This window comes from Pantoea brenneri (assembly GCF_038594305.1).
Lineage (GTDB): Bacteria > Pseudomonadota > Gammaproteobacteria > Enterobacterales > Enterobacteriaceae > Pantoea > Pantoea brenneri.
In genome coordinates this window covers 173015-230685 of the sequence record NZ_JBCGBG010000002.1, presented here as the reverse complement: position 1 = coordinate 230685, position 57671 = coordinate 173015, and the positions used below count along the sequence as shown (strand labels likewise).

The 57671-nt window shown below is 53.3% G+C and carries 51 protein-coding genes and 3 pseudogenes (2 of these 54 running past the window's edge); 32 read left to right on the top strand and 22 right to left on the bottom strand.

The window, feature by feature from the left end:
• The 4 genes from AABB92_RS11870 to AABB92_RS11855 form a co-directional block, all read left to right on the top strand.
• A protein-coding gene (locus AABB92_RS11870; protein WP_046289303.1) for a maltoporin crosses the window boundary here: on the top strand, positions 1 to 1116 show its 3' portion. 186 nt of this gene lie to the left of the window's left edge; only the last 1116 of its 1302 coding nucleotides appear in the window; its start codon lies beyond the left edge, outside the window; its stop codon occupies positions 1114 to 1116.
• A 104-nt stretch (positions 1117 to 1220) separates the two neighbouring features.
• Positions 1221 to 2150, top strand: a complete 930-nt coding sequence (gene malM, locus AABB92_RS11865; protein ID WP_031377706.1) for a maltose operon protein MalM — start codon at positions 1221 to 1223, stop codon at positions 2148 to 2150.
• A gap of 199 nt (positions 2151 to 2349) precedes the next feature.
• On the top strand, positions 2350 to 2697 hold the full coding sequence (locus tag AABB92_RS11860) for a type II toxin-antitoxin system PrlF family antitoxin (protein ID WP_371316239.1): 348 nt from the start codon (positions 2350 to 2352) through the stop codon (positions 2695 to 2697).
• 5 nt (positions 2698 to 2702) lie between these two features.
• Positions 2703 to 3188: a type II toxin-antitoxin system YhaV family toxin gene (locus AABB92_RS11855; RefSeq protein ID WP_031377704.1), complete on the top strand. Its 486-nt coding sequence runs from the start codon at positions 2703 to 2705 to the stop codon at positions 3186 to 3188.
• Between the two features lie 41 nt (positions 3189 to 3229).
• Here AABB92_RS11855 and malQ read toward each other — a convergent pair whose 3' ends face one another.
• Together malQ and malP are read right to left on the bottom strand one after the other, a co-directional pair.
• Entirely contained in the window at positions 3230 to 5305 is a 2076-nt protein-coding gene (gene malQ / locus AABB92_RS11850) for a 4-alpha-glucanotransferase (RefSeq protein ID WP_046289304.1), read from the bottom strand.
• An 8-nt stretch (positions 5306 to 5313) separates the two neighbouring features.
• Positions 5314 to 7716, bottom strand: coding sequence for a maltodextrin phosphorylase (gene malP / locus AABB92_RS11845; RefSeq protein WP_031374378.1), 2403 nt, complete (start codon positions 7714 to 7716; stop codon positions 5314 to 5316).
• 284 nt (positions 7717 to 8000) lie between these two features.
• On the opposite strand from malP, the gene malT reads away from it, so the two are divergent.
• Positions 8001 to 10703, top strand: coding sequence for an HTH-type transcriptional regulator MalT (gene malT, locus AABB92_RS11840; RefSeq protein ID WP_046289305.1), 2703 nt, complete (start codon positions 8001 to 8003; stop codon positions 10701 to 10703).
• A gap of 337 nt (positions 10704 to 11040) precedes the next feature.
• Here the strand turns inward: malT and AABB92_RS11835 are convergent, their stop codons facing one another.
• Both AABB92_RS11835 and AABB92_RS11830 read right to left on the bottom strand, forming a co-directional pair.
• Positions 11041 to 11580 (bottom strand): P-loop NTPase family protein, encoded by a 540-nt coding sequence (locus tag AABB92_RS11835; RefSeq protein ID WP_031374379.1) that lies wholly within the window; start codon positions 11578 to 11580, stop codon positions 11041 to 11043.
• Positions 11581 to 11903: 323 nt separating this feature from the next.
• Entirely contained in the window at positions 11904 to 12737 is an 834-nt protein-coding gene (locus tag AABB92_RS11830) for an oxidoreductase (RefSeq protein WP_031374380.1), read from the bottom strand.
• Positions 12738 to 12841: 104 nt separating this feature from the next.
• Between AABB92_RS11830 and AABB92_RS11825 the strand changes: the two genes are divergently transcribed.
• The 4 genes and pseudogenes from AABB92_RS11825 (at position 12842) to AABB92_RS11810 (ending at position 15797) form a co-directional block, all read left to right on the top strand.
• A complete protein-coding gene (locus AABB92_RS11825; protein ID WP_031374381.1) occupies positions 12842 to 13762 on the top strand; it encodes an AraC family transcriptional regulator in 921 nt (306 codons plus the stop codon).
• Positions 13763 to 13872: 110 nt separating this feature from the next.
• Positions 13873 to 14124, top strand: a pseudogene (locus AABB92_RS11820) (EamA family transporter); the annotation flags it as partial.
• Positions 14125 to 14370: 246 nt separating this feature from the next.
• A complete protein-coding gene (locus tag AABB92_RS11815) occupies positions 14371 to 14835 on the top strand; it encodes a GNAT family N-acetyltransferase (RefSeq protein WP_031374383.1) in 465 nt (154 codons plus the stop codon).
• 524 nt (positions 14836 to 15359) lie between these two features.
• A pseudogene (locus tag AABB92_RS11810) lies at positions 15360 to 15797 on the top strand (VOC family protein).
• A gap of 217 nt (positions 15798 to 16014) precedes the next feature.
• Here AABB92_RS11810 and AABB92_RS11805 read toward each other — a convergent pair.
• Positions 16015 to 16965, bottom strand: coding sequence for an AraC family transcriptional regulator (locus AABB92_RS11805; RefSeq protein ID WP_031374384.1), 951 nt, complete (start codon positions 16963 to 16965; stop codon positions 16015 to 16017).
• Between the two features lie 108 nt (positions 16966 to 17073).
• Between AABB92_RS11805 and AABB92_RS11800 the strand changes: the two genes are divergently transcribed.
• From AABB92_RS11800 to AABB92_RS11790, 3 genes are all read left to right on the top strand, one after another.
• On the top strand, positions 17074 to 18297 hold the full coding sequence (locus tag AABB92_RS11800) for an MFS transporter (RefSeq protein WP_046289306.1): 1224 nt from the start codon (positions 17074 to 17076) through the stop codon (positions 18295 to 18297).
• A 256-nt stretch (positions 18298 to 18553) separates the two neighbouring features.
• The gene (locus AABB92_RS11795; RefSeq protein WP_031374385.1) at positions 18554 to 18994 is read left to right on the top strand and encodes a GNAT family N-acetyltransferase; all 441 of its coding nucleotides are present in this window, start codon (positions 18554 to 18556) and stop codon (positions 18992 to 18994) included.
• A 348-nt stretch (positions 18995 to 19342) separates the two neighbouring features.
• Complete coding sequence (locus AABB92_RS11790) at positions 19343 to 20905, top strand: SNIPE associated domain-containing protein (RefSeq protein WP_046289307.1); 1563 nt, start codon at positions 19343 to 19345, stop codon at positions 20903 to 20905.
• 458 nt (positions 20906 to 21363) lie between these two features.
• On the opposite strand, the gene AABB92_RS11785 is transcribed toward AABB92_RS11790, so the two are convergent.
• A complete protein-coding gene (locus AABB92_RS11785; protein WP_031374386.1) occupies positions 21364 to 22314 on the bottom strand; it encodes an AraC family transcriptional regulator in 951 nt (316 codons plus the stop codon).
• Between the two features lie 101 nt (positions 22315 to 22415).
• Between AABB92_RS11785 and AABB92_RS11780 the strand changes: the two genes are divergently transcribed.
• Both AABB92_RS11780 and AABB92_RS23465 read left to right on the top strand, forming a co-directional pair.
• Positions 22416 to 23336, top strand: a complete 921-nt coding sequence (locus tag AABB92_RS11780; protein ID WP_046289308.1) for an alpha/beta fold hydrolase — start codon at positions 22416 to 22418, stop codon at positions 23334 to 23336.
• A 77-nt stretch (positions 23337 to 23413) separates the two neighbouring features.
• Positions 23414 to 23719: pseudogene (locus tag AABB92_RS23465) on the top strand (alpha/beta fold hydrolase); the annotation flags it as partial.
• A gap of 469 nt (positions 23720 to 24188) precedes the next feature.
• Here AABB92_RS23465 and AABB92_RS11775 read toward each other — a convergent pair.
• Positions 24189 to 25232, bottom strand: coding sequence for an NAD-dependent epimerase/dehydratase family protein (locus AABB92_RS11775; RefSeq protein ID WP_031374388.1), 1044 nt, complete (start codon positions 25230 to 25232; stop codon positions 24189 to 24191).
• A gap of 515 nt (positions 25233 to 25747) precedes the next feature.
• On the opposite strand from AABB92_RS11775, the gene AABB92_RS11770 reads away from it, so the two are divergent.
• Positions 25748 to 26170: a GNAT family N-acetyltransferase gene (locus tag AABB92_RS11770; RefSeq protein WP_031374389.1), complete on the top strand. Its 423-nt coding sequence runs from the start codon at positions 25748 to 25750 to the stop codon at positions 26168 to 26170.
• Between the two features lie 139 nt (positions 26171 to 26309).
• Here the strand turns inward: AABB92_RS11770 and AABB92_RS11765 are convergent, their stop codons facing one another.
• Positions 26310 to 26450, bottom strand: coding sequence for a hypothetical protein (locus AABB92_RS11765; protein ID WP_161797054.1), 141 nt, complete (start codon positions 26448 to 26450; stop codon positions 26310 to 26312).
• A gap of 178 nt (positions 26451 to 26628) precedes the next feature.
• Between AABB92_RS11765 and AABB92_RS11760 the strand changes: the two genes are divergently transcribed.
• Positions 26629 to 27762 carry a glutathione-independent formaldehyde dehydrogenase gene (locus AABB92_RS11760; protein WP_046289309.1) on the top strand — a complete coding sequence of 378 codons (1134 nt, stop codon included), beginning with the start codon at positions 26629 to 26631 and terminating at the stop codon, positions 27760 to 27762.
• Positions 27763 to 28105: 343 nt separating this feature from the next.
• On the opposite strand, the gene AABB92_RS11755 is transcribed toward AABB92_RS11760, so the two are convergent.
• Positions 28106 to 29242: an alpha/beta hydrolase gene (locus AABB92_RS11755; RefSeq protein ID WP_031374390.1), complete on the bottom strand. Its 1137-nt coding sequence runs from the start codon at positions 29240 to 29242 to the stop codon at positions 28106 to 28108.
• A 199-nt stretch (positions 29243 to 29441) separates the two neighbouring features.
• On the opposite strand from AABB92_RS11755, the gene AABB92_RS11750 reads away from it, so the two are divergent.
• The gene (locus tag AABB92_RS11750; RefSeq protein WP_031374391.1) at positions 29442 to 30326 is read left to right on the top strand and encodes a LysR family transcriptional regulator; all 885 of its coding nucleotides are present in this window, start codon (positions 29442 to 29444) and stop codon (positions 30324 to 30326) included.
• Positions 30327 to 30481: 155 nt separating this feature from the next.
• Here AABB92_RS11750 and gstA read toward each other — a convergent pair whose 3' ends face one another.
• Positions 30482 to 31087, bottom strand: a complete 606-nt coding sequence (gene gstA / locus AABB92_RS11745; protein ID WP_031374392.1) for a glutathione transferase GstA — start codon at positions 31085 to 31087, stop codon at positions 30482 to 30484.
• Between the two features lie 129 nt (positions 31088 to 31216).
• Here gstA and AABB92_RS11740 point away from each other — a divergent pair, with 129 nt between their 5' ends.
• Together AABB92_RS11740 and AABB92_RS11735 are read left to right on the top strand one after the other, a co-directional pair.
• Positions 31217 to 32092, top strand: a complete 876-nt coding sequence (locus tag AABB92_RS11740; protein ID WP_031374393.1) for a LysR family transcriptional regulator — start codon at positions 31217 to 31219, stop codon at positions 32090 to 32092.
• A gap of 653 nt (positions 32093 to 32745) precedes the next feature.
• Positions 32746 to 33297, top strand: coding sequence for an RNA 2'-phosphotransferase (locus AABB92_RS11735; protein WP_031374394.1), 552 nt, complete (start codon positions 32746 to 32748; stop codon positions 33295 to 33297).
• Between the two features lie 173 nt (positions 33298 to 33470).
• Here AABB92_RS11735 and AABB92_RS11730 read toward each other — a convergent pair whose 3' ends face one another.
• Together AABB92_RS11730 and uraH are read right to left on the bottom strand one after the other, a co-directional pair.
• The gene (locus AABB92_RS11730; RefSeq protein WP_031374395.1) at positions 33471 to 33962 is read right to left on the bottom strand and encodes a GlcG/HbpS family heme-binding protein; all 492 of its coding nucleotides are present in this window, start codon (positions 33960 to 33962) and stop codon (positions 33471 to 33473) included.
• Positions 33963 to 33967: 5 nt separating this feature from the next.
• Entirely contained in the window at positions 33968 to 34378 is a 411-nt protein-coding gene (gene uraH / locus AABB92_RS11725) for a hydroxyisourate hydrolase (protein WP_031374396.1), read from the bottom strand.
• Between the two features lie 136 nt (positions 34379 to 34514).
• On the opposite strand from uraH, the gene hprR reads away from it, so the two are divergent.
• From hprR to AABB92_RS11710, 3 genes are read left to right on the top strand one after another with little or no spacing between them, the layout of a single operon-like run.
• Positions 34515 to 35195, top strand: a complete 681-nt coding sequence (gene hprR, locus AABB92_RS11720; RefSeq protein WP_031374397.1) for a response regulator transcription factor HprR — start codon at positions 34515 to 34517, stop codon at positions 35193 to 35195.
• Entirely contained in the window at positions 35188 to 36543 is a 1356-nt protein-coding gene (locus AABB92_RS11715) for a heavy metal sensor histidine kinase (protein WP_046289347.1), read from the top strand. The genes hprR and AABB92_RS11715 overlap by 8 nt, the downstream gene beginning before the upstream one ends.
• Positions 36544 to 36603: 60 nt before the next feature.
• Positions 36604 to 36819, top strand: coding sequence for an alpha/beta hydrolase (locus tag AABB92_RS11710; RefSeq protein ID WP_052720622.1), 216 nt, complete (start codon positions 36604 to 36606; stop codon positions 36817 to 36819).
• A gap of 262 nt (positions 36820 to 37081) precedes the next feature.
• Here AABB92_RS11710 and AABB92_RS11705 read toward each other — a convergent pair whose 3' ends face one another.
• Entirely contained in the window at positions 37082 to 37375 is a 294-nt protein-coding gene (locus AABB92_RS11705) for a DUF1330 domain-containing protein (protein WP_031374399.1), read from the bottom strand.
• Positions 37376 to 37760: 385 nt separating this feature from the next.
• On the opposite strand from AABB92_RS11705, the gene AABB92_RS11700 reads away from it, so the two are divergent.
• A complete protein-coding gene (locus tag AABB92_RS11700; protein ID WP_046289311.1) occupies positions 37761 to 38666 on the top strand; it encodes a LysR family transcriptional regulator in 906 nt (301 codons plus the stop codon).
• Positions 38667 to 38976: 310 nt separating this feature from the next.
• On the opposite strand, the gene AABB92_RS11690 is transcribed toward AABB92_RS11700, so the two are convergent.
• Positions 38977 to 40080: an oxidoreductase gene (locus tag AABB92_RS11690; RefSeq protein WP_031374400.1), complete on the bottom strand. Its 1104-nt coding sequence runs from the start codon at positions 40078 to 40080 to the stop codon at positions 38977 to 38979.
• A gap of 286 nt (positions 40081 to 40366) precedes the next feature.
• On the opposite strand from AABB92_RS11690, the gene AABB92_RS11685 reads away from it, so the two are divergent.
• Complete coding sequence (locus tag AABB92_RS11685; protein WP_031374401.1) at positions 40367 to 41239, top strand: LysR family transcriptional regulator; 873 nt, start codon at positions 40367 to 40369, stop codon at positions 41237 to 41239.
• Between the two features lie 234 nt (positions 41240 to 41473).
• On the opposite strand, the gene AABB92_RS11680 is transcribed toward AABB92_RS11685, so the two are convergent.
• The 3 genes from AABB92_RS11680 to AABB92_RS11670 are packed head-to-tail and all read right to left on the bottom strand — an operon-like array spanning position 41474 to position 43152.
• Positions 41474 to 42226, bottom strand: coding sequence for an SDR family NAD(P)-dependent oxidoreductase (locus tag AABB92_RS11680; protein WP_031374402.1), 753 nt, complete (start codon positions 42224 to 42226; stop codon positions 41474 to 41476).
• Between the two features lie 26 nt (positions 42227 to 42252).
• Positions 42253 to 42714, bottom strand: coding sequence for a DMT family transporter (locus AABB92_RS11675; RefSeq protein WP_031374403.1), 462 nt, complete (start codon positions 42712 to 42714; stop codon positions 42253 to 42255).
• On the bottom strand, positions 42715 to 43152 hold the full coding sequence (locus tag AABB92_RS11670; RefSeq protein WP_046289349.1) for a DMT family transporter: 438 nt from the start codon (positions 43150 to 43152) through the stop codon (positions 42715 to 42717).
• Positions 43153 to 43245: 93 nt separating this feature from the next.
• Here AABB92_RS11670 and AABB92_RS11665 point away from each other — a divergent pair, with 93 nt between their 5' ends.
• The 6 genes from AABB92_RS11665 to AABB92_RS11640 all read left to right on the top strand — a co-directional run bounded on the left by AABB92_RS11665 (position 43246) and on the right by AABB92_RS11640 (position 49585).
• On the top strand, positions 43246 to 44190 hold the full coding sequence (locus AABB92_RS11665) for a LysR family transcriptional regulator (RefSeq protein WP_046289312.1): 945 nt from the start codon (positions 43246 to 43248) through the stop codon (positions 44188 to 44190).
• 150 nt (positions 44191 to 44340) lie between these two features.
• Positions 44341 to 44844 carry a P-loop nucleotide/nucleoside kinase family protein gene (locus tag AABB92_RS11660; RefSeq protein WP_031374404.1) on the top strand — a complete coding sequence of 168 codons (504 nt, stop codon included), beginning with the start codon at positions 44341 to 44343 and terminating at the stop codon, positions 44842 to 44844.
• 357 nt (positions 44845 to 45201) lie between these two features.
• Positions 45202 to 45762, top strand: a complete 561-nt coding sequence (gene yfiR / locus AABB92_RS11655) for a regulatory sequestration protein YfiR (protein WP_072051022.1) — start codon at positions 45202 to 45204, stop codon at positions 45760 to 45762.
• Between the two features lies 1 nt (position 45763).
• Positions 45764 to 46972, top strand: coding sequence for a diguanylate cyclase DgcN/YfiN (dgcN, locus tag AABB92_RS11650; protein WP_031374407.1), 1209 nt, complete (start codon positions 45764 to 45766; stop codon positions 46970 to 46972).
• A gap of 2 nt (positions 46973 to 46974) precedes the next feature.
• On the top strand, positions 46975 to 47448 hold the full coding sequence (yfiB, locus tag AABB92_RS11645) for an outer membrane lipoprotein YfiB (RefSeq protein ID WP_031374408.1): 474 nt from the start codon (positions 46975 to 46977) through the stop codon (positions 47446 to 47448).
• A 622-nt stretch (positions 47449 to 48070) separates the two neighbouring features.
• Positions 48071 to 49585 (top strand): MDR family MFS transporter, encoded by a 1515-nt coding sequence (locus AABB92_RS11640; protein WP_227021898.1) that lies wholly within the window; start codon positions 48071 to 48073, stop codon positions 49583 to 49585.
• Positions 49586 to 49622: 37 nt separating this feature from the next.
• Here AABB92_RS11640 and iolG read toward each other — a convergent pair whose 3' ends face one another.
• The 4 genes from iolG to AABB92_RS11620 form a co-directional block, all read right to left on the bottom strand.
• Positions 49623 to 50633, bottom strand: coding sequence for a bifunctional inositol 2-dehydrogenase/D-chiro-inositol 1-dehydrogenase (gene iolG / locus AABB92_RS11635; RefSeq protein WP_031374409.1), 1011 nt, complete (start codon positions 50631 to 50633; stop codon positions 49623 to 49625).
• A 13-nt stretch (positions 50634 to 50646) separates the two neighbouring features.
• Positions 50647 to 51474 carry a TIM barrel protein gene (locus AABB92_RS11630; protein ID WP_031374410.1) on the bottom strand — a complete coding sequence of 276 codons (828 nt, stop codon included), beginning with the start codon at positions 51472 to 51474 and terminating at the stop codon, positions 50647 to 50649.
• Between the two features lie 136 nt (positions 51475 to 51610).
• Entirely contained in the window at positions 51611 to 53053 is a 1443-nt protein-coding gene (locus AABB92_RS11625; protein WP_031374411.1) for a sugar porter family MFS transporter, read from the bottom strand.
• Between the two features lie 380 nt (positions 53054 to 53433).
• Positions 53434 to 54336 carry a LysR family transcriptional regulator gene (locus AABB92_RS11620; protein WP_031374412.1) on the bottom strand — a complete coding sequence of 301 codons (903 nt, stop codon included), beginning with the start codon at positions 54334 to 54336 and terminating at the stop codon, positions 53434 to 53436.
• A 100-nt stretch (positions 54337 to 54436) separates the two neighbouring features.
• On the opposite strand from AABB92_RS11620, the gene AABB92_RS11615 reads away from it, so the two are divergent.
• On the top strand, positions 54437 to 55504 hold the full coding sequence (locus AABB92_RS11615; protein WP_031374413.1) for an SDR family oxidoreductase: 1068 nt from the start codon (positions 54437 to 54439) through the stop codon (positions 55502 to 55504).
• 88 nt (positions 55505 to 55592) lie between these two features.
• A complete protein-coding gene (locus AABB92_RS11610) occupies positions 55593 to 56249 on the top strand; it encodes an SDR family oxidoreductase (protein WP_031374414.1) in 657 nt (218 codons plus the stop codon).
• Positions 56250 to 56287: 38 nt separating this feature from the next.
• Here the strand turns inward: AABB92_RS11610 and fumA are convergent, their stop codons facing one another.
• Positions 56288 to 57671 carry the 3' portion of a class I fumarate hydratase FumA gene (gene fumA / locus AABB92_RS11605; protein ID WP_031374415.1) on the bottom strand. Its footprint extends 263 nt past the window's final position, so the window shows 1384 of its 1647 coding nt (coding positions 264-1647); its start codon lies off the right edge, out of view — the gene reads right to left on this strand; it ends in the stop codon at positions 56288 to 56290.

Sequence of the window (57671 nt, the reverse complement as noted above, 5' to 3'; positions counted from 1 at the left end):
GAAACCTACGCCGAATTAAAATTAGGTCAGGAAGTGTGGAAAGAGGGCGATAAGAGCTTCTATTTCGACACCAACGTGGCCTACTCCGTGGCGCAGCAGAATGACTGGGAAGCGACCTCTCCGGCCTTCCGTGAAGCCAATGTGAAAGGTAAAAACCTGATCGAAGCGCTGCCAGGCTCAACCATCTGGGCCGGTAAGCGCTTCTATCAGCGTCATGACGTTCACATGATCGACTTCTACTACTGGGATATCTCTGGTCCGGGTGCCGGTCTGGAAGATGTGGATCTCGGTTTCGGTAAGCTGTCATTCGCCGCCACCCGTTCGTCTGAAGCGGGCGGGTCTTACACCTTCTCCAGCGATCGGATCCGTGACTTCGCCACCAGCACCGCCAACGACGTGTTTGACGTGCGCCTCGCCGGACTGGAAACCAACACCAACGGCGTGCTGGAGCTGGGGGTCGACTACGGTCGCGCCAATGCCCGTGATGACTACCGTCTGGAAGACGGCGCCTCTAAAGATGGCTGGATGTTCACTGCTGAACATACCCAGAGCATGCTGAAGGGCTACAACAAATTTGTGCTGCAGTATGCCACCGATGCGCTGACCTCACAGGGCAAAGGAGTGCCGCAGGGCACCAGCCTCAACAACAACGGCGATATGTATCGCATCCTCGACCACGGTGCGATCTCGCTGGCGGAACGCTGGGACCTGATGTACGTGGCGATGTATCAGAACATCGATCTGGATAATAACCGCGGCACCGAATGGTACACCGTCGGCGTGCGCCCGATGTACAAATGGACACCGATCATGAGCACCCTGCTGGAGCTGGGCTACGACAACGTGAAGTCGCAGCAGGCTAACGAACGCAACGGCCAGTATAAAATCACGCTGGCGCAGCAGTGGCAGGCGGGTGACAGCATCTGGTCACGTCCGGCGCTGCGCGTATTCGCCACCTACGCCAAGTGGGATGAGAAGTGGGGCTATAACAAAGACAGCGCCGGCGATCTCACCACCTTCGCCTCTGCTGACAGCAGCGGTAACGGCATCCTGACCAACAGCCGTGGCGACAACGACGAGATTACCTTCGGTGCGCAGATGGAAATCTGGTGGTAAGCCGACGCTCTCCAGCCCAGGCGCGGCGGCGCGCCTGATTGGTCTTTTTGGTCACGGTGCGCCATTGCCTGGTTCGTGCCGTGGCCTGCAATAAGGTAGGCATAATGAAAATGACAAAAACCCTGACGGCGCTCTGCCTGAGCGCGGCGTTACTGGCCGGACACAGTCTGCCAGCCCTGGCGGACATCAATCTGGTGCCGCAGGATCTCTCCTCTGCTCCGCAGGTTGCGCCGGAAACGCTGCAACACCTGAGCTGGCTGCCGGTTGCCGCTTCTCAGACCCAGGTTACCCAGCTGGCGACCAGTGGACAGTCACTGAATGCTCCGCACGTTGCCGGACCAGTGGCGGCCTACAGTCTGCCGGCCAATATCGGTGAACTGACGCTGACGCTGAGCAGCGAAGTGGCGAACAATCAGGTTTTCGCCCCGAACGTGCTGGTGCTGGATGAAAATATGCGGCCCGCCGCCTGGTTCCCGAGTCGCTACTTCACCTACCAGAAACCGGGTGTGATGGCGGCGGACCGGCTGGAAGGGGTGATGAAGCTCACGCCGGCGCTTGGCCAGCAAAAAATTTACCTGCTGGTGTTTACCACCGAGCAGGATCTGACCCAGACCACCACACTGCTTGACCCGGCGAAAGCTTACGCGCAGGGCACCGGTCACGCGGTACCGGATATTCCCGATCCGATCGCCCGTCACAGCCGTGAAGGGACGCTGAAGCTGAAACTGCAGACCAGTTCCGGCTCATCAATTCTGGTCGGCCCGCTGTTTGGCTCTTCCGGCCCTGGTCCGGTTACCGTCGGCAACACCGCTGCGGTTTCGCCAGCCGCCTACAGCGCTGCACCGGCCCCGGCACCAAAAGCCAAAGCTGAGCCGATCATCAATGAGACCGAAAGTTACTTTAACCAGAACATCAGACAGGCGGTGAACAGCGGCAATATCGATAAGGCGCTGAAATTGCTGGATGAAGCCGAGCGGCTGGGATCGACCTCCGCCCGGCAGACCTTTATCAGTAGTGTTAAAGGCAAGGGGTGAAACGGCCCCGACAATACTGATGTTGTCCCACCTGGTGCGCTGCGGCGCACCTTTTTTATGCTTATCACGCCAGATTACCCGGAAGCATAAAGCCGTAAACAACGCGTCATACCCACCCTGTAAGCGCACATAATGCATTTGCATTGCCAATGCAGATGCATTATTATGAGGTTATCTTTTTACCTTTTTGTGGGAGCGAATGATGGGAAATTTAACTCAGGCTGACGTATCGCTGCGGGCTTCTTCGAGACTGACCGCACGTAGCCAGACCACTATCCCCGCTGCCGTTCGTGATGCGATGAACCTGCAACCTGGCGAAAATATTGAATATGCGGTTCTTCCTGGCGGTAAAGTGCTTATCAGCCGGCAGGAAACGGTGTCGGATGATGATCCGGTTATGGCGAGTTTTCTCAGTTTCCTTGCGGATGATATGCGCCAGCATCCAGAGAAGATTAAAACGCTGGACGCCGCATTAGTCACACGCATTGCATCCTTAACCGCGGGAATGGATGTTAATCTGGATGCACCGCTCACGGACGACGAGTAAATCTGATGATTGATCGTGCTGCTGTAAAGGAATGGAAAATTTATCTTCATCCCTGCTTTGGGTCGCAACTGATTGCCTTAGTGGATGAAGTAGAATCACTCCGGGTTAAACACCCGGAAAGCTACCAAAAAAAAGCAGCCACCAAACTTTTAGCCGCGGTATTCAAAGTCATTAACAGTGAAATCGGTGCCGATCCGACTCAGGCGAAGTTCCGCCAGAGAAGCACGCTGGGCGATCACAACAGGCATTGGTTCCGTGCAAAATTTCTAATGCAGTATCGATTATTCTTCAGGTACAGCGAACAGTACAAAACCATTATTCTGGCGTGGATGAATGACTCAGAGACTAAGCGTGCTTATGGCAGTAAGCGCGATGCTTATAAAGTCTTTGCCATGATACTTGACGGCGGCTATCCCCCTGATGACTGGGAAACGCTGTTAAAGCAGGCTCAGGCTATGGACGCTTATCATCAGCCTGATGCTGAACGCTAAATGACCCCGGCCAGCAGCCGGGGTTTTCTTTCAATCAGCCTTTATCTCTTAGCGAGGCGTTTTCGGCGAGCCGTCAGATCACGCAGCAGCGAGTCGGTGGCGGGATCGCTGAACAGCGTTTCCAGCGTGGCGCTGAGCTTACGTCGCCAGTTCGGATACTCGTCGCTGGTGCCGGGAATATTGACCGGAGCCGCCATATCAAGCCAGTCCTCCGGTTGCAGACCCAGCAACGCACTGTGGCTGTCCGCCAGATACCGCTGCATCGCCCGGTTCAGGGCTTTGCTCATCTGGGTACGGCGTGCATCGCGTCCGGCACGTTTGGGCAGGGCACCGACCCGGTGCAGACTGTGCAGCAACGCCTGCTTCGCCCGCAGCCGATCCTGATACAACCCGGCCAGCACCACCTTGTCGGGGTAGAGGCCAAGCCGGTCTCCGGTGGTCAAATCATCGCTCTGCCACCAGCCTCGCAGCGTCGGGAGATCGTGGGTGGTGGCCACCGCCATCGCCTGACGCGGCCACTCGGCCGGCGGACGAAAACCCTGAGCTGAAGTCTGCTCAAAATAGAGCACCTTGTAGGAATAAACCCCGCCGTCACGCAGCTTATCGACAATGGCCTCCGGCACGGTGCCAAGATCTTCGCCGATCACCATGCAGCGGTTGCGCTGACTTTCCAGCGCCAGTATCGCCAGCAGATCATCAATCGGATAGTGCACGTAAGCGCCGTTAGCAGCGCCCTGACCGGCAGGGATCCACCACAGGCGCAGTAACGCCATCACGTGATCGATACGCAGCGCACCGCAGTCTCGCATGTTGGCACGTAACAGGGCGATCCACGGCTGCCAGGCCCGCTGCCGCATCACCTGCGGATCCATCGGCGGCAAGCCCCAGTCCTGACCGCGCGGGCCCAGAATATCGGGCGGTGCGCCGACGCTGGCATCCAGGCAGTAAAGATGGCGCTCGCTCCAGGTTTCGGCCCCGCCTTGCGCTACGCCGACCGCCAGATCGCGATAGAGTCCAATCGGCATCTGCTGCTGCTGACAGCACTGCCAGCAGGCGGCGAACTGCCGGGCGGCCAGCCACTGTAACCACAGCCAGAATCGCACCTGGTCGCCGTGCTGCTGAAGAAACTGCTGCACCGCCGGACTGTCGGGCTGCTGCAACGCCTCCGGCCATACCGGCCAGCCCCAGCGCTGGCTATCCTGCGCCATCTGGTCGGCGTGCAGCGCATCAAACAACGCCTGATGTAACAGGCTTTCGCCGCCCTGCTGAACAAAGTCGTTGAACGCTTTTACCTCCGGGTCGGCGGCATCGCGCTGCCCGAACTGCGGCCAGGCTAAGCTGAGCGCATCAATTTTGAGCCGGGTAACGGCCGGATAATCGACCCACTCAGCCGTACGCGCCTGCTCAAGAGCCTGCCGTGTGTCGGCCTGTTGCCACCACGCCTGTGCCGCAGGCGATTGCTGAAAATCCGCCACCGCCGCCACATCGATGTAAACCACATTCAGCCAGCGGCGCGACGAGGGACTGTAAGGGCTGGCACTGTCAGGCGTAGCCGGGAACAGCGCATGGATCGGATTAAGGCCGATAAATGCGCCGCCGCGTGCGGCTATGGCCGGCAACATCCGGCGTAAGTCGCCAAAATCACCGATCCCCCAGTTCTCTGCCGAACGCAGGGTATACAGCTGGACGCAGGCACCCCATAAAGCCTCACCCGCCATCAGCGCGGGCGGCTCATAGCAGCGCGGCGGCGCGATAATCAGCTGGCAGGACCACTGCTGATGTGCCTGCTGCAGCGACAGCTGATGATAGCCCTCTGCCAGCGGCGGCAGATGCAGCGGTTGCCCGGGCTGGCAACGCCCGGCGGTGATTTCACCCGACTCGCGGGTGAGCTGCCAGTGCGCGTCCGTGCTGAGCTGCGGGGCGAGACTCAGTACTTCGCCGCTGCGAAAAATCGCCACCGGCGGCAGCGGCGTGGTCGCCGGTCGCGGCGGCTGCATCACCGCCAGCAAACGCTGGCGGGTGTCGGTCGGAATCGCCTGCGGCTGGCCGTGGGCATTAATATACTCGGCGGCAATACCTGCCAGAGAAAACTGATCCAGTACCTGTTCGGTTTTCATGGCGTTCCTTAGCGCGTGGCTTGCCAGATGCGCTGCTGATAGTCGCGGATGGCCCGATCGGAGCTGAACATGCCGCAACGCGCGGTGTTAAGGATGGTAGCGCGCGTCCAGCCATCCTGATCGCTCCACAGCGCTTCCACCTGCGCCTGCGCATCCAGGTAGGGCTGAAAATCGGCCAGCACCAGATACGGGTCGCCGCCTTGCGGACCGAGGCTGTGCAGCATTTCCTCAAAGGCCGCGCAGTCGCCCTGACTGAAGGTGCCATCTTCCAGCGCCTGCAGCACCTGATTGAGCTGATGATCTTTCTTACGCCACTGCGCCGGGGCATAGCCGTCAGCCTTTAACGCCACCACCTGATCTACGGTGTGACCGAAGATAAAGATGTTCTCGCTGCCGACCTGTTCGGCGATTTCAACGTTAGCGCCGTCCAGCGTTCCGATGGTCAGCGCACCGTTGAGCGCCAGCTTCATGTTGCCGGTGCCGGAGGCTTCCTTACCGGCAGTGGAAATCTGCTCGGAGAGATCGGCGGCCGGGATCAGACGCTCTGCCACCGAGACGTTGTAGTCCGGCACAAACACCACCTTCAGACGGTTGCCGACCCGCGGGTCGTGGTTGATGGTTTCCGCGACTTTGTTGATGGCATAAATGATGTTCTTCGCCAGCGCGTAGCCCGGTGCCGCTTTGGCCCCGAACAGCACCACGCGCGGCACCCGATTCGCCTGCGGATCGGTGACCAGCGTTTGCCACAGCGCAATAATGTGCAGCAGGCTCAGATGCTGACGTTTGTACTCATGCAGGCGTTTAATCTGCACGTCGAACAGCGCCTCAGGATCGATCTCAATCCCGGTACGGCTGGCAACCCAGTTGGCCAGCGCCACTTTGTTCTGCTGTTTGATAGCGCGATATTCGGCGCGGAACGCCGCATCGTCGGCAAACGCCTCCAGGCCCTGCAGCGCATCAAGATCGTTCAGCCACGGTTTTTGCAGCGTTTTATCGATTAACGCGCTCAGGGCCGGGTTGCACTGATTGATCCAGCGACGCGGCGTGATGCCGTTGGTAACGTTATGGAATTTTTCCGGCCACAGCTGGTGATATTCCGGGAACAGATCCTGCACCACCAGTTTGGAGTGCAGGGCGGCAACGCCGTTTACCGCAAAGCCGCTGGTGACGCACAGGTTCGCCATGCGTAGCTGGTTGTTATGCACCAGCGCCAGCTTCGCCCATTTGGCTTCATCGCCCGGCCAGCGTGACTCAACCAGGGTTTTCAGTTGGATATTGAGGGTATTGATGATCATCATATGGCGCGGCAGCAGGCTGCGCACCAGACGCACATCCCAGCACTCCAGCGCTTCCGGCATCAGGGTGTGGTTGGTGTAAGCAAAGGTGTGCTGAGTAATCTGCCAGGCGCGATCCCAGCTGAGCTGATGCTCATCCAGCAGCAGGCGCATCAGTTCAGGGATCGCCAGCGTCGGGTGCGTGTCGTTGAGCTGAATCACTTCGTGATCGGCCAGCGATTCAATGCTGCGTCCGGCCTGATGATGGCGGCGCAAAATGTCGGCCAGCGCACAGGCGCACTGGAAATATTGCTGCATCAGACGCAGCTTTTTGCCGTTCTGATGATTGTCATTCGGGTAGAGCACTTTAGTCAGTTTTTCGGCGTCGATTCCCTGCTGTTCAGCGCGCAGGAAATCACCGTCGTTAAACCGGTTAAGATTGAACGGCTGCGCATGTTTCGCCTGCCACAAGCGTAACGGCTGAGTGACGCCGTTCTGGTAGCCCACCACCGGCAGATCCCAGGCTTCACCCTGCAGCACAAATGCCGGTTGCCAGTGCGGGCGTCCGTCGACGGTGGTAACTTTGCCGCCCAGACCTACTTCGACATTCAGCGCCGCATTATGGTTAAACCACGGATAGCGATCGCGCTGCCAGTCATCAGGGGTTTCGTGCTGCGCGCCGTCTTCAAAGCGCTGGCGGAACAAACCGTACTGGTAGTTCAGCCCATAACCGATGGCAGGCTGTCCGACCGTCGCCATTGAGTCGAGAAAACAGGCGGCCAGTCGCCCGAGGCCGCCGTTACCCAGCGCCGGATCGGTTTCATTTTCCAGCACCTCAGTCAGTGAAATATCCCAGCCCGCCAGCGCCTCATTGACCGCGTTGTACCAGCCGAGGTTCAGTAGATTGTTGCCGGTCAGCCGGCCAATCAGAAACTCCATCGACAGGTAGTTGACGTGGCGCAGCGAACTGTCTGCCGCAACCGGAGGCTGTGCCGCCAGCAGATCGGCCAGCGCGCCGCTCAGCGCCTGCCACCACTGAGCGTGAGTCATTTCACGCGCATCGCGCAGACCAAAACGTTGCCACTGACGCGTCAGGGCAGCAGTAAAATGTTCGGGGTTAAATACGGGCTGTGTCATGGTTGGTGTCCTGTCAGAACAGTAAATGGGTCAATGTGACACCAGTTTGCCCGTGCGACAGATAAGGCTCCTCCTCCTGAAGCGAATTAGACCAGGAGGATAGGGAGGGTGGAGAGGCTGAGGCTAATCTGAAAGCATGCCAGGAGTGTGATTTCGCGCGCTTTTGTAAAGTTTAGTTAATGGGTTTGCTTGCATTCACCAGGCGAATGGCTGAACGTGTGTAAGGAATAATTACGAAGCGTAAAATAATGATGCGCTTGACGTGAACGGAGAAACGTGCGCCCATGCTAATACCCTCAAAACTCAGCCGCCCGGTTCGCCTTGAAGGCACCGTCATCCGTGAAAGACTGCTGCAAAAACTGACCGCTGCCGGCAATTACCGGCTGGTGCTGATCACCAGTCCGGCGGGCTACGGCAAAACCACGCTGGTGTCGCAGTGGGCGGCGGGTAAAACGCATCTTGGCTGGTATTCGTTAGACGAGGGTGACAATCAGCCGGAGCGGTTCGCCGACTACCTGATTGCTGCACTGCAACAGGCCAGCAACGGCGGCTGTCCGCGCAGTGAATTACTGGCGCAGAAGCGACAATACGTTAATCTCAACGCCCTGTTTTCTCAGTTGTTTATTGAGCTGGTGGAGTGGCAGCAGCCGCTGTGGCTGATCGTTGACGACTACCATTTGATCACCAATCCGGTTATTCACGACGCGATGCGTTTTTTCCTGCGTCATCAACCCGAAAATCTGACCCTGATCCTGCTGTCACGAAATCTGCCCCAGCTCGGCATCGCTAACCTGCGGGTGCGTGAGCAGCTGATCGAACTCGGCAGCCAGCAGCTGGCGTTTACCCATCAGGAAGCGCGCCAGTTTTTCGACTGCCGGCTGGCCGCGCCGCTGGAAAGCGAGGAGAGCGGCAAGCTGTGCGATGACGTCGCAGGCTGGGCTACCGCGCTGCAGCTGATCGTGCTGTCGGCGCGCCAGGGTGCCAGCGCGGCACATGACTCGGCGCGGCGCCTTTCCGGCATCAATGCCAGCCATCTCTCCGATTATCTGGTGGAAGAGGTGCTGGATAATGTCGACCTGCCGACCCGCCATTTTTTACTCAAAACCGCGCTGCTGCGCTCAATGAACGATGAGCTGATCGCCGGTGTCACCCGCGAAGAGAACGACCAGATGCGGCTGGAAGAAATTGAGCGTCAGGGGCTGTTTTTACAGCGGATGGACGATTCCGGTTGCTGGTTCAGCTACCATCCGCTGTTTGGCAATTTTCTGCGCCAGCGCTGTCAGTGGGAGCTGGCGGCGGAGTTGCCGGCACTGCATCGGGCCGCAGCGGAAAGCTGGATGGCGCAGGGCTTTCCCGGCGAGGCGATCCATCATGCGCTGGCCTCCGGCGATGCCAGCATGCTGCGCGACGTGCTGCTGAAGCACGCCTGGACGCTGTTTAATCAGAGCGAACTGCCGCTGCTGGAAAACTCCCTGAAAGCGCTGCCGTGGGAGATGATGCTGGAAAATCCGATGCTGGTGCTGCTGCAGGCGTGGCTGATGCAGAGTCAGCATCGCTTTTCCGAAGTGGACAGTTTGCTGGCCCGCTTTGAACAGGCCAGCCGCTGCGAGATTGACGACGCGCTGCGCGGCGAATTTAATGCGCTGCGCGCTCAGGTGGCGATCAATGATGGCAACACCGATGAGGCGGAGCGACTGGCGAAAGAGGCACTGGATATCCTGCCCGCCAGCCGTCACTACAGCCGCATTGTGGCGACCTCGGTGCACGGTGAGGTGATGCATTGCAAAGGCGACTTAGACAATTCCCTTAACCTGATGCGCCAGACTGAACAGATGGCGCGCCGTGATGAAGTCTGGCACTACGCGCTGTGGAGCCTGATTCAGCAGAGTGAAATCCTGTTTGCTCAGGGCTTTTTACAGGCGGCCTATGAGATCCAGAGCCGGGCGTTTGTGCTGGTCGACGAGCAGCACCTGGCGCAGTTTCCGCTGCATGAATTTCTGCTGCGGATCCGCGCTCAGCTGCTGTGGGCGTGGGGACGGCTGGAGGAAGCAGAGCAGGCGGCACGCGAAGGCATCAAAGTACTGACCGGCTTTCAGCCGCAACAGCAGATCCAGTGTCTGGGGCTGCTGGTGCAGTGCTCGCTGGCGCGTGGCAATCTGGATAATGCGCGTAGCTACCTCAATCGGCTGGAAAACCTGCTGAATAACGGCAACTGGCACAGCGACTGGATCGCTAACGCCGATAAAGTGCGGGTGATCTACTGGCAGATGACCGGCGACAACGAGAGCGCCAGCAACTGGATGCGGCAAACGCCGAAACCGGCTTTCGCCAATAACCATTTCCTGCAGGGACAGTGGCGCAACATCGCCCGGGCGCAGATTTTACTCGGCGATGTCAGCCAGGCGGAAGTGGTGCTGGAGGAGCTGAATGAAAATGCTCGCGCCCTGCGGTTGATGAGCGATTTGAATCGTAACCTGCTGCTGCTTAATCAGATTTACTGGCAAACCGATCGCAAAGCCGACGCGCAGCGCACGCTGATCGAGGCGCTGAAACTGGCGCGCAGTACCGGCTTTATCAGTCATTTTGTCATTGAAGGCGAGATGATGGCTCAGCAACTGCGCCAGCTGATCCAGCTGAATACCCTGAATGAGCTGGACAATCACCGTGCCCGGCGGATCCTGCTGGAGATCAACAAATACCACCGTCATAAGTTCGCCCATTTTGATGAGGGATTTGTCAGCCGGTTACTCAACCATCCTGACGTGCCGGAATTGATCCGCACCAGTCCGCTGACGCAGCGTGAATGGCAGGTGCTGGGCTTGATCTATTCGGGCTACAGCAACGATCAAATTGCCGGCGAGCTGGCGGTGGCGTCCACCACCATCAAAACGCATATCCGCAATCTCTACCAGAAGCTGGGCGTGACGCATCGTACGGAGGCGATGAATCAGGTGCAATCGCTGCTGAAAATGATGGGTTACGTCTGACGACCTGGGTTGCTACCGGCGGGCATCCGCCCGCTTATGCTGAAGGGAAATCAGAAGTAAAAAGGTTAATGAGGAAACATCCCGCCTTCACCCCATCCGGATGATTCAACGGCGGCTGTTCAGACCGTCGTAAGAACCACCGCATATCAGCAAACCGGTTTTCATCTATAAAGCGCGCGTTGAAGTGGGGCAGACACTGCGCTGATGCAGACACCCATCAGGCTGGCCGCAGGACTGAATTCTGAAACAGGACATCCATCGCATGACCACAAAGCCCGGCTTCTCTGGTGATTACCCAATGACCTTACCGGCTCAGTCTCATCAACTACTGAAACATCTATTTGTTGAGATCCCAGCGTTGATAGCAGGCGTTAATCTCGCGGGGTAACGTCAGCATTAGCCGGGGGATCGTAATCTGCTCAAACAGCGTCCTGTAGCGAAGGCGGTTTGCAGGCGCAATAAGCGCAATGTATTTGAGCATCTCCCAGCTAACATTCTCCCTGCCGGTTTTGAGCCCGCCGATTCTGGGTTTTGATGAGTAACATCTGCGAATATAGCGCAGCAACGCTATCGGCACCGGTACATCAAGCAGGATTAGCCCTGTGGCACGTTCGAGTCGTGGATGTATGCATTTTGTATAGTTGCCCTCCATCACCCATTTTTCCTTTTGCACCGCCTCAGCATGTAACCGATAAAAATCCTCTGGTTTCCGGGGGACCCATTTTGAATCCGGCAGATGATGCAGTTGATCCAGATGGATTAAAGGCAAAGATGTTTTACGCGCTATCGCATCAGCCAGCGTTGATTTACCGCTGTTTGAGGGTCCCATAATGCAGATGCGTGGACCCAGTTCTTCCAGTGATAACGATGTATTCATAAATCAGTCCTTCAACGTTCCCGGAAAAAAACACAACTAAGGGTAACAATATTAATAGTTTAAAGTCTTTTTCGGTGCGGCGGCAGGCCATAAAAGGACGCCGGTTGGGGGCACTAACCGACAGGATTGCCAGGCGTCAGATTGTATACGGCAAGTTCAGCTTCTGCCGTTGGGTTACAGTCGGCGTTGAGCGCAGGGCGGACGCAATCGCACGAAGCGAAGTCCGTGCTGCAAAAGCATCAGCACTATGGCCCGCGCGAAATGGCCGTCAGTGCGACCGGCCATATAACGTGTTCCAGCGTACTCACTGTTTCAGTCGCGGATTAACCATCCGTTGAACGTGTTATTGCTTCCCACTGTTCCATTTCCTTGCCTAAAGCCGTGAGCTTTTGCCGCACTAAATGTAATGCATCACTGCCTAACAATAAATGCACTGGCGGGGTCTGGCTCTCAATGATTGCCAGTATGGCGCGGGCTGCCTTTACAGGATCGCCAGGTTGCTTACCGCTTTTTTCCTCACGAGCCTGGCGAATAGGATCAAACAACGCGTCGTAGTCCGGAATGCTGCGAACGCTGCGAACCATTGATCGCCCGGCCCAGTCGGTGCGAAACGAGCCAGGTGCCACGGCTGTCACCTGTATGTTGAACGGGGCAAGCTCTTTGCTTAACGTTTCAGATATTCCTTCCAGTGCAAATTTGCTGCCGCAGTAATAACTGATGCCGGGCAGGGTAATGAAACCGCCCATTGAGGTGATATTAATAATATGGCCACGACGGCGCTGGCGCATATCTGGTAGCACGGCTTTGATCATCGCCACTGCGCCAAACACGTTCACGTCAAACTGGCGGCGCATCTCTGTGATTGATGATTCTTCCATTATGCCTTCATGGCCGTAACCGGCATTGTTTACCAGCACATCAATCGGACCGACGTCAGACTCAATCTCGCCAACGACCTTATCAATACGCTCAAAGTCGGTGACATCAAGCAGACGGCCAAAAGCCCGCTGCACATTGAGCGCCTCGAAAGCCTGCTGTGCTTCGCGGGTGCGAACGGTACCCACCACCCGATGGCCTGCGGCGAGGGCTTCCTGTGCCAGCGCCTGACCAAAGCCGCTGCTGACGCCGGTGATTAAAATCGTTTTTACAGATGTCATAAAAAAACTCCCCTGAACTGTGGAAGTTGCATAGTATTTTATGTTCTGCTGCATTTTCAGGCCGTATCTTCTCTTTTTCTTGCCTGATTTTATGAGGTGCTGTGATGCCGGGGATGATGACCTTAGTGAAAGCACTGGCGGCGCAGGAGGGGTATAACCTTACTGCGTTGCCTGACGTGAGAATTTTGCGTGCCGATCGCCCGCTTGCCCGAACGCCTGTGCTTTACGATCCGGGGATCGTGATTGTCTGCCAGGGCAGCAAGCGCGGCTATTTTGGTCAGCAGACTTATTTATATGATGAACAGCATTATCTTGCAGTTTCGGTGCCGGTGCCGTTTGTGATGGAAACCGAGGCGTCAGCAGAACATCCGTTGCTGGCGATTTATATGCATCTGGATTTTCAACTGGCCGCGGAACTGATGCTGCAGATTGAACAACATGATGTCCCGCATCCTCCCGTCGCGCCGCAAAGCATGATGTCTAGCCCGATGGACGACGCGGTAAAAACGGCCGTGCTGCGCTTGCTTGAAGTCCTGAACAATCCGCTTGATGCGGCGATCCTCGGCCCTGCGCGGGTGCGTGAGCTTTATTACCGCGTATTGACGGGCGCACAGGGCAATGCAATGCGCGCCGCACTGGCCCTGCAGGGACAGTTTGGCAAAATAGGTAAAGTGCTGCAGCGCATCCATGCGACCTATGCTGAGCCGTTAACACTGACACAACTGGCGATGGACGCCGGCATGAGTGTGCCGACATTTCATAGCCATTTCAAAGCAATAACCCGGATGCCGCCGATGCAGTATGTGAAATCGGTACGCCTGCATCAGGCGCGGATGTTGATGGTGCGTCAGCAGATCACTGCCGCCGCCGCGAGTTATGCCGTCGGCTACGAAAGTCCGTCGCAATTTAATCGCGAGTTCAAACGCCTGTTTGGGCTGCCGCCGGCTGAGGAGATAAAACGCATGCAGCGTCACTTCGCCGTTCCGCCCGTACAGCAAGCGTCAGTATTTGTTTCATCGCATTAAGGTCTGTTCGACATAGCTGAATAAACCGTGACCCAGGCAACGTCTGATGTTGGCGCAGTATCGACGGCCACCAGGCACAGCGCGACGTACCAATGCCAGAAAATATCAATGCCATAAACATCGGGAGCTGGCTGGCGCTGGGCTATGTCTCCCTTTTCAGCATGCTGATCGGCTTCATTTTCTGGTACAGAGGATTAGCTACCGGTGGCATTACGGCTGTAAGTCAGTTGCAGCTGCTGCAGCCGTTTTTTGGCCTCGGGCTTTCCGCCTTACTGCTTTCGGAAACGGTGAGTCCTTTGATGCTGCTGGTTACGCTAGGGATCATTCTCAGCGTCATCGGTTCGCGCCGGTTCGCACGTTAATGAGCTGAATAATCTAAATGCTACCGTTCCGTAGACAACGTTTTCTTGTTGCACAAAGCGGCCTGATATAAGCGAAGGGTGAATCTTAGTAATAATGAGTTGGTGTAGTTTTGCTGGTTATTCTGAAATATCAACATTATCAGCGGTGGTCGATATTGATAGAAAAAAATTCTTTTAACAGAGACGCTTGAAAACCCGCGTTCAGGTGATATCTTCAGTGCATAATTACCTAATCAGGAAGAGAGCATGATTACTCTGAGGGATATGAATGAAGAAGAATTCGAAAGTTATCGTTCTCTTTTCATCAATGAATATGCGCAGGATCTACAAAAAAATCGGGAATATCGCCCTGAAAAAGCACGAGCCAAAGCCATAGAATCTATTGATACCGTGTTAACTAAAGGCGTTGCGACTCCAGCTAATCAGCTGTGGTGTATTCAACAGCTTGATGAACCAGAAGAGATTATTGGCATTCTGTGGCTGTCCCTCACCGGGTCATCAGCGTGGATAAGTGATTTCTACATTTATCCCGACTGGCGCAGTCGTGGATTCGGCGGTTTGGCCTTGAACGTAATGAAAACAGTGCTGAAAGAAATGGGCATCAATGAAGTCGGACTTAGAGTAGCCCCGAACAATGCCTCAGCCAAAGCACTGTATCATAACAATGGCTTTCATATTACCGGCATTAATATGACGCAAAATTTAAATTAAATCTTTTAGCTGGTTTAGATAAATTTCTTTTAAAACTAAAAATGATACATTTTTTAACACCCTGCCGTTCAGCGCTTCATAAAACGTTTGAATCAGTTTTTTGCGACATGCTGCTTTTTTTCAATAAAAAGTTGCGTAAATAACTGCCACTTAATCACAACTTATTTTACCGCCGTTTCAGCGCTATTTTTGACTGACTCCATCTCAGGAAAGGACTCAGCTTTGTGAGGTGCCGCTTCTGGCACAGAGTGGACTACGCCGCGCAAGCATGTCCGCTCCGAGCGAAAAGCGGACGAACGCAGGTTTTCTATAATTGATATAGGCTTGGGACGCAGTCGCGTATTTTTCTACAGGGATGAGTTAACGTGCATAGCTCTCACGGTGGATAATCATAAAGATATCATTCAGGCCAAGCTTAACTATATGTTTTGATCAGTAAATTACCTCCGCACTTATCGTGAAGTACTAAAGTACAGATTTCAGATAGTTCGGTGCTCATTTTTTGAAACTCAGCAGGTAATTTCATGATAAAAAGAGCGGATTACGTCGATTTTTCAGTTAAAAACATTGAAGAGTCACTACTCTTCTGGACTCATATTCTTGGAGGGGTGTTATTACGCGAAGGGAAAATGTCTGGGCCTATCATTGATGAAGTCACAGGCGCAAGGGGGGCTGATGTACGAATGGCGTTACTTGAACTGGCTGGTATTAAAATTGAATTACTGTAATACGATAACATTAAACAGCCAGAAGAACCTTCAGCACCCTACATCCCTGGCTATGCTCACCTTGCGTTTATAGTTGAAGACCTTGATACGCTCTTGAGCAAAGTATCGGAGTATGGCTGGAAAACACCAGGTAAACCTCAGGCGGTCTTATCAGGTCCCATGTAGGGAACCAGAGTAATATATTTACAAAGTCCCGATGGGCAGGCGCTAGAGTTAATGGAGCGCGGTCAATGAAGTCCACATGGCCTAACCCGTTATCTGCTTATTAAAAAAATGATGTTTGCAAGGTCCGCTCCTGTCACAAAGTGGACTGTCATCGGGCTGATGATCGCTATATGCCAGTAGCGGACACTGTTTTTAATGTGATTCATTTTGTTCTGCACTTCCTGGAGCACAAAGGAAGTAAAACCAGGTCGCGATTACTGCTATTCCCGCTAAGGATAAAACACCATTAGCTAAGCAAACGAACCGCGCCTGGAGACTTGCCCGTTACACGCTTAAAAGCCCGGCTGAAAGCAGCCTGAGAGGAGTATCCTAACCGTTGCGATGCGGTGTCGACGGTAATGTTTTCTGACGACAGCCAGCGGACAGCGAGATGCATCTTTACCTCCGTTGCATACCGTAGCGGTGGGACGCCGATAGTGGTCTGAAACCTTTCGGCGAATGCGGAGCGGGATATATGCGATTCGGCGGCGAGTTCTGCCACGCTCCAGTCGCGGCCCGGTTCGCGATGAATTGCCAGGATGGCCTGAGCCAGACGCGGATCGCGCAGTGCTGCAGCCAGGCCAGGGCTATTGCCGCAACCATCCTCCACCCATCCTCTGATAAACATCGCTCCAGCCACATCGGCAAGCCTGGCGAGAATACCTGCATAGCCCACGCGTCCGGAGCATATCTCACGCTTCATCGCATCAAGGATATGCATGAGTCCCGGCCACTTAATCCCGTTTGCATCGGCATGCATAATTTCAGGCAGCACATCCGCCAGCCGCTGCATGCTTCCCAGATCAATTTTCATACAACCAAAAAACAGCACAGCACCTGGCGTTTCCTGGGTACTCGGGCAGGTATCAATCCCACTCACTTTTTCATCGAGTGGTGCCGTTTCAATATTGTCGATATCAAGCACGTCGGCGGCTGTTGCCGACAAAAGCTGATGCCGTTCGCCGTGGGGAAGAAATACAGCCTCTCCGGCTGAAAGCGTAAGAACTTCACCGTTTGCACTATGGAGCACCATCTCCCCTACAGCGACGTAGTGCAGATAAGCATGACCGGGCCTGCTTGCGAAGTTCAGGCCAAACGTATCTCCCGTCTGGATACGCTGATATCGCACGCCGTATAGCCGCAGGCCGGAAAGCAGCTCGCTGATGAGTTCTGATGACAGAGCGAAGGATGAAGTCATATGCCTATTCGGGTTTTGGGTAAAAAAGTGAGGGGTTTAGAGCATAGATCATCCAGCTGCGCCTGAATAGACTTCTTCTCCTGAAACTATTTTCCAGGAGACTTAGAAATGACGGATGAAACTTCTATCAGGGTTCACAAAGAAAGAGTGCAAAGAGATGAGAAAATCCAGCCAGCCTGGCTTGCGGTTTTTTCGTTAACCATGGGTGTTTTTGGCCTGCTCACCGCAGAGTACCTGCCTGCCAGCTTATTAACGCCTATTGCACGGGATTTGGCTGTGTCAGAGTCTCTTGCAGGACAGGCCGTAACAGTGACGGCGGTGATTGCGTTATTTGCCGGATTACTGATACCGCGATTAACGCGTGCGCTGGACCGGCGCATCGTGTTGTTGAGCTTTACCGCCCTTATGATCTTCTCAAATCTGCTCGTGGCGCTCTCTTCAGGTATTGTCATGCTGCTGGCAATGCGCATCCTGCTGGGTATCGCGTTGGGTGGATTCTGGAGTATGGCAGCGGCGGTAGCGATGAGGTTAGTGCCGGAGAGGCTGGTACCGCGGGCGCTGTCGATCATTTTCAGTGGAATCGCGGTAGGTACTGTTGTTGCCGTACCACTGGGAAGTTATCTGGGCGAGATATCTGGCTGGCGTAGCGCATTTATTGCTGCTGCTGCGGTTGGCGCACTCTCTTTCATTTTTCAGTGGCTGACGCTGCCCGGAATGCCGCCGGTAGTCAGGACCAGGACGGCATCCGTATTTTCTCTGCTCCAGAGGCCGGGCGTGAGCGTGGGCATGCTGGGGTGCGTGCTTGCACACACCGGCCAGTATGCGCTGTTTACCTATATACGGCCTGCGCTGGAAGGACTGGCACACATTGACGCAAAAGGGCTGGCATTAATACTTCTGGTGTTTGGCGTTGCTAACTTTATCGGGACACTTTCGGCAGGGTGGCTGATGGAACGCAGCCTGCGTTTTACGCTGATTATTATGCCTGCTCTGGTGGGAGCAGCGGCACTGGGTATGATCACTCTGCCGTTATCAATAGCCGGGCTTACTGCGCTGGTCATGCTGTGGGGGATGGCATTTGGTGGTATACCGGTGGCGTGGTCAGGTTGGGTCGCCCGGACTCTTCCCGATGAGGCCGAGAGCGCAGGGGGTATGGTGGTCGCCGCCGTTCAATCCTCCATTGCTGCGGGTGCAGCAATAGGTGGTCTGATATATGGCCTCAACGGGGTGACGGGGGTGTTCATTACTGCAGCCTGTATCATGCTTACTGCTGCGCTGGTTATTGCATTCCGGGTCAGAGTCTCGTCATCAGCTGAAGGAACGCAAAACTGACCATTTCAGTGACATTTTAATAGGTCGGGACACCTCAATCGAACAGCTTAACATCCCCGGACCGCAAAGCGTTCCGGGCCTGCTGGCTGAGTCTGATGGCAAAGGGGCGGGTTAACTGCTGAATCTGGTTAACATGCGTTTTGAGCGAGGAGCGGAACATAAATAGCCGTCATCTCATTGACGGTTCTGTGGCTCCTTAGAGGATATGACTGCATTATCATCAGAATTTATCTTTGTCATACATGGAGTAAGTCTTATGAGTATCAAGATAAGGCAAGCACAATTTTCTGGTGTTGATGGAATTTTCTCAGTCCGAACATCTGTTACGGAGAATCATCTGAGCCGCGAAGAAATGCGAAGAATGGGGATCACCGAAAGCGTCGTGGGCGATATGGTCAAAAACGACCACTGTGCATGGGTTGCCTGTGATAACGACGAAATTATTGGTTTTTCAATGATTTTAACGGATAAAGGCTGTCTTTATGGTCTTTTTGTTCTTCCTGAATACGAAAGCAGAGGTATAGGTCGCAGACTCACTATGCTTGCGGAACAGGAGTTATTCAGACATCACGAAATTGCCTGGCTGGAAACCGAAGAAAACAGCCGTGCGGCAAAATTTTACATGCAACTCGGCTGGGGTAATAAAGCAAATTTGGATGGCACTTTTATCCGGTTAGAAAAGCAACGTGATAGTTGACCTTCTTCATCTCTCATCGAGTTCCGCTTTTGCACGCAGCAGATCTGCGCTCTGGAAGGGCCGCTATGAGCGAGAAGCGGAAGTACGCAGTAGCTCTAACCACTGCTGAAGGCATTATTGACATTGATATGGGTTAATTAACGGTGACCAGGTCATCATTCGAGCATAATGACTTCCGCCATAGGATTTTTCTCATTACACTGAAGGCTCGCCACCAACTGGTGATGATTGTCAGAAATAACAAAATCTTCGGAATGTCACTAATACAATTGCTGAGAAAATGCTTGAGCCATATTCACCCGCAGTAGTCGGGTGCGCCGGTAAAAGCACTCACCAAGGTTATCCTCAATGAATATTATGTATTACTCCATCGCAGGGGCTATAGCTTTTGTGGGCATTTTAGCCGCCCTACTTGTTACCGCGAAGAAATTGAAAACAGCAAGGGCGGATTCTATCGATAAGGCAGCACAGCTGGCGCGTTATGCCGTCATTATTGATGCTGAAGATGAAGCGGCGCGCATCGTGACTCAAGCAAAGACGGAAGCAGCCACCACCATTTCAGTAAGCGAAACTGACGCGAAGTTTATTACTGACTTAGCCAATGCGGTCTTAGAAGATGCCCGCACGGCTGCCGAAAAACTGAGTAATGAGACTCAGCAAACCGTTGCCCTGCAGCTCGCAAAAAAAGTCGAAATTGAAGAACAGATCCAAACCCTGCGCGCTTCTTACGCCAGTAAGAAAATCACGTATGACGAGCTGGAGTCTGCGCTTTCTATCTACAAAGAAGATATGGATTTTGCAGAAATGGGCTTCTACGCGCCGCATTTTGATTTCGATACGTCTGAATTGTTCCAGATATCTATCCGTAGCAATCGGCAGCAGCAGAAAGATTTGCTTCGCAACAAGACCACTTTTGGGGCCATTTATTGCACCACAGAATGGACGGTAAGTGGTTCAAAGGCCGAAGGGAATAAAATGACCACGCGAGGCATAAACATGACTGCCCGCGCCTTTAACGGTGAATGTGATGCGGCCATTGCCAACGTCACTTTTAAAAATATCAACACCATGGAATCGCGCATCTACAAAGCTTTTGAAGTATTGAACAAGCTCAATGAAGTAAACCAGATCCACATTAATCATGCCTTCTTGGATCTAAAGCTGACCGAACTGCGTTTAACCTATGAATATCGGGCCAAAAAGCAGGAAGAAAAAGAAGAACAACGCGAAATCCGCGTCCAGATGGCCGAGGAACGCAAAGCCCAGGCAGAGATCGACCGTGCTATTCGTGAGGCTGAAGAAGAAGAACGCCGCGCCCAGAAAGCCCTGGATAAAGCTCGGAAAGAAATGAATGAAAAACTGGCGAAAATGACCGCCGCTCAGGCCGAAAAGTATCAGGAGAAGATCGATTCCCTTCAAGAGGCGCTGACCGAAGCCGAGTTGAAAGGACTAAAAGCCCTGAGCATGGCGCAACAGACCAAGCGGGGCCACGTTTACGTTATATCTAACATCGGCTCTTTTGGTGAGAATGTCTTTAAAATTGGCATGACACGCCGCCTTGACCCTCAAGACCGCGTTGACGAGCTGGGTAGTGCATCGGTGCCGTTCCTATTTGATATCCATGCCATGATCCACAGTGAAGATGCACCGGCAATGGAATATGCCCTGCACCAGCATTTCGCTGAAAATCGCACTAACCTCATCAACAGACGCAAAGAATTCTTTAACGTGAGTCTGGAAGATATTAAAGCAGCCGTATTTGATGTGGCGGGTGATGATGTAGACTTCATTGAGACGGCGACCGCACAGCACTATCATGAGACGGTGGCAATGCGGAAACAAAAGGCTGACGCTCTTGAGATGCCGGTTGAAGTCGAGAAGAAACAGCCACGCTTTGCAGAAGCTATTTAATACCCGGTACGAAAAAGACTGCCTAAAAGGCAGTTTTTTTTCGTTTAGCTAGTAACGAAGAGGAAAGGCCTGTAAGCATTCTGGTAAAACAAGCCATTAATTTTTAGAATTCCTCCGGCGTACTTTTTATGGCTTTTAGAAGCCCTCACTGAAAACACTCGGTTCAGCGAGTTAGAACTTAATAGCTAACTGGCTGGTATCTGCAACGTCCGCTGCTGGCACAAAGCGGACGTGCACTGTAACAGTAGCTCACGAGCGAGTATCAGCGCCTTCCATTGCCGCGTTTACTCTGAGAATGGTCTGCCGTGTAGGGTTGAATTCGCGGGCGTTCGAACGGATTCTTTTCCTTTCACTAAGCCGCAGCAAGACCTCTTTCTTTTGTTCGTAATCCGGCGCAGGCGGACGACCGAAACGCTGCTCCGATGCCTTAGTACGCGCGTTATTCTCTTATCGTGAACTCAACTATTGTCCCTGGAAAAAGAACCTCTGACTGCGCCAGGTGATACTCCCGTGGTGCGTTTGAAGGCGCGGCTGAAAGCCGCCAGTGAGCCATACCCCATGTTGGCAGCCACGACCTCAACGGGTGTATGTTCACGACGGAGGCAATGCATGGCTAAGCGCATTCTGAGGTCAGTAAGATATCTAAGCGGTGAAGTGCCCGTTGCTGCCAGAAAATGCTGACTGAAACCTGAGCGTGACTGGCCAGCCTCCTTAGCAAGTTCAGCGGTAGTCCAGTTTTTTCCCGGATTTTTGTGCATCATAAAAATAGCACGGCTGAGTCGGGGATCGTTCATGGCTCCTACCCATCCCGTTGCGTCGTCACACCCGCCAGCCACCCATCCGCGAACGATAAGAGCCGCTACAACCTCAGCCAGCCGTGCAAGTATTCCGGCACTCCCGGCCTGTTCGCTCATTGTTTCGCGTTCCATGGCATCAAGCATTGGCTGGAGCTCAGGGGACTTTTCCGGCAGCATACTGACCAGCAAAAGCTCTGGCATCGCAGACATCAGGGGCTGCATCCCACCAAGATCGAAATCCATACAGCAGCTGAACATCACCGGTTTTGCATCCTCTGCGACTAAAGCATCTTTGTCGGGTTTGTTTGCCGGATCAAAATACAGCACCTTGCACCTGGCAATGTCAGAGGATTCAAACACGGCATGTGGCCCTCCATGAGGGAGCAGAACAGCATCACCGGTGTCTAGCTTATAGGTTTCGCCCCCCGGGCTGCTCAACCAGACAGGGCCGTAGCCTACAAAATGGAACTGTCCTCTTCCGGTGACGTTGGTAAAACCTATTCCTTTAGACTCAGGGACATTTATTTTGCTGAACTGCACGCCCTTAAGGTGCATGTCATGGAGTAACTGGCTGATTAATTCACTTGAGCGACCATTCTGAGAAGTTGCCATTTATCTTTTTTGGACGATTAATCAAATTATATGGACAACATATCATAGTATGTCCAATACCGGCGTCCTACACTTCGTTTTTAACTTAACGGAGTGAATAAATGAACAAACCTTACCGATTCAGGACGTGGGGAACTGCCTTACTAATTCTACTGCTGACAACGCTATCTTCACTGGCCAGCGCCAGTGAAAAACACTATACGGTCACCGCGCCCGATGGCGTAAAAATCGCCGTGCAGGAATCGGGTAATCCAACCGGGCCTGCCATTATTTTTATTCACGGATTATTAGGCAGTCGTCTCAACTGGGAAAAACAGGTCAATAGCCCTGAACTGCAAAACTACCGAATGATCACTTATGATCTGCGTGGGCACGGGATGTCAGGTAAACCAGAAGATGCCGAGGCTTACAGGAATGGACGTCACTATGCTGACGATTTGGCTGCCGTCCTCAAATTAACGGGAGCCCGTCATCCGGTACTGGTTGGCTGGTCACTGGGTGGCGTTGTCATGTCAAACTATCTCGCAGCTTATGGCGACGCAGGTATCAGTGGTGTCATGTACGTGGATGGAGTGATTGAGCTGAACGCAGCACTGATTACACCGCATCCGGAGGTCTATGCAGGTCTGGCCTCTGACGACGTCCGTACGCATCTTGAAGCCGAGAGGGCTTTCCTGAGTTTATGTTTCCATACTCAGCCTGACGCTGTGACCCGTGAGTTATTGCTTTCCAGTGCCGCTATGGCTTCCTGGGTTATGACACGCACAACGCCATCAATGACCGTCGCTGCTGCTGAAGGTTTGCCTAAGGCGAGAGTTCCCGTTTTGATGATTTATGGCGGCAAGGATCAACTTGTGAAGGTACAACCGAGCATCGCCCGCGCACGCGAACTTAATGACCACGTCCAGACGAAACTTTATGCAAACTCCGGACATGCTCCATTTCTGGAAGAAGCGCCACGCTTTAATCGCGATTTGTCAGCGTTCATGACGTCTGCAGCGGTAAATGGAGACGCTCAGTGATAAGCACAACATTTGTATTACTGCACCGTGGCTGAGGCTATTCACGCGTCGCCCGAATTTAGCGCGCAACAGGGCATGACGTATTCACACCCACTTTAACAGGATCGGGGGAGCGCTCACATCTGGCTTCACCCGCCATAAATAGATCCACTCCTATAAGGGGTGTGCTTAACGTTATTGCTTTTGAAGGATTAGGTGACCTCGTACTGGTTGCTCATTCGTATGGAGGACTCATTATCACGGCGGTGGCGGATGCCATTCCCGACAAATCAGATCCCTGGTTTACCTTGATGCATTTATTGGTGAGCACGGTAAATCCCTATTTAACATGGACTCCCCCTCTGCTACCAGTCTGGCAGAGAATATCACTGCAACCCAGGTGAAGCTGACGCAAAGGGAATTAACGAAGATCGAAAGCGCAACGGCCTTATTTTATTTGAGGGCGAACGCTGGGCTCCGTAGATGATAGATTGGGTCAACCAGGATACGCCAATCAACAATGCAGATAAGAAAACTCAGTGAGTAATCCGCGGATTCAGACTCATTATTTCCATCTTTGACTAAGCGTTTTACTCCCTCAAATCGTCATTCGACAGCATGGCCACCGACGCATTTCTCAAATCACGCCGGAATACCTTTCGGCGCTGGCGTGAAAGCAGTTCACATCGATTAAGGCAAACATTCGTGTCCGCTTCCGGCACAGAGCGAACACTTATCCGGCGAAGCGGCCAGGTGGACCGCATCCCGGTGCGCCTGGCTTCCGGAACCATGGGTTGGTGTAATCTTCCGCCGTTTAGAAACGGGCCTGGAGAGCAGGCCGGCAGCCTGCCAGACGACAGGCTGCATGAGAAATCAGGGAATAAGTTTGCTGCTTCGCATCGCGTCCAGATGTTCAATCAACACCTCATCAGAGCGCTTGATCATGGCGTCAAACCCTGCCTGACGCGCTTTGGTGACGTCAAAGATGGCATCTTTCTTAACATGGAAGATAAAGTCACCAAATCCACCTAACGCCAGTTTGTCGATGTCGTGCTCCTGCAGTTGCGCCTTGTCGGCGATGGATGACCAGAGAGGCTTAAGCGCGCTGAGACGTTCGCTAAGCGAAACAGGCTGCGCCTCGCCAACCGGAACGCCAAACCAGTCAGCCAGTTTCGGCCAGACGTGACACCAGCGAAACACGTCGCCATTGGTGATATTGAACGCGCCGAATCTGGCATTTTCGGCAGCCCAGACAGCGCTTTCACCGAGGATGCGGCTGTCAGTGATGTTCACCAGGGTATTGTGATAAGCGTCATCCGGGCCGGGAAAATGCAGGGCGGTTGCCGTTTCGCGGCAGATTGTACCGTACACGCCGATTAAATTTCCCAGGTTCATCGGCGATCCGAATGAGTGACCGATGACAATATCCGGGCGCAGTGCAGTCCAGCCGATGCCTTCATCGCCAATCTTTCTCGCATAGTCCTCATGCCGGAAATAGAGGTTCGGCGGAAAATGACGACTGTCCTCTTCCCGCGCCGGGGTGCGGTAAACGCCCAGATGGGCACCATAAACCTTTCCGCCCTGAATAAAGATAATATGTTTCAGCGAATTGCCTGACGAGCGTACCGCGCCGATCAGATTTTCAAACATCAGCGCATTGATATCCGCCTCCACGCCTGGATTGGGATCCTGGCGCAATGCCGCATAAAAAATGTGCGTCACCGTTTCAAACGCTTCCCGGTGTTGATTAAGATTTTCGGAAGAGGTCAGGTCAGCGCTGATATGAGGAGAAGGGTGAGGGCTGTGCGGCGAACGCCCAAGGGTAGTGATTTGCCAGCCCGCGTTTTGGAAGGAATCATGAGCGGCAAAGCCCACTACGCCGGCAGCACCGACCAGCAATACGTGCTTATCATTCATACGTTTCTCCGTTTTGTTTCATATAACCCGTTTTAGCGGCAACATACAGAAGGTATTACCACTGACAGCAAACCGAGCCGTTGCTGTACGCCGTTATTAAAAAGTGATCGATATAACATAATGAGTCAAACGACGATCGGCAGGCGAAGCGTCCCCCGTGCACCGCACAGAGTTTTTTAACCCGCCGCAGATGTTTGCCCAAAGCGCCAATACAGGTCGCTGTGAAAAAGCAGTTGCAACAGCTTCATCCGGCAGCAACGAGCGTGAAGCGAACATGCTGTCACCCTGCATATAACTAAATTTGGCAAATATGATGGGTTTATGAGGTGGAGATAGGGTGGCCCAATATCCGGGTAACGATAACTTTCAGAAAATGAACCCTGCCTCTGTGGGATGAATAGGGTTAACGAACCATCTTATGGGATTGTAAAATCCCGTATGAAATTAAAAATCTGTTCGGGATTGCCGTTTTATTAAGGCTGCACTGCAACCAATTAAAGAGAGGGAGACTGGATATGCGTGTTCGCCTGGCCACTGAAAACGATGCTATATCCCTGATTACTATCGACTCTGTTGCCCAGCACCAGCCAAAACGTGCGGCGAAAATCCGCAGCTGGTGTGCCCAGTCTGTCTGTTATATTGCCGAACAGCAGGGGATAGCGATGGGATATGGCGTGCTGAACTATCATTTCTTCGGCTGCGGCTTTATTGAAATGCTGATGGTAGGGGAACATTACCGCCGCAGGGGGATCGGTCTGGCGTTGATTGCAGCGTTGAGGTCCCGCTGCCAGCACCCGAAGCTGTTCACCTCCACCAATCGTTCTAACCTGCCAATGCAACGTCTGCTGTTGAACGCCGGATTTATCGCCAGCGGTCAGGTCGACAATCTCGATGACGGGGACCCGGAAGCGATATTTTTTATTCCGGCCTTAACGTAGCGCAGAGAGAAAGGGACACAGACACCCATATCCAGGATGCCAGGCTAAGCGAGTCCAGGGTTTTAGCGACCGCTGTATCTACCGGGAAGTGCCTTTCTGAGAAGGTTCTGGCAGTGAATCAGGCAAAAACTGGCCGGGTTTAAGACAATTCATCTCTTTGATAAATCGGGTCTTTACCTTCAGGCTGTGTCTGAGATTGTTGCCGAGAATTGATAACTGTTTCACGCAAATATTCCCGCAACGCTACCGGCTGCTGCCGCCCGGCTTGATGCGGCATCATCCTGATCTTTCCCGGCTGCCTTTGACTTTCATCCCCGGCCAGCATTCCTCAACGTATCCGATAAGAAACCTCCCGATTGCCGTGCTGTCGATCGCGTTATCAATCATGGCAGCTAAGCTTAGTTGACACTTACCCGGTCCGGCAGCCACACCTTTCCGGCCGCAAGCAGGAGAAGATCATGAAAGCAGTTATTTACAACGGTCCCTATGATGTAAAAGTTAAAGACGTGCCGGATGCAAAAATTGTTCGCCCTACCGATGTGCTTGTCCGCATTACCACCACCAATATTTGTGGATCGGATTTACACATGTACGAGGGTCGGACCAGCTTTGAGCAGGGACGTATTTTGGGGCACGAAAACCTGGGTGAGGTGGTAGAAATTGGCTCAGGAGTGGAGCGGGTTAAGGTCGGTGACTATGTCTGTCTGCCATTTAATGTCGGATGCGGTTTTTGCGAGAATTGTGAAAAAGGTCTGACCGGTTTTTGCCTCACCACTAATCCCGGTACTGCGGGCGCGGCCTATGGTTTTGCTGAAATGGGCGCCTGGGAAGGCGGTCAGGCTGAACTGCTTCGGGTCCCCTTTGCAGACTTTAACTGCCTGGTGCTTCCGCCTGACGCAGTAGAAAAAGAAGATGATTATGTGATGCTCTCTGACATTTTCCCTACCGGCTGGCATGCGACAGAACTCGCCGGATTAAAGCCTGGTGAAAGCGTAGCCATTTACGGCGCGGGGCCGGTGGGTCTGATGGCCGCACACTCAGCCATGATAAAAGGCGCTTCACAGGTATTTGTGGTGGATACACACCAGGACCGTTTAGCGCTGGCAGAGAAAATGGGGGCGACGGGCATCAATGCGACCGGCGATGAAGCCGTGCAGAGAATTCTCGACTTAACTGACGGACGCGGCACTGACTGTGGCTGTGAATGTGTGGGCTATCAGTGCTGTAACAAACATGGCCATGAAGACAATTCAGTCACCATGAACAGCCTCGTTGCATCAACCAAAGCAACCGGGGGAATTGGTGTGGTTGGCGTGTTTATCCCGCAGGATCCGGGAGCTGCATCAGACCTTGCCAAAGAAGGTAAGATGCCGTTTGATTTCGGCAGTTTCTGGTTTAAAGGACAGTCAATCCGCACCGGCCAGGCGAACGTCAAAGCCTATAATCGTCAGTTAGCCCGTTTAATTCATCAGGGTAAAGCCAGCCCGGGCGACATAATCTCACACCGTCTTTCGCTTGCTGAGGCGCCTGAGGGATATAAGCACTTTGACGATCGCGATGAGGGATGGACCAAGGTTATCCTTAAGCCTTAGCTGACGCTGATCGGTAGGAAAAAATAGAATCTGAACAATGTAGAAATGTCGACGGGATACCATTGCGTATCCTGTTATAATATTTATCTTCTGCCGCCAGGCTCGCCCCCGTATCTATTGTGATGTTTAATGACGCATTATGAATATTATCTGGCCCTGTGAGTAGCGCCCGATCTTCTTAAGGCATCAACGGAATAAATGCTATTCATGTAATAACGATTAGAGTGGGTGAGAATGAAGTGCGATATTATAATATTTCTATGTAACATCAGGTCGGGATAGATCCAGAATCAAAGCCACCTGCGTATTACAGGTGGCTTTTAAACGATTCTGAGCCGCATTTTTATCTTAAGCTGGTTTTGAAAAACTGTTCAAACCGGGCAAAAGGGATCTTACCGGCAGCGTTGTCATATAAGTCCACATGGTTTGCGCCGGGGACGATCACAAGCTCTTTCTCAGTGCTGCCAACCGCTTTATAGGCATCTTCTGCAAAATAGCGTGAGTGCGCCTTTTCACCTGTAACAATCAACACAGGAATGTTGATTTCATTTGCGTAGCTAAGCAGCGGCATGTTCATAAATGACAAGGGCATCGTTGCATTCCATGCGCCATTAGAGTTAACAGAACGCTCATGGAAGCCGCGCGGCATTCTGTAATAATCAAAGAACTCTTTCAGCACCGGGTGTGGATTCGCGGGTAATGTTTCCGGCAGAATTCGCTCAGAAGCGCTTACGCTGCCATTCTTATCCACATTAATATCGTGACTACCGCGGGCGATCGTTCCGCTTTCAGCATCTTTCCAGCGCTGCTCGTTCAGGTACTGTAATACGGCACGGCGATCGGCGGTTGAATAACGGTCTTTGCCATCTCCAACGCCATGTCCCATCGCCCGGCTCATGTCGTACATCACGCTGGTCGCAACTGCTTTTACGCGTGTATCCATCGCCGCCGCATTAAGTGCCATGCCTCCCCAGCCGCAAATACCGAGTAATCCAATACGATGGCGATCCACTTCTTTTTGTAGTCCAAGGAAATCAACCGCCGCGCTAAAGTCCTCGGTATTGATATCCGGAGAGGCGACATTACGCGGATAGCCGCCACTTTCACCCGTGTAAGAAGGATCGAATGCCAGCGTAACAAATCCCTGTTCGGCCAGGGTCTGTGCATACAGGCCGCTTGATTGCTCTTTGACCGCACCGAAAGGACCACTTAATGCAATCGCAGCCAGTTTACGTTCGCCCCGATTTTTGGGGATGTAAAGATCCCCTACTAATGTGATCCCGTAACGGTTCTGGAAAGCCACCTTGCGATGATCAACCTTATCGCTCTCTGCAAAGGTTTTATCCCATTTTTCTACCATTGAAACAGGCGAGTTCGGATTAGATGTATCAGCATAACTCATTGTTGTAACCCCACTTAGTGATGCGCATAGCAGCATGGCGGGTAGCGCGGCTGTCAGCTTTCTGGTGGAAACATTCATTTAAATTCCCCTGAAAATGAAAATTGAGGTACAGGTTTCATACGGACAGTACTGCTGTGCTTTGATGCAATGCGCTCATTATAGGTAGCAAAAATAGTGCTGATTAGAGGGGGAAAATTGCTAAGATTAATAGCATATTGTTATAAATGAAGGGCTGCATCAGTCTTCCTTTGCGGCCAGATATTCTGAGGACGCGCAGATGGCGAAACGGGAAAACTATAATGAGCTCTACTTGTTTATGCAGGTGGTGCGGGAGGGCAGTTTCACTGCAGCTGCACAACGTCTTGGACTTGCACAATCAGGCGTTAGTCGTTCTGTCCGTGAACTTGAAGAAAGGCTGGGTATACAGCTTCTGGTTCGCACTACGCGCAGGCTGTCGTTAACACAGGCAGGTGAGCAACTGTATCAGACAGCAGAATCTGGATTTGATGCTTTAGATACGGGGCTTGCCACGCTGGCGTATTACCGCAATACCCCGTCCGGTACGGTACGCATCAATGCCAGCCAGCATGCCATTGATAAAATTCTTTTACCGAAGCTGGCGCTATTTAAGCAACGTTATCCTGATATCAGGCTTGAACTCATCAGTGAAAGCCGGTTCGTCGATATTATCGCTGAGCGATTTGATGCTGGCGTGCGGCTGGGGCCGGAGGTAGGACAGGGTATGGTCGCGGTGCGTATTACACCTGACATGGAGATGGTTGTTGTAGGTACGCCCGAGCATTTTCGTCGCTATGGCTTTCCACAAACACCGGCTGACTTAGTGATTCATCCTTGTATCGCCTACCAGTTTGCCGATGGAAGCCTTTATCAGTGGGAACTCCTTCAGGACGGTAAAAAAATAACGCACCGACCGCAAGGTCAGTGGGCCTTTTCCGACAGCTACATGGAAGCAAAAGCAGCCAGACTGGGGCTGGGGCTGGCTTATGTCCCGGAGGAACTGGTCGCTGATGATTTAGAGCAAGGCAATCTTATCAGGGCGTTGCCACGTTACAGCCAGCGCCTGGAAGGTTCATTCCTGTATTATCCTCACCGCAATGTGTCGCCGGCACTGAGAGTCGTCATTGATATACTAAAAATCTGATGTTTAGCTAATTATATTCGTCGTTGTTCGGCTCTTTGTTATCGGAATAACGTCCGCTTCTGACACAAAGCGGACGGTCATGGGGGCACTGTCGATTTAATCAAAACGCTTTGCAGCCATCAGACGTCGTGTCCGGTAATAAGCGATTGATAGCCTTACTGTGGCGATTCAGCAAGTAATGCGGCCTGTACTGCCGGACGGGCGCTGATCATATCCCGGTATGCCGACAACGCAGGCCAGCGATGCAGCTCGATCGAGAAAAACTGACTCCAGCCCAGCACCGTGAAAAGATAGGCATCAGCAACGCTGAAAGTTGGCCCGGTCAGATAAGTTTTTTCGTTGAGAGTCACCTGCAGGAAATCGAACTGCCGGAATAGCTTCTCACGAAAAATCGCTCTGACATTTTCGGGCAGCGTGGAATTGAACAACGGTGCCGATCCAGCATGTATCTCACTGGTGATAAAGTTAAGCCATTCCTGCAGGCGCACCCGAGCCCAACTGTTCGCTGGCGGAGCCAGACCCTTTTCCGGTTTACTGTCAGCGAGGTACTGCACAATGGCCGGACCTTCAGTGAGTATCTGCCCATCATCCAGTTCAAGTGCAGCCACATAACCTTTAGGGTTAATGGTGCGGAAGTCACGACCGTCAGCGGTGAGCTTATTTTTGTTGTCTACTTTAACCAGTTCAAACTCAAGCTCCAGTTCGCGCAGCACGATGTGTGGTGATAACGAACAGGTATTCGGGGCGTAATAGAGTTTCATTTTATCTCCGCTTAAATTGAAAACCGTCGCGCAACATCCTGCGCGGTGCTGAACTCACTGTATTTGACGCTGTCTGCACTGTAAAATTAATGCTTCAATGATCAACTATTAGCTGGGCTACTGATAATCATGATGAATCTACTACACTGGCGCTTACTGGTTGCCGTGGCGGATGCCCGCAACATCTCGCGTGCCGCAGAGGAGACAGGGATGACGCAGTCCGGTGCCAGCCAGGCTATCGCCCAGCTGGAGGCTTCACTTGGCTTTCCGGTCTTTACGCGTGAACGCCGAAATATCGGTGTCACCGCGCTGGGTGAGCAGGTTATCGAACAGGCGAGAAACATGCTGTCGGGGCTGAATGCCATCCGCGTGCTGGCTGACCAGAGCCGCGGGTTAACTGGCGGGCGCATTCGCCTGGCCAGTTTTCCATCAGTGACTTCCACCTTGTTGCCCGGACTGCTGCGTGACTTTAAGCGCCAGCATCCCGGTATTGACGTGATCGTTCTGGAAGGCTCGGACGAGGAGGTTGAGGCGTGGCTTGCAGCAGACATGGTGGAGCTGGGGGTGGTAATGAACCCTGACCGGGGGCGTGCAGATAGTGTATTAGGACAGGATGCCTGGGTAGCGGTAATGCAGGCCAGTAACCTGCTGGCTCGTCATGCCAGGACTGATGGCATAACGCTTGCGGCGCTGGCAGATCAGCCTTTTATTCTGGCCACAGGTGGATGTGCAGTTAATGGAAAAAGCCTGATGGAAAAGGCGGGTTTGCAGCTATCTGACATCCGCGTGACGGTACGCGACTGGATCAGCGCCTGTAAGCTGGTCGCGGAGGGCATGGGGGTCGCTCTTGTACCTGAATCAGCCCTGTCTGGCGAATTGCGCAACCTGTGCGTAGTACCGCTGACACCGCCGATACACCGTGAGTTCGGGCTGGTTTGTTCGCCATCCGGAAAGTCTTCGGGTGCGACACAGGCACTGCTTAAAGGAATACGGAAAGGCGCATAAGTTGCTCACAGTATCCCCTTGCACTGCGCCAGAAAGTTAACCGGATACGGAGTTGATTGTAGCGTTCAATAAATGTTGCCTTTTAATAGTGCAATATCAAATGTACGCAGCATCTGCCTTTGAACGTCTGGCAGAATGGTCGTTATACCTGATGCCCGGAGACAGGCATAAAAAAACCGCCATGCGGCAGCGCGCCTGAATTTACTCACTTTTATCGGGGAGCTTTGTAAAAGAGCCGCCGTAAAGAGTGGCATCAATGGCATTGCGACAGCAATTAAAGACCAGCAGCGCGACCGAGCGCTCGAAGCAGAGAATGTAAAAACCAATGTCCGCTAAGAGCGAAGAGCAGACATTACCCCAGACAATAAAAGCTGTCGGCTAAAGCATTCGCCATACAATTTGGAAAAGTAATTGATACGAGTGAAATAGCACAATACGATCTCGTATGAGGTGCGTTATTACGTACTGAGCAGGTAGACCGTAAGTCATCACGATGGGTGCAAAAGTGAGGTAAAGTGAGTGCAGAAAGGGGGTAACAGGGGCAGCTCTGGTGAAAACGAATGTTAGTCGTGCTCCGTTCACTTAGACTTGCACAGCCGCTCCCGGCTAGTAAAAAGGCTATAATTAAATCTTAAAAATCATGCAGGCTAATCATGAATAACAAGCAACTTAACGAAACAAGCAAGTTCCTGAGTTATATCTTGCGACATGAGCCTCACACTATCGGATTGCAACTCGACGCAGAAGGCTGGGCAGACATTAACTCTTTGATTACCGGCGCAGCGAAAGAAGGCCGCATACTTGACCTGGCACTGCTTCAGACAATAGTGAATAGCAGTGATAAGAAACGGTTTACCCTCTCCGACGATGGCCAGCGTATACGTGCCGCCCAGGGACACTCAGCACCAGACGTAAATCTCCAGCATAGAGAAAAAGAACCGCCAGAACTCCTCTACCATGGCACTGCAACACGCTTCATTGAATCTATTTTTCAGCAAGGATTGATTGCAGGCTCACGCCACCATGTGCATCTATCGCAGGAAACCCGGACGGCTATTGCTGTCGGACAGCGCTACGGTAAACCAGTAGTGCTGGAGATTGAATCCCTGCGAATGTACCAGCATGGATTTAAATTTTTCCAGGCTGAAAACGGGGTTTGGTTAACCGAAGCAGTTCCCGTTAATTTTATTTCATTAAAAAGTTAATCACCCGGTAGTTCATTAGACACCTTCTCCGTTAGCAATTATTGTTCAGCCATAGTGATTATGTCCGCTTCTGGCACAAATCAGACATTCTGACGGCGGCTGTTTTATACAGCGCGGGGAAGCGTTTCTTCCCCGCGTTTGACAGCAATAACACCCGCCGCGCTGCAGGATTATTACTGTTGTTTGCTGTTGCCCAGCACTTTGTTAATTGCTTCGGTGCCACATTGATCGTCGGACTCTGCGCCGCCAGTGCCCGCCATGCCGATAGCCCCGATCCACTGGCCGTGATATTGCACCGGTACGCCGCCGCCCAGCAGTAATAGCTCATTAACCGTGTTCAGGTTGGCGCTTTCCGGTGATGATTGCGCCTTGATGGTCAGTTGTCTGGTGGGGGTTTTGGTGGAGAGCGCTGTGAACGCTTTACGCCAGGCCGCCTGGGTATTGTGAGGTCCCACGTTATCATCCCGCATCAGCGTCACCAGATTTCCGCCCCGATCCACCACCGCCACTACGCCCTGACGATTCATGCTATGGCAGGCAGACAAGGCCTCGGTTGCCAGCTGATTGCTCAGCGCCTGGGTCATGTCATAAACGGTGGCGGGCTCAGCAGCGAGCGCCACGGCAGGTCCGGTTGTCAGCATCACTGCCAGCAGTAAACGTTTCATTTATTTCAGCTCCCGCGATAGGTGGAATAACCGTACTGGCTGAGCAGTAACGGAATGTGATAGGTGGTCGTGGTATTGGTGATATGGAATTCCACCGGGATTTCCGGGAAGAAGCTCTGCTGTTGATGTGCCGTAAAATAGTGACCGGTTTTAAAAATCACGCGATAGTCACCCGCTTCAAACGGCTTTGCTGGCCAAAGGGCATCAATACGACCCTGCTGGTTGGTGTTGGCGGTGTTCAGCACTTTCCAGCTTTCTCCCTGTTTCTGTTCAAGCATCACCTCAACCTCTGCGGCCGGAAGCCCGGTTTGCTGGTTTAGCACATGAACGCTCAGCGGATTTTTACTGGCAGCGAAGGTGACTGCGGGAACGGCAAGCAGCGTGGCGAGCGCCAGGGCAGTGAGACTCTTTTTCATTTTTTAATACTCCGGTGTTAATCGTGCTGCTGTTATACCGGTACGGTGGTTCCTTCTGCCTGTCAGAAAGATGACCATATTGTCATCTGGCGCTGAAACGTTGGGGCGGTGATAAATTTCATGGCAAACTGCGCCGATGAAACTATTACTGATCGAAGATAACCTGAAGGCCAGCGCCTGGGTGCGTAAGGGGCTGGAGGAAGCGGGCTACATCGTGGATTACGCCGCAGACGGGCGGGATGGCCTGCATCTTGGGCTGTCGCATCCCTACAGCCTGGTAATCCTGGATATTATGCTGCCGGGAATGGATGGGTGGCAGGTACTGAAAACCCTGCGTACCGCCAGTAATATTCCGGTGATTTGCCTGACCGCCAGAGACTCAGTAGAGGACCGGGTGAAAGGGCTGGAGCTGGGCGCAAATGATTACCTGGTCAAGCCGTTTTCCTTTGCTGAGCTGCTGGCCCGGGTACGGAATCAGCTCCGGCAGCAGCAGCCGCACAGTAGCGTGCTGCGGGTCGGCGATCTGGTGATGGACTCCGCGCGTTTTCAGGTTATGCGTGACGGTGTCACTCTGACGCTGACGCGCAAAGAGTTCATGCTGTTGTGGCTGCTCGCCAGTCGACACGGTGAGATTTTGCCGCGCACGCTGCTGGCCAGCGAAATCTGGGGCGTCAATTTCGACAGCGAAACCAACATTGTCGATGTCGCTATCCGCCGCCTGCGTCGTAAAGTCGACGATCCTTTCCCTCAAAAGCTGATTACGACGGTAAGAGGCATGGGATATTGCCTGTCAGAAAAGGCGGTCGATGGTGTATAGCCCTTCTCTGACGCTGCGGCTGACGGCGATTTTTACGCTGATCATGGCGCTGGCCTGCGGCGGCATCAGCCTGATCCTGTATAACGCCTTGCGCAGCGAACTGGTATGGCGGGACGATCAAACGCTGATTAACCGGGCGGCGCAGTTAAGGCAGCTGCTTGAAGATGGCGCACATCCCAGTTCGCTGCCGCTCTACTTCAATCGGATGGTCGATATCCATCAGGACATCCTTAGCATCCGCTCCCAGCATGAGCAAAACGTCAGCATTAATCATACCGGGATTACCTTGCCCGACCTCTCGCCCACGCCGGTCAACAGCCCACCCAGTGAGAAACAGCTGCACCGCTGGATCAACGCGGACAATACCGAAGCGGCGGCGTTAAGCCTGGAGGCAAACTCATCGCTCGGTCCGGTCACCATTACGCTGGCGCGGGTTGCGCGCGAGCGAGCGCTGATGCTGGAGCGTTATCGCCAGCAAAGCATTATGGTTTCACTGGCGGCCATTTTGCTGTGCGCTGTCGTCAGTCCGTTGCTTATTCGCCGGGGATTACGGGCGATCGGCCGGTTAAGCAAAATGGTGGCAGAAACGGCCAGTGACCGGTTAAATCAGCCGGTGCCGCTTCAGGCAATCCCGCAGGAGTTGCTACCGATTGGCAACGCGCTTAATGCTATGCGCCAGCGCTTATCGACAGACTTTATCCGCCTGACGCAGTTTGCTGACGATCTGGCCCACGAAATCCGCACGCCGATTAATGTGTTACTGGGCCAGAATCAGGTCGCGCTGGGGCATCAACGCTCAGCCGCTGAGTACCAGACGCTGCTCGAAGGCAACATTGAAGAACTGGAGAGCCTGTCGCGGCTGACTGAAAACATTCTCTTCCTGGCGCGCGCCACCCACCACAATATCAGACTCAATAAACAGGACTTCCTGCTGCATGATGCGCTGGAAACGCTGATCGACTTTCTTGAACCGGTTGCGGAAGAGCAGGAGAAGGTGATTGAACTCAACGCCGAAGGCAGCCTCACCGCAGATAAAATGCTGTTCCAGCGTGCGATGAGTAACCTGCTGATCAACGCGATTCGTTACTCACCTGAAAAAGGCGTGATTCGGGTCAATACGTTTCATCATGCTGACTGCGTTGAGATTGAGGTGTCGAACGCCGGTGAACAGCTGGCGGAGCCAGAAAAATTATTCGAACGGTTCTGGCGCGGCGATAACGTCCGTCACACCGCCGGAAGCGGGCTGGGATTGTCACTGGTGCGGGCAATCGCCACCTTACACGGTGGCAGTGCTTACTACCGGCACGACAAAGGGCAGAATATCTTTGGCCTGCGCCTGCTTTCCTGACAGAGACAGGCTGCGCATCGCCCGTATCCGCAAGGGGTGATCTGAAGCGGTTATGGCCTGATGGCGCTGGCAGACGCCGAGGCTGAAACCGCCATTGTGCTAATCCGACAGCAGCGTCCATTGCCGTCGGGCCGCTTAGGGTACAGTACGCTGCTGATTCACAGCGATAATGATGCGCACCTCAGCGAAGCGCGGGCGCGCTCGCTGGCGGTGGAATGGGGATGCGAAACCCGACAGTTCAGCGGCGCGGGACATCTGCATACGGCCGCAGGCTAGGGTGAATGGCCGGACGGTGAGCGGCTGTTTGAAAACTTCACCGGCGTGGCTTTACTCAAAGCAGAAGAGGGAGAGAGAAGCGCTCTGCGTAGCTGACAACCTCAGGCTTTGGCGCCGATTGCACGCTACCTTACCGCTGTTTGAGTCAGGTAGCGTCGCTCATCAGATGATTAACTGAGGTGTTTTCCGGCTCATCAGGGCGCTACTTCGGCTGCTGGTCAGATCCGGATTCACTGCGAGCGCAAAACAGATGAGGTAGCGTTTAAAGGCTGGCCCCTTCTACCAGCACAAACGTTCCGCGTGCAGCACCTGCACGCAGCAACCTGGCGGCCTGATAGGCAGGGCTTTGATAAAAACGTCTGGCCTCGGCAAAAGAGTCGAACTCAAAAACCACATGCCGTTCATGCGCTTCTCCCTCCAGATTTTCATACTGCCCTGACCAGGCAACAATCTTCGGATTAAACGCCTGCATTGCCTCGCCAGCCGCTCTGGCATATTCAGCGTATGCGACAGGGTCTGATACGGTCACGTGAGCGATTAAATAACCTTTGTTCATTTCTCTTTATCCTTTCTTAGCGGTGGTAAATTCCAGCGTAAGGCAACGCGACTGGCGTTAACCCAATGCGGAACGGGGATGAGGTGTTTAAAATCTTTCAACCGATCAACAGACCGAATAGCGGGTAACAAGGTTCTTACTATGTTGCCCCTGCGCCCTGATTCCCGCGGAACCGACAGTTATCTGAATGACGCGGGCAACCTGAGTCCCTGCTTCAGCCTCCAGCCAGTGACAGTCCGCAAAGCGGTTAAGCCTTTCAGGGAGAAATTTCTCCGTCATTGCCGATCGCGTTATGCGTTATCCGCGGTGTGAAAGCAGTCTATTAGCTATTAATATGGTGATAAATAACCGAAGAAATAACGCACTGTTACTCTTAAGGGGAACAATGAAAAACCTCGAGGCGCTGATTATTTTTGCCCGTGTGGCGGAGATGAAGAGTTTTACTCAGGCAGCTGAAAGCCTGGGTATTCAGAAAGGACGCGCCTCACTGGTGGTGCGTGAACTTGAAAAGGAGACCGGTGCCACGCTGCTGCACCGCACCACGCGGACGGTGCAGTTAACCGAAGATGGGCGGGCGTTTTATTCACGCGCACGAGACCTGCTATCGGAAGCCGAAGAGCTGCAGTCAATGTTCTCTCACGATGGGATGTCACTGCGCGGCAGGATACGGGTTGATATGCCGGCCGTACTGGCACAAAGCGTGGTGATCCCGGCTCTGCCTCAGCTGCTGGAAGCCCACCCTGAACTGGAGATCGAGCTTTCAAGCACCGATCGCCGTGTTGATTTGGTCCATGAGGGATTTGATTGTGTCATCCGCCTGGGGCCGATCGTAGATGACCAGCTGATTGCCCGCCCTCTGGGGCAGCTACGCATGATCAATGCAGCAAGTCCGGACTATCTGGCGCGCTTCGGGATGCCGCAGACGATTGACGATCTTCTCAATCAGAAACACCAGATGGTGCATTACCAGCGGAGCTTTGGTTCGAAGCCTGATGGATGGGAATATCCGACGGGTGACGACTACAAATTTCTGGTGTTACCCGGTGCGATGCGGGTCAACAGCGTACCGGCCTATCATGAGGCGGGGCTGGCCGGGCTGGGCTTAATCCAGGGCGGTTACTCCACACTCGCGCCCTATATTGAGCGCGGTGCACTGGTGGAAATCCTTGCCGATCTGCGTCCCGAGCCGCTCAGTGCCAGTTTTGTCGTCGCGCATCGACGAAATCTGTCCCGGCGTGTCAGGGCTTTTATGCACTGGACTGAAGAAATTTTAAAACCTTATTTTGACTGATTGGCTGGGGTGACTCTCACATTAGCTAAGATGAAGCGCACCATGCCTGCTTGTGGTACAAAGCGGGCATAAAGTTAGAACATAAGGTCCGCTGTGAGCGAAAAGCGGACGTTGCCCCCCTTTTTGACGTCTCCAGATTTAGCTCCGACATTCAGATCTTCTCGTGCTGGACCTTAAAAATAGATGCAACTTATAGGGAAACTACGCGGTTGAGCCAGCACAAGACGAATCGTTTCCCAGACAGAGCCCCCCTTCATCAAGCGATCCCCCGTTTTGGATTGACTATCGACCAAAGTTTTTTCGCTGTCAATCAGCAGCTTGCTGGTAATTCGCTATCTTTAATGTCTGCTACAGGACCGAGGATGTCACGATCAAATTCTGCCAGCGGCCTACCGGTTTTTACGCGGTTTGGCCAGTCATGGTTCGCCAGCGCCCCCCGGCCCAGTGCTATCAGATCAGCGCCTGCTGATAGCACCTCTATTGCACGCTGTGGTTCATGCAGGCCGCCATTGGCGATAATTGTTAAATCAGGCGCATATTTATGAGCCAGCGCGACAAGTGATAGCGGTCCGCTCTCAAATGCAGGCTGCCAGGCTTCATATTCAGTCAGGTGCAGGTAATCAATGCCTGACTGGGCTAACAGCGTAAAAACAGTACGCGCATCGTCTTCTCCGTGAGCCCATTTATGATGAAAATCATTTACCTTACCCTGAGAAATCCGGATGCCAATAATCGACTCAGCGCCGAGTCGGGTACGCACAGCCTTAATGACCTCAAGGATTAATGTAAGACGCCCCGCCGTATCGCCACCCCATTTATCTTCGCGAAGATTGGTGTAATCGGTAAAGAACTGATCAAGCAGATAGCCGTTAGCTCCATGAATTTCCACGCCATCAAAACCGGCGTCATGGACCGCGTTCGCCGCTGCATCCGCAAAACTATGGATAATCTGCTGAATTTCGGCGTCATTAAGCTCACGCGGAACAGGGTACTTGCCCTTGCCACGGTAAAAAGTGAGTTGCGTGCCTTCAGGCTCAACAGCAGAGGCGCTAACTGTACCCTCCGTATGGAAATTATCCTGAGAAAGCGCACCGGAATGCTGGATCTGTGCGATAACCTTTCCCTGCTGAGCATGAACTGCCTCAGTGATTTTGCGCCATGCAGCGATCTGCATGGATGAAACAATGCCCGACTGATACGCATAGGTCTGTGACCAGGCATTATCAATATAAATTCCTTCCGTAATGATCAGAGCAAAATTACCCCGGGCGAAGTCTTCATAATAAGAAAGCATGCGATTGCTGGCGATACCGCATTCCGAGGCCGACACGCGGGTCATCGGTGCCACTACCAGGCGATTATTCAGTTTGATATTTTTGAGCGTAAAGCTGTTAAAAAGCGGTGATGCAGACATATTTTTCCCCGGATCAGATAAGTAACAGTAAGGGAAAGATATCTTTTAATGATGCAGCTATAAACGCATGGGACTGATAAGCTGGTATATCATAAACTGATATAATCACCGTACGCCGCTGATGCATATTGGGTTGTGCTTAAATGAAATCCGGCTGACAGAGAGAATGTGGCGGGCATAAAGCTCAATGCACTCTTAGATGATCAATCAAACATGCTTTAAAAAGTATAAATCAACCTCCCTACAGGGCTTGATAATAACGTTTCACGGGTAGTGTAAAAACATCATGAACGTCTGTGACGTACAGCTTTTTCTGACCATCACTGAAGCCGGCAGCCTGTCCCAGGCTGCGAGACGGCTGGACATCTCGGCAATGGCCGTTTCACGCAGACTTGCCGGGTTAGAGCGTGAACTGGGGACTCGTCTGCTCCAGAGAACAACACGTTCGGTATCCCTTACCCAGGAAGGGATAGAGTTTATTCCGTATGCCCGTGCTTTGGTTGAGGCCGAAGAGGGTGCAAAGGGTCTTTTTTCCCCCGATTCGAAAGGCGCGTCTGGCCTGCTGAGGGTTACTGCGCCGTCTGGGTTCGGGCGGCGCTACCTGCTTCCACTGATTCCTGAACTACTTGAAACCAACCCTGACCTACGAATCGATCTGCAGTTCAGCGAAGACGTGGTCGATATTGTCGGACGCGGAATTGATGTCGCGGTGCGAATTGCGCCCTTGCGAGATTCCAGCCTTATAGCCCGCAAAATTGTGGATAATCCGCGTGTAGTCTGCGCCTCACCAGATTATCTCAGGCAGTACGGTGTTCCTGCCACACTCAGTGAGCTGACTGAGCATAACTGCCTGAGGCTTACAAATGTCCTGCAGTGGACATTTCAATCCAGCGGTCAGAGTACAAGCCTGAGCGTGGATGGGCGGTTCAGTTCAGGCAACGTTGAAAGCATTCGGGAGTTTTGTGTTCAGGGAATGGGGCTGGCGCAGCTTACTTTATGGGACGTCAAAAAAGAACTTAGCGAAGGTACGTTACAGGAGGTGACTTTCATGGATGTTGACGCGCAGAATCTACCGGTGTGGGCACTGCTTCCCACCTCGCGATATCTGCCACAGCGCGTTAATGTTTTTATAGATGCGCTAAAAGCTTCACTCGGCTAAGCCTGAGCAGGCATTGCCGTATGCTTTTCCGTAACGTGTTCGCCTCATGGGCTTACCGTGCCGTTGCAGCCATAGCCAGCGCTGAAAAATGACAGTGGCTGGCTGAAGTATACCTGTGTAAAAGCAGACCATTACCTGCTCACTGGTCTGCTTAGAACGCCAGACAACTGAATAGCATTCTGGCCGCTAACCTGATGACCCTGAGGACCTGACCAGAGCGGGCATTTCTGCTTGTCAGAAGGACCAGCGGCGCATGCCGCCATCAACTACGGCGACGGTCCCGGTGATATACCGTGAACGGGGAGAGACGAGAAAGGTCGCCATATTAGCGACGTCCTGAGCCTCGCCGAAATCTTTCATTGCAATCTCTCGCTCGGCGAATTCTTTACGCGCCTCACCAGGAAAAAGTCTGCGGATTTGGGCAGTATCAAGCAGCCCCGGCTGCAGGCAGTTAATGGTAATACCGTGTTTCCCAATCTGTTCAGAAAGTCCTTTCGACCATACGGCGATGGCTGCTTTTGAAACCGCAGACGCATTGACCTGTGTTGGCTCAGTCGTGCCCGTTATATTCAGAATGCTCCCTGACTGATTGTCTATAAAGTGTGGTAAGAGAAACTGCGTCAACTGGCGCTGACGGGTAAAGCCGAGGTTCATCGCCTCATCCCAGACCTCGTCAGGAGCCACCGGTTCCAGTGGACAGCTGGCACCGGCATTATTAACAAGAATATCAACCCGACCCATGGTTTGAAGTGCCGCGTCGGCTATGGCGTGAGGTGCTTCATGTGAAATCAGGTCCTGAACAAAAATAACCGGTTCAGGCAGGCCAGCGCAAATGAACTCCTGCTTTAATTCGTTCAGCAGAGAGGCGTTACGTGCTGTAGCAAATACCGTTACACCTTCTTCAGCCAGTGTGCGTGCAATGGCGCGGCCCAGTCCCTGACTGGCCCCGGTGACGACAGCCTTTTTACCTTTGAGATATAAATCCATAATGCTCTCCTGAAAAATTTCAGATATCAGCCAGATGCTTGTGACTGATCACGGTTGCTGGTAAAGATGAAATACAATGCGATTATCAGCAGAACGAGTGCTGCAATGCGGTTCCAGGTCAGTGGTATAGCGCTGTTACCAAACAACCCTGAAGTATCAATAAATAAACTCATACCCAGCTGGCCGAGAATAACGCCGACGGTTGCAACCGCGGTTCCGATTTGGCGAACCGCGAAAATCATTAATAAGATGTACAAAATCCCGAAAAAAGCTCCGCTAAGTTGCCACTTAGGCACATCCATAAGTGACTGCGTGTGGGCGGGCTCAAGAAACATCACCAGCAAAACTGAAAGTACGGTTCCGGACAGGAAGTTAATAAATGTGGCATGAAGCGCACCTATTTCCTGCCCCAGCTTCCCGTTAATGGCAGCCTGGATGCTGAGCAGGCAACCGCCTGTCAGGCTTAATAAAATCATTATCATCAACATTCATTTTCCTCCGGCAATAAGAGCCAGCGCGCCAGCAATTAAGCACAGTGCAATGACTCGCCTCATGTTGACCGGGCGACGCCGGGTATCAAACCAGCCAAAGTGATCGATAAGCAGACTTTTAGCTATCTGCCCGGCAAGGATGCCTGTCATCGTCATTGCCACTCCAATTACTGGCGCAGCAACGGTCATAATGACGACGTAGCAGGGGCCTAATAGCCCGCCCGAGAGATGCCAGCCAGGCAAAGTCATAATGGATACAGGACGACGTCGGCCAAAAAAAATTGAAATAAAGAAAAGCAGTGCCGTTCCTGTGCCGAATATGCAAAGCGTGGCCCAGTAATGACCGACTACACCACCAAGCGGCCCCAGAATACCCGCCTCTGTTCCAAGCCCCATTCCTGCCACGATAACCAATAAAAGACTTAACCATTTCATAATCAGTTTCTCCGTCAGAAGGGAAATGTTAGTCAGGAAGTCTATTGCGAAAAAGAGCATAATCCTGCAAACACCTTTGCAGATTACGCTCAGATGAAAGACTTAACTCACATTAATATTCGTGCCATGCAGCTGTTTATGAGCATTATGGAAACGGGAAATTTTTCTGAAGTGGCGAGGCGGGAAGGGATAGCGGTCTCCTCTGTTTCACGCACTCTTCAGCTACTTGAGGCTTCTCTGGAAACCCAACTGCTTTACCGGAGTACACGTGCTGTGGTGCCCACTGAAGAGGGGCGAATTTATGCCAGCGCTTTTCGGCAGATACTTGACCAGGTCAGCAGTGCGTCAGCGCTTGTCAGCGAACGCATGAATGTCCCATCAGGGCGGATACGATTTAATGCGCCGGTTTCTTTCGGTATAAGGCACATATCTCCCCTGATGGCGGAACTCAGTGAGCTTTATCCAAAACTGTCGATCGATCTGAGTCTCACTGACGAATTTGTTAATCCGCTGTCTGACGCCTCTGATCTGGTGTTACGTATCGCTGGCATGAAAGATTCGGCGTTGCATGGGCGGTTTATTGCAGATCAGAATTGGCATCTTGCTGCCAGTCCTTCTTACCTGCATAAATACGGCATACCTGAGGTGCCGGAAGATTTACGGCAACACCATTTGCTTGTTTATCGTGGGCATATGGGAATACCACGCTGGTGTTTTTCAGGCAAAGAGGGACAGTACAACATTAGCCAGCATCCCAAAGTCATGTCTGACAGTGCTGAATCGCTAATCCGGATGGCCGAGGACGGAGCCGGTATTGTCCTTTTTCCGGACTGGCAGATAGGTAGCCTGCTTAAGTCCGGTCACCTCACCGAGCTGCTCATGGATTATGAAGTGTCTACAGGTGAAGCCGGCCAGTCGATTTTCATGCTGTATCCGGGCAGCAAATTTCCTGCATTAAATACGCGCACGGTCATAGATTACTTCTTGCGCAAATTTGGGCAGCCGGTTTACTGGAAATATGAGCAACAAAAAAGATAAGCCAAAAGTTCGACGTTGCAGTCAGGCACTGACAGCCTGCTTGTGGTACAAAGCGGGCTGTTACCCGAGACTCATTCAGGCGAACGGGGTTTGTTAGCAGTGCAGACGCGTGAGGTTTACCGTTGCAGCGCTAATTTAACAGGAGTGATGATGTTCTTCATTTTCAGTGGACTGCCGGGTTGCGGAAAAAGCACTATCGCAAAGCGATTATCCCAACGATTAAACGCGGTTTATTTACGCGTTGATACGGTCGAACAGGCGCTGCGGAACGGATCGGCGCATTTCAGGGAGATTGGGCCCGAAGGTTATTTCATACTTTATGCGCTGGCGCGGGATAATCTCAGACTGGGATCTACCGTGATCACTGATTCGGTTAATGACCTTAATCTGGTGCGTGACGCTTTCCGTGAGATAGCCCTATCGTCGGATGTTCCGTTTCTGGAAATTGAAATTCAGTGCTCGGATGCTGAACAGCATCGGACGCGTGTAGAGAACAGAATTTCCGATATTCCGGGCTTAAAAGTACCTGACTGGCAGGCAGTGATCAATCGCCACTATGAACCGTGGAACAGAGCGCATCTGCAACTGGATAGCGCAAAATTATCCGTCGACCAGTGCGTGGACCAGATCCTCAGCGCGAGCAGGCAGTCCTGAGCAGCTGTGCGGTACAGCAAACAAAGTCCACTGCCGGAATTTTCCTGCCAGTTCAGGTCTGATGGCGATAGGCCAAAGAAGAAGTACCTAAAGTGTGCATTGCAGCCAGGGAAGGATACTGAACCCGATGATATCCACAGCATGAAATAGAGGTTGAGCCGTGCAGCCTGCTTATCTGAACGCCTTCTCTGACCTCCCTGAACACCGCAAAATTATTTCGCGGATAAGCGCATAAAACTATAACCAGCGGGATGAGGGGGCGAACCAAACCATAAGTACAATTTTAACCACAGCTATGCTAATATTTTCGCGCTTATTGAGGCGTATTACCGTGCGACGAATTTTTGGGAACGCAGTATGATAGATAAATATCAAATTCATCATGAAGTCGATGTGCTGCTTTTCCTGCGACACATCTGCAAAATCGTCTTTACGGTCCTTATTTTGCTGCTGCTTATTCCTCATCTTGCCTATGCCGAAATAAAAGATGGCAAAGCCAATCGTATTGTCAGCGGTATTATTAGCTTTACCCAGTGGCGGGGGTTGACCGGCCCGCCACAATTATGTGTTTTTTCTTCAGCCCGGCATCTCTCCTTGCCGGAAAAAAAACCATCTCCGGCAGCGACATTCACTGTTGTTTATCTTACTGAAGCCAGCGACCTCCCGACACACAGATGCGATGCAGTCTATTTCGGCGATCAGACGTCGCAACAGCAGGTCGCACTTATTCAGCAGTTCAGTGGAAGAGCCGTGCTGACCCTTGCGGAGAACAACGCGGATTGCACCATTGGCGCTGCTTTTTGCATGATTTTTCAACCGGATCGTACGCTTTTTTCCGTTAACCTTGATTCGCTTGCCAGAAGCGGTGTCAGGGTGAGTCCGGACGTGCTTTTGCTGTCCCGCGATAGAAGCGAATAACATGAAATACGATAAATTCAGAAACGACAAATCATCGATACGCAATAAACTGCGAAAAATAAGCACCATCAATTCTGCGGTTATATTACTGTTGTGCTGGTTATTGCTCTCCTCTACCTCGCTGCTATTTATTAAAAACTATGAGAAGCGAAACCTTGAATTGATCGCCGCGACGTTAAGCACCACGCTAACCGCCGCTACCGTTTTTGCCGACAGTTCCGATGCGCATAATAAAATTGCCCGGCTTGGCGATGAAGGCATGTTCGATTCGGCGAAACTGGCCACCCGCGATCAGATTATTTTGGTCGACTGGCATGCTCAGAAAGAACAGACGGGCTGGTATTCACGGTTATTACGTGAATGGATTTATCTTAAACCTCTTAAGGTTAATATAAATCACGCAGACGTTACTGTTGGTACGTTGACGCTGGAAGGCACGGTGACCGGTGCGGTGAGTTTCATTCGTTACTCTTTTATGATTCTTACCTGCGGTATGTTATGTGTGCTGATTATCTCGCTTCTGCTGAGTGAGTTTCTGCATCGAGGGATTATTGCAACGCTGCGCAACATTACCAGTTCGATTCACTATGTGATTCGTTCTGGCGATTTTTCCCTGCGTATCCCGGAGAGCCCGACCAGTGAGTTTCAGCTGTTTTCAGATGACCTGAACTCGTTGCTGATGGAAATGCAGACGCTGAAGGCCTCACTTATTCGCGATAATCGCTCTCTGGCAGCCAAAGCGCTGGAAGATCCGTTAACCGGACTTGCCAACCGCAGCGCCTTTGCTGCTCGTCTTACTGAGCTGCTCGATCAGCAATATGCCGAAGAGCGTTTTGCCTTGTTGTTTCTTGATGGCGATCGCTTTAAGAGCATTAACGATAACTGGGGCCATGCCGCCGGGGATGAGGTATTAAAAGCTATCGGGTCGCGCCTCTCATCATTGGCTGCTGAACAGGATTTAGTCGCCCGATTAGGTGGGGATGAATTTGCAATGCTGGTGAGCAGTCGCGCCAGTGAAGAGCAATTACAGCTGCTCATGCAGAACATTCACCAGGCCATGATGCAAAAAATTGTGATTGCTGAAGGTACGCCGATCACTACCTCGGTTACCATCGGCTACGCCTGGTCACAACACGGTGATACGGTTGAGTCTATTCTCGAGCGTGCCGATATGAATATGTACAAGAATAAGCGAAAAAGTAAGGCTTAATTATGAAAACAAAAATTTCCCTGATGGTGCTTATTTTGGCCCTGGTCGGGTGTCAGTCGAAAGGGCGTTTTAGCGATGCGCAGATCGCCGCGATGCAGAATGCCGGATTCAGTCAAAATACCGAAGGCTGGGGATTGGGCATATCCGATAAGATCCTGTTTGGCGTAAACGAATCAGAGCTTACCCCGTCCAGCAAAAGTAACATCAAGACGATGGCGAAAAACCTGGCGTCAACCGGTATTAAGCATGTGCGCATTGACGGGCACACCGATAATTACGGCAAAGCAGACTATAACCAACAGCTCTCGTTAAAAAGAGCTAACGCGGTAGCGGCACAGTGGGCGGAAGGTGCTGCCATACCGCCTGAAAATATCACTACCCGTGGATTAGGCATGAGTGCACCGGTTACCCCCAACAATAGCGCTCAGGGGCGCGCGCAAAATCGGCGCGTGGCAATTGTGATCACTGCGCCATGATAATCCCGACGGCCGCTGCATAATGATACCGCGGCCGTATCGCGTTGTTTTTGTGGTGATTGTGCATATAACATTTAAGATGCTGACTGACAGGGAAGGTTATTCATCGGCGAGTCGGGTGAGTGACAGTTAAAGGGATGAAGGTTATATCCGGGCGTTTAACTGAACCCGTTGAGCCTGAATCTGGCAACAGAATTTACCTGACCCCTGCGTATATGAGTAATTCATCCCGGCTTCTAAAGAAAAATAACAGGCTACATCCGCTGGCTTCGTGAATAAACTGACCGCCAGCACCAGGATAAACTGTGGAGTGGCACAGAATCACCATGCTGTTTTCACAATCTGCTATTGCTCAAACTTTCAACACCCCGACCGGTTAAATCAGCCGCCGCCAAAATCGCGCAGCACAGTAGCCTGATTCGTATGCGTACCACCCTGGTGCGTCAGCATGCGCTTGCCGCTCAGCGGCGATATCGCGAACATCCTGTGATGAAAACCGTTTTCTTTTTCCAGCTAAACTTCTGATATGTCGTTGGAAAACAGCTTTATTTGTGAAATTCTGATGGACAGACTGATTTATTAGCTTTGTGATTTCAATAAAAACAACAGGATAGGTTAAATTTTGTTTGATAAGGTGAGCGAATTGCAGGAACAACCCAACGGGAAAGCGCCCCCGGTGCGGTTATTATTTAGCGCGCTGCTGCTGGTGATGCTGCTGGCCGCGCTGGATCAGACCATCGTCTCCACTGCGCTGCCGACCATCACCGGCGAGCTGGGAGGGCTGGATCGGCTGTCATGGATTGTGACCGCTTATACCCTGTCATCGACCATTGTGGTGCCGCTGTACGGTAAATTCGGCGATCTGTTTGGCCGCAAACGGGTACTGCAGATTGCGATAGTGCTGTTTCTGCTGGGCTCCGCACTGTGTGGTCTGGCGCAGAATATGACGCAACTGGTGCTGACCCGGGCGCTACAGGGACTGGGTGGCGGCGGGCTGATGGTGGTCAGTATGGCGGCGGTGGCCGATGTGATCCCACCGGCTGAACGGGGAAAATATCAGGGCTTATTCGGCGGCGTGTTCGGGCTGGCCACGGTGCTGGGACCGCTGCTGGGCGGCGCGATTGTGCAGCACGTCTCCTGGCGCTGGATCTTCTATATCAATCTGCCGCTGGGTCTGTTCGCTCTGCTGGTGATCGGCATCGTCTTCAATTCAGGCGGTAAACGCACCCGGCACGAAATTGATTACCCGGGCGCGATCTGCCTGAGCATGGCGCTGCTGGGCATTACCCTGTTTACCAGCGAAGGGGGCACCATCAGGCCGTGGTCCGATCCGCAACTGTGGTGCATTCTGGCGTTCGGTCTGGTCGGCTGCATTGGCTTTATTTATGAAGAACGCCGGGCGTGGGAACCGATTATTCCGCTCACGCTGTTCCGCAACCGCAGCTTTGTGCTGAGTAGTCTGATCGGCTTCATTATTGGTATGTCGCTGTTTGGCAGCGTTACCTTTTTGCCGCTTTATCTGCAGGTGGTGAAAGGGGCCACGCCAACCGAGGCGGGCCTGCAACTGCTGCCGCTGATGGGCGGCTTGCTGACCACCTCTATTATCAGCGGACGCATCATCAGCAAAACCGGACGTTATCGCCTGTTCCCCATTGTCGGCACCTTACTGGCTACCGCCGGGCTGGCGCTGATGACCACCATTACCATCACATCGCCGTTATGGCAGCTTCAGTTATTTAGTGCCGTGCTGGGGATGGGACTGGGCATGGTGATGCAGATACTGGTGCTGGTGGTGCAGAACAGCATTGAACCGGCGCTGACCGGCGTAGCCACCTCGTCGGTGACGCTGTTTCGTTCGATTGGCGGCTCAATTGGGGTGGCGCTGTTTGGCACCATTTTCAGTCAGGTGCTGAAATCGCAGCTTGAAGCGCTGATGCCGGCCGGAACCGTGCTGTCGCCCGCGATCTCGCCCGCAGCGCTGAATCAGCTGCCGGCCGATATCCGGCACGATTATCTGCAGGCGTTTGGTGCGGCGATTCATGCGGCATTTATGATGGCGGCCTGCGTCATGGTGCTGGCCTTTATCCTGTCGCTGCTGATGCGTGAGGAGCCGCTGAAAAAAGGGACGCAGGGATGAGGAAATGCACGGCGGATCCCGCCGTGCAGCGTTGCTTTCAGCGATAAAACGCCGGTTTTTCCGCCATCGTAACCGGCACAATCTGACCGGAATTCTGCGCCGCGACGCAGGCGTCGGCCGCCACCGCAGCCGCATAGCCATCCCAGGCTGAGGGACCGGTCATCTCACCAGCGATAACGTTATTAATGAACGCCTGCAGCTCGACGTCATAGGCGTCAATAAAACGCTTTTTCCAGTCGGTCAGGATAGTGGTCGACAGCTTCGCCGCGCTGCGCAGTTGCACTGACATCGGCTCAGGCAGACGGGCAATGCCGCTTTCACCCACCACTTCACACTGAATGTCGTAGCCATATTCACAGTTAACAAAAATTTCGACATCAATACGCGCGCCTTTGGCGGTTTCCAGCAACACGATTTGCGGATCGCGCAGGTGTGACGAGGCCTTTCGGGTTTTGCGCGGGAAGATCACCTGTGCGCTGACATAGTCATCGTTCAGCAGCCAGCGCAGCACATCCAGTTCGTGGATCAGCGTATCGGTGATGGCCATATCGGTGGTGTAGCTGTCACCCACTTCCGGATTACGGTGCGCGCAGTGCAGCATCAGCGGTTCGCCAATCTCGCCGCTGTCGATCACCGCTTTCAGTGCCCGGTAGCCGCTGTCATACGGCCGCATAAATCCGACCTGCACCAGCTGGCGACCCGCCTTGATCTCCGCCTCAACAATATTCAGACAGCCTTCGGCGGTGACCGCCAGCGGCTTCTCGCAGAACACCGCTTTGCCAGCCTCGATAGCGGCCAGCACAAAGGCTTCATGGGTCGGACCCCAGGAGGTGACCAGCACCGCATTGACCTGCGGATCGTTGATCAGCTCAATCGCGTTATCATAAATACGCGCTTCAGGCGTCAACTGATCGACAACCTGCTGACAGTTGTCACGATTGATGTCGTTGAGTGCTACCACCCGCGCATTCTGTAATACCGTGCTGCAACGACGGATGTGTTCGCGACCGATCGCACCGGTTCCGATAACGCCAATATTGATAGTCATAATGCTTCCTTAATCAGGCTGAGTGGTTCAACAGCTGAATGCTGTCGCGAATTTCGCGGATAATGTCTGCTTCCTGCCAGTCATTCATCACCGATGAGAACGGTTCAAAGGCGTAAAGGCCGGTGTAGCCCATTTTTTCCAGCCGCTCGACCTGCTGCTTGCTGCGTAAGCGATCGTCGGCGCTCAGCATGATGCGTTCTTCATCGGTAAGCTGGGCGACCGGCCGCGGATCGGTGACGCCAGACAGGTGAACCAGCCCGATCTGCTGCACATCAATCTCCTGTTCGAAGCCGTTTTCAGCATCCTCAAACAGATGATGGTGGAAGGTATCAATCAGCAGCCGGAACGGTACATCGGCCTGTTTGATCAGCGCCTGCGCCTGAATTGCTGAGCGCAGCGAACTTTGCGGAAAGCCAAGTGGCTCCACCAGTCCCTGAATGCCGTAGTCGGCAAACAGCGGCCCTAAGATTTTCAGCGCAGCAACGGTATCCGCCGCGCTGATCGGGGTGCCATCGTTCAGCGGGCAGAGCACCAGCGACTCGGCACCAACCGCCCGGGCATCGCTCAGCAGCTGGCGGGTGCGCTGCAGCACCTCATCGTTCAGCTGGTTAAACGGGTAGACCGCATTGATGGTAACGATCTCAATGCCTGACTGGCGTGCCAGCACCTTAACCTGTTCACCGGTCAGATCGTCGGTAACGCGTCCGCTGCGCATGTCGTTGCGCAGTTCGACTTTATGAATACCCAGCTGAGTCACCAGGTTAAAAAAACGTTCGATGCTCAGAGTGGGCGCAATTTTGCGGTTTACACAAAAACGTGCCTGTGGAATAGATAAGCTCATAGTCATTTCCTGAAAGTAATGTGTGCGTAATAATCGGGTTTAATCGTCATCGGTTATTTAATCGGTGAACGTCGCTATTTCCTCTCTGACCGTCGTTAAGCGAAAGTGATATCTCTGCGGGCTCCATGCGGCAGCATTATTTTTTGCCGTTATAAAGCGCGTAGAAATAGTGCTCTACCTGCTCAAGACTTCTTCCTTTGGTTTCGGGAATAAACTTCATGACGAAAACAGAACCACCGATGCCGATGAGGGCGAAAATAAGGAACGCACCCGACAGACCAAAGGCGGCTAATAACAGCGGGAAGGCCATCGAAATGGCGAAATTAGCGATCCACAGTGAAAAGACTGCGCCACCCATGCAGATGCCGCGCATCCGGGCAGGGAAAATTTCCGACAGCAGCAGCCAGGTTACCGGCGACAGCGCACCCTGCTGGAAGCAGAGGAACATCAGCATTCCCGCCAGTACCAGATAAGCGCGCAGCAGGTTAACCGCGCCCTGCTGATATTCCGGCATCAGCCAGCAGATCAGCCCGATGAAGAATAAGCAGCAGGTACAGCCCATCTGACCAATCAGCACCAGCGGGCGACGGCCGACTTTGCCGATCAGCCAGATGCCGACGAGGGTCATCACCACTGAAATCGCACCGTTAGCGATGGTGGCAAACAGCGCGGCATCGTTACTCAGGCCAGCGGCTGTCAGCATGGTCGGCGCGTAGTACATGATGGTATTTACGCCGGTCAGTTGCTGAATGGCGGCGATACCAATGCCGAGCAGGAATATTTTCATCAGCCACGGCGTGGCCAGATCGCGCAGCCGGCCTTTGCCCTGCTGGCGGTTCTCTTCAATCGTCTCTTCGATCTCTTCGAGTTCCCACTCCACATCCTCGGCTGCGCGGGTTTTCTCCAGCACCTCGCGGGCCGCCTGACTGCGGCCTTTCATCACGTGCCAGCGCGGGCTTTCAGGCATGAATATCATGCCAATCCACAACAGAATGGCGGGCACAATCGACAGTGCCAGCATCCAGCGCCAGGTATTTTCGCCGCCCCAGATATCGTTGAAGGTGGCGTTGGAGATGTACGCCAGCAGCTGGCCGCTGACGATCATCAGCTCCTGCAGCGTCACCAGCTGGCCGCGTTTATTGGCTGGCGCGATTTCTGCGATATAGACCGGTACCGTCGCGGCCGCACCGCCTACCGCGAATCCGAGAAACAGGCGTGAGGCGATCATCCACTCCACGTCCGGGGCGATGGCTGAGCCCACTGCGCCGAAGGCGAAAATCAGCGCCAGCGCAATGATGATGCGCCGTCTGCCGAGGCTATCCGCCAGGTGGCCAGCGGCCAGTGCGCCAAAGGCGGCACCAAACAGCAGCGAGCTGGTGACCAGTCCGGTGGTCAGCGGGGTGAGGTGCAGATCGCCACGCATAAACAGCAGCGCACCCGACACCACGCCGGTGTCGTAGCCAAACAGCAGGCCGCCCAGCGTCGCCACCAGCGCAATAATCTTCACAAACGGCTCGGTACGGGTGGCGCTATTGGGGCCAGATGCCGGGTTCGACGAGATATACAGTTCTTTTTCCATGAAAACTCCAGGTGAAAACAGGCCAGGTAAAACGTCAGAACATGAAGGAGCATTCACCCTACTGATATTTATATTTCGGGTTAAATTATATTTGGAATTTAGTTTTCATTTTGTGAGCTCAAGCCTTCCGGCCATTTTATTTTGATGGGATTCCATCAGGATGCGAATAAACGGTTTAAATTTAAGCCGGTTATTGAGCGCGGAAATAAAGCGTCACCATGTGAAGAGAAGGCGGGGCCGGTGAAACAAAGGGGCTGGAATTGTCTTATTTTCGGATAAATAACCGCAGGATGAAATAAACATCCCAAACCGCAGGGGGAAATTAAAATAACAGCCGGCAGGCGGACGACGGGCGCGACCGGAGGGTCTGCGCCGTCAGATTAGCGGATCACCAGGCCGCTCAGGGCAGAGAGCAGTGCATCCACTTTGGGCAGAAACTGTTTGCGACGAGGCCACACTACGCTGAGCGTCAGTCCGTCAGGCTGCAACTGGGGAAGAACGATCTCCAGTTCTCCGACGGCGACTGACTGGCGAATCAGCCAGGAAGGCATTTGTGCGATACCCAGACCAGCTTTTACCGCCTGCATCTGCGCATCCACATCACCTAATGCCATCCGGTAAGGCACATCGCGCCAGTTCGGTTGACCATCTTCAGTAGTAAACAGCCAGGGTTTGGTGCTGCCGTCAACGCGCTGATAAAGGATGGCGCGGTGATTCAGTAACCCGGCCTGGTTGTGCGGCCGGCCTTCACGATCGAGATAAGCCGGTGCAGCGCAGAACTGCATCTGCTCACGGCCCATGTTACGCCAGCCCAGCGAGGCGGGCAGGTCGGGCGCACCGCCAATCCGCACCGCGACATCCACCCCTTCATCAAACAGGTCGACGAACCGATCGGAAAAACTCAGGCTGAGCGCCAGTTCAGGGTGCTGCTGACAGAACGGCATCAGCAACGGCATCACGTTAAGCCGGCCATAGGTGTTGGGCACCGCCAGTCGCAGGCGGCCGGAGGGAATGGTGCGCTGCGCCGCCAGCACCGCTTCGGTCTCGGCCAGATCTTCCAGAATACGCAGGCAGGTCTGGTAATAGGCGCTGCCGGCATCGGTCAATTGCAGGCTGCGGGTCGTGCGTTCCAGCAATCGGGAACCTAATCTTGTTTCAAGCCGGCTGACACTTTTACTGACGGCCGAGCCGGTAACATGCAGGCGCTCAGCGGCAGCGGTAAAGCTGCCGCATTCCACGCTGGCAACAAAAGGCAGGATATCTTTGAGGCGCTGATCGTGCATCGATTAATGAACTCAGGTTGAGAATGCTATGAATTAATGCCAGAGATAAGAACTCAATTCTCTATTAGGCTTAGCATTACGCAAAACGAGGAGAAATCAAATGAAAAAACAGGCTTTGATTGTGGGTATCAGCGGCGTTATCGGCCGCGCACTGGCGGACAAACTGCAGCAGGAGGGCTGGCAGGTGACCGGTCTGTCACGCGGACGCGGCGCGGTACCGGAAGGCGCGACCAGTCTGACAGCCGATCTGACCGATGCTGACGCGGTGCGCGAAGCACTGAAGTCGGTGAAACCGGATGCCGTTTTCTTCAGCGTCTGGGCGCGTCAGGAGAATGAAAAAGAGAACATCCGGGTTAACGGCGGCATGGTACGCAACGTCATCGAGGCGCTGGGCGAAAGGCTGAAGGGCGCACACGTCGCGCTGGTAACCGGTCTTAAGCACTACCTGGGCCCGTTTGAAGCCTACGGCAAAGGCGCGGTGCCGGTAACGCCGTTCCGTGAAGAGCAGGGTCGTCAGCCAGTCGACAACTTCTATTATGCTCAGGAAGATGAGCTGTTTGCTGGCGCGGAAAAATATGACTACCGCTGGAGCGTCCATCGTCCGCACACCATTATCGGTTACGCCGTCGGTAACGCGATGAACATGGGTCAGACGCTGGCGGTGTATGCCACGCTGTGCAAAGAGAAAGGCTGGCCGTTTATTTTCCCCGGCTCGCCAGAGCAGTGGAATGGCGTGGCTGACATGACCGACGCCGGTTTGCTGGCTGAGCAACTGCACTGGGCGGCTACGTCTCCTGCGGCGGCCAATCAGGATTTCAACGCCGTGAACGGCGATGTGTTCCGCTGGAGCTGGATGTGGCCGAAGCTGGCTGGCTATTTCGGTATCGAGGCGGCCGAATTCCCGGCGCAGATGATGCCGCTGGAAGGCCGGATGCAGGAAGCGGCCAGCGCCTGGCAGGAGATTGCCCAGCGTCACCAGCTGCGCGAAGCGGACATCAATAAGCTCGCGTCCTGGTGGCATACCGACGCCGATCTTGGTCGTCCGATGGAAGCCTTCACCGACATGAGCAAAAGTCGCAAAGCGGGCTTCACCGGCTATCGCAGTACGCTCGACTCCTTCACTCAGCTGTTTGATAAGCTGAAAGCGGAAAAAGTGATCCCGCAGTAAGTCAACAGGCGCCGCATCAGGCGCCTGTTTTGTCTCTGGCTGATGGCTATACTTCTGCTCTCGCTGAATTAACAGAGGAACTGAGATTATGGCGGCATGTTTTATTATCGGCGCGGCGGGTAAAGTGGGTCTGCGACTGACCCGCCAGCTAAGCGCTAAGCAGCACGCGGTTTCGGCGCTGCACCGTAAACCGGAGCAGGCTGCTACCCTGCAGGCCGCTGGCGCGCAGCCGGTATCAGGTGATATTCAGCAACTGACGGTTGACGAGCTGGCGCAAAAGATGGCCGGTCACGAGGTGGTGGTTTTCACCGCCGGTGCGGGTGGCGCGGGTATTGCGCTGACCAATGCGATTGACGGCGACGGGCTGGATCTGGCGGTCGCGGCGGCGGAACAGGCGGGTGTGCCACGCTTTATTCTGGTCTCGGCGTTTCCGGATGCCGGTCGCGGTAAAGCGATTTCGGAAGGATTTGAAAACTATATGCGGGTCAAAAGGCTGGCGGATGCGCGGCTGGTGGCGAGCGGGCTGGAATGGGTAATCTTGCGTCCGGGAACGCTAACCGATGCAGCCGGCACCGGTCGGGTACAGGCCGATCTGGCGATCCCGTACGGGGAAATCCCGCGTGATGATGTCGCCGCCACGCTGGCTGGCCTGATTGAAACTCCGGCGATTAAGTATCAGATTATCGAGCTGACCAGCGGCGACCAGCCGATTGAGACGGCGCTGCAACGATTACAGCGCTATTAAGCCAGCAAAAAAAAAGCCCCGTAATCGGGGCTTTTTTATTACTTAACGCATTTCGCGCAGTGTTGTCGCTCGATGTGCTGGAAGAAATCGTTGCCTTTGTCATCGACCAGGATAAAGGCAGGGAAGTTCTCCACCTCAATTTTCCAGATCGCTTCCATACCCAGTTCAGCATACTCCACGCATTCCAGACGCTTGATGCTCTGTTGCGCCAGTACCGCAGCCGGACCCCCGATGCTGCCCAGGTAGAAACCGCCATGTTTTTGACAGGCATCGGTAACCTGCTGACTACGGTTTCCTTTGGCCAGCATAATCTTGCTGCCGCCGTGCGCCTGCAGCAGATCAACATAGGAATCCATGCGGCCAGCGGTGGTTGGGCCGAGTGAGCCAGAAGCGTAACCTTCAGGCGTTTTGGCCGGGCCAGCGTAATAGACCGGATGATCTTTAATGTACTGCGGCAGGCCTTCGCCGTTATCGATGCGCTCTTTCAGTTTGGCGTGCGCAATATCACGCGCCACGATGATGGTGCCGCTCAGCGACAAGCGCGTGGAGACCGGGTAGGCCGACAGCTGTGCCAGAATCTGCTCCATCGGACGGTTGAGATCGACATGCAGTACTTCGCCTTCACCCTGCTGACGCAGCGCTTCAGGAATCAGACGACCCGGGTTGGCTTCCAGTTTTTCAATCCAGATGCCCTCGCGGTTGATTTTGGCTTTGATGTTGCGGTCTGCCGAGCAGGAAACGCCCATGCCAATCGGACAGGAAGCGCCGTGGCGTGGCAGACGGATCACCCGAATATCATGGGCAAAATATTTGCCGCCAAACTGTGCGCCAAGGCCGAGTTGCTGCGCGGCTTCCAGCAGTTCCTGCTCCAGCTGGGTATCACGGAACGCCTGGCCGTGCTCATTCCCTTCGGTTGGCAGGCCATCGTAATAATGTGTGGAGGCCAGCTTAACGGTTTTCAGGGTGCTTTCTGCCGAGGTACCACCAATCACAAACGCGATGTGGTACGGCGGGCAGGCAGCGGTGCCGAGCGTGCGCATCTTATCGACCAGATAATTTTTCAGCTTGCCTGGGCTCAGCAGCGCTTTGGTTTCCTGATAGAGATAGGTTTTGTTGGCTGAGCCGCCGCCTTTGGCGATGCAAAGGAACTTATATTCGTCGCCATCCACGCTATAGAGATCAATCTGCGCCGGCAGGTTGGTACCGGTGTTGACCTCTTTATACATATCCAGCGCCGCATTTTGCGAATAGCGCAGGTTATCTTCGATGTAGGTATTATAGATCCCCTGTGACAGCGCAGCTTCGTCGCCACCACCGGTCCAGACGCGCTGGCCTTTTTTACCCATGATGATGGCGGTGCCGGTATCCTGACAGGTCGGCAATACGCCTTTGGCAGCGATTTCGGAGTTTCTTAAAAACTGC

Bases quoted from the DNA above. Each gene is read 5' to 3' on its own strand.
- AABB92_RS11630 (WP_031374410.1), bottom strand. From the start codon at position 51,474: ATGAGCTTATCTATTCCACAGGCACGTTTTTGTGTAAACCGCAAAATT.
- iolG (WP_031374409.1), bottom strand. From the start codon at position 50,633: ATGACTATCAATATTGGCGTTATCGGAACCGGTGCGATCGGTCGCGAA.
- AABB92_RS11700 (WP_046289311.1), top strand. From the start codon at position 37,761: ATGAAAAACCTCGAGGCGCTGATTATTTTTGCCCGTGTGGCGGAGATG.
- AABB92_RS11665 (WP_046289312.1), top strand. From the start codon at position 43,246: ATGAAAGACTTAACTCACATTAATATTCGTGCCATGCAGCTGTTTATG.
- yfiR (WP_072051022.1), top strand. From the start codon at position 45,202: ATGATAGATAAATATCAAATTCATCATGAAGTCGATGTGCTGCTTTTC.
- AABB92_RS11835 (WP_031374379.1), bottom strand. From the start codon at position 11,580: ATGAATACATCGTTATCACTGGAAGAACTGGGTCCACGCATCTGCATT.
- AABB92_RS11735 (WP_031374394.1), top strand. From the start codon at position 32,746: ATGAATAACAAGCAACTTAACGAAACAAGCAAGTTCCTGAGTTATATC.
- AABB92_RS11825 (WP_031374381.1), top strand. From the start codon at position 12,842: ATGCCGGGGATGATGACCTTAGTGAAAGCACTGGCGGCGCAGGAGGGG.
- AABB92_RS11815 (WP_031374383.1), top strand. From the start codon at position 14,371: ATGATTACTCTGAGGGATATGAATGAAGAAGAATTCGAAAGTTATCGT.
- AABB92_RS11790 (WP_046289307.1), top strand. From the start codon at position 19,343: ATGAATATTATGTATTACTCCATCGCAGGGGCTATAGCTTTTGTGGGC.
- gstA (WP_031374392.1), bottom strand. From the start codon at position 31,087: ATGAAACTCTATTACGCCCCGAATACCTGTTCGTTATCACCACACATC.
- malT (WP_046289305.1), top strand. From the start codon at position 8,001: ATGCTAATACCCTCAAAACTCAGCCGCCCGGTTCGCCTTGAAGGCACC.
- dgcN (WP_031374407.1), top strand. From the start codon at position 45,764: ATGAAATACGATAAATTCAGAAACGACAAATCATCGATACGCAATAAA.
- AABB92_RS11625 (WP_031374411.1), bottom strand. From the start codon at position 53,053: ATGGAAAAAGAACTGTATATCTCGTCGAACCCGGCATCTGGCCCCAAT.
- AABB92_RS11610 (WP_031374414.1), top strand. From the start codon at position 55,593: ATGGCGGCATGTTTTATTATCGGCGCGGCGGGTAAAGTGGGTCTGCGA.
- malM (WP_031377706.1), top strand. From the start codon at position 1,221: ATGAAAATGACAAAAACCCTGACGGCGCTCTGCCTGAGCGCGGCGTTA.
- AABB92_RS11805 (WP_031374384.1), bottom strand. From the start codon at position 16,965: ATGACTTCATCCTTCGCTCTGTCATCAGAACTCATCAGCGAGCTGCTT.
- AABB92_RS11770 (WP_031374389.1), top strand. From the start codon at position 25,748: ATGCGTGTTCGCCTGGCCACTGAAAACGATGCTATATCCCTGATTACT.
- AABB92_RS11675 (WP_031374403.1), bottom strand. From the start codon at position 42,714: ATGTTGATGATAATGATTTTATTAAGCCTGACAGGCGGTTGCCTGCTC.
- AABB92_RS11830 (WP_031374380.1), bottom strand. From the start codon at position 12,737: ATGACATCTGTAAAAACGATTTTAATCACCGGCGTCAGCAGCGGCTTT.
- hprR (WP_031374397.1), top strand. From the start codon at position 34,515: ATGAAACTATTACTGATCGAAGATAACCTGAAGGCCAGCGCCTGGGTG.
- AABB92_RS11780 (WP_046289308.1), top strand. From the start codon at position 22,416: ATGAACAAACCTTACCGATTCAGGACGTGGGGAACTGCCTTACTAATT.
- AABB92_RS11690 (WP_031374400.1), bottom strand. From the start codon at position 40,080: ATGTCTGCATCACCGCTTTTTAACAGCTTTACGCTCAAAAATATCAAA.
- AABB92_RS11755 (WP_031374390.1), bottom strand. From the start codon at position 29,242: ATGAATGTTTCCACCAGAAAGCTGACAGCCGCGCTACCCGCCATGCTG.
- AABB92_RS11765 (WP_161797054.1), bottom strand. From the start codon at position 26,450: ATGATGCCGCATCAAGCCGGGCGGCAGCAGCCGGTAGCGTTGCGGGAA.
- AABB92_RS11620 (WP_031374412.1), bottom strand. From the start codon at position 54,336: ATGCACGATCAGCGCCTCAAAGATATCCTGCCTTTTGTTGCCAGCGTG.
- AABB92_RS11740 (WP_031374393.1), top strand. From the start codon at position 31,217: ATGATGAATCTACTACACTGGCGCTTACTGGTTGCCGTGGCGGATGCC.
- uraH (WP_031374396.1), bottom strand. From the start codon at position 34,378: ATGAAAAAGAGTCTCACTGCCCTGGCGCTCGCCACGCTGCTTGCCGTT.
- AABB92_RS11710 (WP_052720622.1), top strand. From the start codon at position 36,604: ATGGCGCTGGCAGACGCCGAGGCTGAAACCGCCATTGTGCTAATCCGA.
- AABB92_RS11705 (WP_031374399.1), bottom strand. From the start codon at position 37,375: ATGAACAAAGGTTATTTAATCGCTCACGTGACCGTATCAGACCCTGTC.
- AABB92_RS11795 (WP_031374385.1), top strand. From the start codon at position 18,554: ATGAGTATCAAGATAAGGCAAGCACAATTTTCTGGTGTTGATGGAATT.
- AABB92_RS11855 (WP_031377704.1), top strand. From the start codon at position 2,703: ATGATTGATCGTGCTGCTGTAAAGGAATGGAAAATTTATCTTCATCCC.
- AABB92_RS11670 (WP_046289349.1), bottom strand. From the start codon at position 43,152: ATGAAATGGTTAAGTCTTTTATTGGTTATCGTGGCAGGAATGGGGCTT.
- AABB92_RS11685 (WP_031374401.1), top strand. From the start codon at position 40,367: ATGAACGTCTGTGACGTACAGCTTTTTCTGACCATCACTGAAGCCGGC.
- malQ (WP_046289304.1), bottom strand. From the start codon at position 5,305: ATGAAAACCGAACAGGTACTGGATCAGTTTTCTCTGGCAGGTATTGCC.
- AABB92_RS11660 (WP_031374404.1), top strand. From the start codon at position 44,341: ATGTTCTTCATTTTCAGTGGACTGCCGGGTTGCGGAAAAAGCACTATC.
- AABB92_RS11860 (WP_371316239.1), top strand. From the start codon at position 2,350: ATGATGGGAAATTTAACTCAGGCTGACGTATCGCTGCGGGCTTCTTCG.
- malP (WP_031374378.1), bottom strand. From the start codon at position 7,716: ATGACACAGCCCGTATTTAACCCCGAACATTTTACTGCTGCCCTGACG.
- AABB92_RS11775 (WP_031374388.1), bottom strand. From the start codon at position 25,232: ATGAATGATAAGCACGTATTGCTGGTCGGTGCTGCCGGCGTAGTGGGC.
- AABB92_RS11615 (WP_031374413.1), top strand. From the start codon at position 54,437: ATGAAAAAACAGGCTTTGATTGTGGGTATCAGCGGCGTTATCGGCCGC.
- AABB92_RS11750 (WP_031374391.1), top strand. From the start codon at position 29,442: ATGGCGAAACGGGAAAACTATAATGAGCTCTACTTGTTTATGCAGGTG.
- AABB92_RS11730 (WP_031374395.1), bottom strand. From the start codon at position 33,962: ATGAAACGTTTACTGCTGGCAGTGATGCTGACAACCGGACCTGCCGTG.
- AABB92_RS11680 (WP_031374402.1), bottom strand. From the start codon at position 42,226: ATGGATTTATATCTCAAAGGTAAAAAGGCTGTCGTCACCGGGGCCAGT.
- AABB92_RS11760 (WP_046289309.1), top strand. From the start codon at position 26,629: ATGAAAGCAGTTATTTACAACGGTCCCTATGATGTAAAAGTTAAAGAC.
- AABB92_RS11785 (WP_031374386.1), bottom strand. From the start codon at position 22,314: ATGGCAACTTCTCAGAATGGTCGCTCAAGTGAATTAATCAGCCAGTTA.
- yfiB (WP_031374408.1), top strand. From the start codon at position 46,975: ATGAAAACAAAAATTTCCCTGATGGTGCTTATTTTGGCCCTGGTCGGG.
- AABB92_RS11800 (WP_046289306.1), top strand. From the start codon at position 17,074: ATGACGGATGAAACTTCTATCAGGGTTCACAAAGAAAGAGTGCAAAGA.